61 protein-coding genes (2 of these 61 cut by a window edge) are annotated in these 55,989 nt (G+C 52.3%); 30 read left to right on the top strand and 31 right to left on the bottom strand.

Annotated features, from left to right (window positions below; genetic code table 11):
- A protein-coding gene (locus IP582_RS13730; protein ID WP_193793508.1) for an AI-2E family transporter crosses the window boundary here: on the top strand, positions 1-817 show its 3' portion. The gene continues 251 nt to the left of window position 1, outside the view; the window shows 817 of its 1,068 coding nt (coding positions 252-1,068); the start codon falls outside the window, past its left edge; the stop codon is at positions 815-817.
- Between the two features lie 25 nt (positions 818-842).
- Here the strand turns inward: IP582_RS13730 and IP582_RS13725 are convergent, their stop codons facing one another.
- Positions 843-1,217: a hypothetical protein gene (locus IP582_RS13725; protein WP_193793507.1), complete on the bottom strand. Its 375-nt coding sequence runs from the start codon at positions 1,215-1,217 to the stop codon at positions 843-845.
- Between the two features lies 1 nt (position 1,218).
- On the opposite strand from IP582_RS13725, the gene mdtJ reads away from it, so the two are divergent.
- From mdtJ to IP582_RS13710, 3 genes are all read left to right on the top strand, one after another.
- Entirely contained in the window at positions 1,219-1,581 is a 363-nt protein-coding gene (mdtJ, locus tag IP582_RS13720; protein ID WP_039078836.1) for a multidrug/spermidine efflux SMR transporter subunit MdtJ, read from the top strand.
- Positions 1,568-1,897, top strand: a complete 330-nt coding sequence (gene mdtI, locus IP582_RS13715; protein WP_193793506.1) for a multidrug/spermidine efflux SMR transporter subunit MdtI — start codon at positions 1,568-1,570, stop codon at positions 1,895-1,897. Before mdtJ ends, mdtI begins: the two co-directional genes overlap by 14 nt.
- 110 nt (positions 1,898-2,007) lie before the next feature.
- Positions 2,008-4,170, top strand: coding sequence for a bifunctional diguanylate cyclase/phosphodiesterase (locus tag IP582_RS13710; RefSeq protein ID WP_193793505.1), 2,163 nt, complete (start codon positions 2,008-2,010; stop codon positions 4,168-4,170).
- Between the two features lie 2 nt (positions 4,171-4,172).
- On the opposite strand, the gene IP582_RS13705 is transcribed toward IP582_RS13710, so the two are convergent.
- The 4 genes from IP582_RS13705 to IP582_RS13690 all read right to left on the bottom strand — a co-directional run bounded on the left by IP582_RS13705 (position 4,173) and on the right by IP582_RS13690 (position 7,996).
- On the bottom strand, positions 4,173-4,994 hold the full coding sequence (locus IP582_RS13705) for a serine protease (RefSeq protein ID WP_193793504.1): 822 nt from the start codon (positions 4,992-4,994) through the stop codon (positions 4,173-4,175).
- Positions 4,995-5,270: 276 nt separating this feature from the next.
- Entirely contained in the window at positions 5,271-5,669 is a 399-nt protein-coding gene (gene asr, locus IP582_RS13700) for an acid resistance repetitive basic protein Asr (protein WP_193793503.1), read from the bottom strand.
- A 300-nt stretch (positions 5,670-5,969) separates the two neighbouring features.
- Complete coding sequence (locus tag IP582_RS13695) at positions 5,970-6,440, bottom strand: GNAT family N-acetyltransferase (protein WP_193793502.1); 471 nt, start codon at positions 6,438-6,440, stop codon at positions 5,970-5,972.
- Positions 6,441-6,508: 68 nt separating this feature from the next.
- Positions 6,509-7,996 carry a carboxypeptidase M32 gene (locus tag IP582_RS13690; RefSeq protein WP_193793501.1) on the bottom strand — a complete coding sequence of 496 codons (1,488 nt, stop codon included), beginning with the start codon at positions 7,994-7,996 and terminating at the stop codon, positions 6,509-6,511.
- Between the two features lie 166 nt (positions 7,997-8,162).
- Between IP582_RS13690 and IP582_RS25560 the strand changes: the two genes are divergently transcribed.
- Positions 8,163-8,258, top strand: coding sequence for a KPN_01571 family protein (locus IP582_RS25560; protein ID WP_370551770.1), 96 nt, complete (start codon positions 8,163-8,165; stop codon positions 8,256-8,258).
- A 64-nt stretch (positions 8,259-8,322) separates the two neighbouring features.
- Here IP582_RS25560 and IP582_RS13685 read toward each other — a convergent pair whose 3' ends face one another.
- Complete coding sequence (locus IP582_RS13685) at positions 8,323-9,573, bottom strand: MFS transporter (RefSeq protein WP_193793500.1); 1,251 nt, start codon at positions 9,571-9,573, stop codon at positions 8,323-8,325.
- A gap of 108 nt (positions 9,574-9,681) precedes the next feature.
- On the opposite strand from IP582_RS13685, the gene IP582_RS13680 reads away from it, so the two are divergent.
- From IP582_RS13680 to bioD, 3 genes are all read left to right on the top strand, one after another.
- A complete protein-coding gene (locus IP582_RS13680; protein ID WP_079498191.1) occupies positions 9,682-10,578 on the top strand; it encodes a LysR family transcriptional regulator in 897 nt (298 codons plus the stop codon).
- Between the two features lie 130 nt (positions 10,579-10,708).
- Positions 10,709-11,929 (top strand): sugar metabolism global transcriptional regulator Mlc, encoded by a 1,221-nt coding sequence (gene mlc / locus IP582_RS13675; RefSeq protein ID WP_193793499.1) that lies wholly within the window; start codon positions 10,709-10,711, stop codon positions 11,927-11,929.
- Between the two features lie 125 nt (positions 11,930-12,054).
- Entirely contained in the window at positions 12,055-12,750 is a 696-nt protein-coding gene (gene bioD / locus IP582_RS13670; protein WP_193793498.1) for a dethiobiotin synthase, read from the top strand.
- Between the two features lie 106 nt (positions 12,751-12,856).
- On the opposite strand, the gene osmV is transcribed toward bioD, so the two are convergent.
- The 10 genes from osmV to IP582_RS13620 form a co-directional block, all read right to left on the bottom strand.
- Positions 12,857-14,005 (bottom strand): osmoprotectant ABC transporter ATP-binding protein OsmV, encoded by a 1,149-nt coding sequence (osmV, locus tag IP582_RS13665; RefSeq protein WP_039078847.1) that lies wholly within the window; start codon positions 14,003-14,005, stop codon positions 12,857-12,859.
- Entirely contained in the window at positions 14,005-14,652 is a 648-nt protein-coding gene (gene osmW, locus IP582_RS13660; RefSeq protein WP_193793497.1) for an osmoprotectant ABC transporter permease OsmW, read from the bottom strand. Before osmW ends, osmV begins: the two co-directional genes overlap by 1 nt.
- Before the next feature lie 9 nt (positions 14,653-14,661).
- Complete coding sequence (gene osmX / locus IP582_RS13655; protein WP_071195528.1) at positions 14,662-15,564, bottom strand: osmoprotectant ABC transporter substrate-binding protein OsmX; 903 nt, start codon at positions 15,562-15,564, stop codon at positions 14,662-14,664.
- 26 nt (positions 15,565-15,590) lie between these two features.
- On the bottom strand, positions 15,591-16,301 hold the full coding sequence (gene osmY / locus IP582_RS13650) for an osmoprotectant ABC transporter permease OsmY (protein WP_193793496.1): 711 nt from the start codon (positions 16,299-16,301) through the stop codon (positions 15,591-15,593).
- Between the two features lie 255 nt (positions 16,302-16,556).
- Positions 16,557-17,171, bottom strand: coding sequence for a Tat proofreading chaperone DmsD (gene dmsD, locus IP582_RS13645; RefSeq protein ID WP_193793495.1), 615 nt, complete (start codon positions 17,169-17,171; stop codon positions 16,557-16,559).
- A 20-nt stretch (positions 17,172-17,191) separates the two neighbouring features.
- Positions 17,192-18,049, bottom strand: coding sequence for a dimethyl sulfoxide reductase anchor subunit family protein (locus IP582_RS13640; RefSeq protein WP_193793494.1), 858 nt, complete (start codon positions 18,047-18,049; stop codon positions 17,192-17,194).
- Between the two features lies 1 nt (position 18,050).
- A complete protein-coding gene (locus IP582_RS13635; RefSeq protein WP_193793493.1) occupies positions 18,051-18,668 on the bottom strand; it encodes a DMSO/selenate family reductase complex B subunit in 618 nt (205 codons plus the stop codon).
- Between the two features lie 10 nt (positions 18,669-18,678).
- Entirely contained in the window at positions 18,679-21,117 is a 2,439-nt protein-coding gene (gene ynfE / locus IP582_RS13630; protein ID WP_193793492.1) for a selenate/tellurate reductase subunit YnfE, read from the bottom strand.
- 155 nt (positions 21,118-21,272) lie between these two features.
- On the bottom strand, positions 21,273-21,578 hold the full coding sequence (locus IP582_RS13625; protein WP_193793491.1) for a DUF1161 domain-containing protein: 306 nt from the start codon (positions 21,576-21,578) through the stop codon (positions 21,273-21,275).
- Between the two features lie 91 nt (positions 21,579-21,669).
- Positions 21,670-22,581, bottom strand: a complete 912-nt coding sequence (locus IP582_RS13620; protein WP_193793490.1) for a LysR family transcriptional regulator — start codon at positions 22,579-22,581, stop codon at positions 21,670-21,672.
- A 108-nt stretch (positions 22,582-22,689) separates the two neighbouring features.
- Between IP582_RS13620 and IP582_RS13615 the strand changes: the two genes are divergently transcribed.
- Positions 22,690-23,328, top strand: coding sequence for a LysE family translocator (locus tag IP582_RS13615; RefSeq protein WP_193793489.1), 639 nt, complete (start codon positions 22,690-22,692; stop codon positions 23,326-23,328).
- Between the two features lie 93 nt (positions 23,329-23,421).
- Positions 23,422-24,120: a YnfC family lipoprotein gene (locus tag IP582_RS13610; protein ID WP_064572401.1), complete on the top strand. Its 699-nt coding sequence runs from the start codon at positions 23,422-23,424 to the stop codon at positions 24,118-24,120.
- An 18-nt stretch (positions 24,121-24,138) separates the two neighbouring features.
- Here the strand turns inward: IP582_RS13610 and speG are convergent, their stop codons facing one another.
- Positions 24,139-24,699, bottom strand: a complete 561-nt coding sequence (gene speG, locus IP582_RS13605; protein WP_071194299.1) for a spermidine N1-acetyltransferase — start codon at positions 24,697-24,699, stop codon at positions 24,139-24,141.
- Between the two features lie 62 nt (positions 24,700-24,761).
- On the bottom strand, positions 24,762-25,103 hold the full coding sequence (locus tag IP582_RS13600; RefSeq protein ID WP_039078872.1) for a DUF1283 family protein: 342 nt from the start codon (positions 25,101-25,103) through the stop codon (positions 24,762-24,764).
- A 143-nt stretch (positions 25,104-25,246) separates the two neighbouring features.
- On the opposite strand from IP582_RS13600, the gene IP582_RS13595 reads away from it, so the two are divergent.
- From IP582_RS13595 to IP582_RS13570, 6 genes are all read left to right on the top strand, one after another.
- Positions 25,247-25,573, top strand: a complete 327-nt coding sequence (locus IP582_RS13595; protein ID WP_193793488.1) for a YnfA family protein — start codon at positions 25,247-25,249, stop codon at positions 25,571-25,573.
- A 123-nt stretch (positions 25,574-25,696) separates the two neighbouring features.
- A complete protein-coding gene (locus IP582_RS13590; protein ID WP_193793487.1) occupies positions 25,697-26,722 on the top strand; it encodes a Zn-dependent oxidoreductase in 1,026 nt (341 codons plus the stop codon).
- A 167-nt stretch (positions 26,723-26,889) separates the two neighbouring features.
- Positions 26,890-28,269, top strand: coding sequence for an MFS transporter (locus tag IP582_RS13585; protein WP_193793486.1), 1,380 nt, complete (start codon positions 26,890-26,892; stop codon positions 28,267-28,269).
- Positions 28,270-28,527: 258 nt separating this feature from the next.
- Complete coding sequence (gene manD, locus IP582_RS13580; protein ID WP_193793485.1) at positions 28,528-29,742, top strand: D-mannonate dehydratase ManD; 1,215 nt, start codon at positions 28,528-28,530, stop codon at positions 29,740-29,742.
- Positions 29,743-29,800: 58 nt separating this feature from the next.
- On the top strand, positions 29,801-31,135 hold the full coding sequence (locus IP582_RS13575) for an MFS transporter (protein WP_193793484.1): 1,335 nt from the start codon (positions 29,801-29,803) through the stop codon (positions 31,133-31,135).
- A 205-nt stretch (positions 31,136-31,340) separates the two neighbouring features.
- Entirely contained in the window at positions 31,341-32,804 is a 1,464-nt protein-coding gene (locus IP582_RS13570; protein ID WP_193793483.1) for a mannitol dehydrogenase family protein, read from the top strand.
- Between the two features lie 32 nt (positions 32,805-32,836).
- On the opposite strand, the gene ydfZ is transcribed toward IP582_RS13570, so the two are convergent.
- The 3 genes from ydfZ to ydfG all read right to left on the bottom strand — a co-directional run bounded on the left by ydfZ (position 32,837) and on the right by ydfG (position 34,739).
- Positions 32,837-33,040 (bottom strand): putative selenium delivery protein YdfZ, encoded by a 204-nt coding sequence (gene ydfZ / locus IP582_RS13565; RefSeq protein WP_039078879.1) that lies wholly within the window; start codon positions 33,038-33,040, stop codon positions 32,837-32,839.
- 172 nt (positions 33,041-33,212) lie between these two features.
- Positions 33,213-33,899 carry a GntR family transcriptional regulator gene (locus IP582_RS13560; protein WP_039078880.1) on the bottom strand — a complete coding sequence of 229 codons (687 nt, stop codon included), beginning with the start codon at positions 33,897-33,899 and terminating at the stop codon, positions 33,213-33,215.
- A 90-nt stretch (positions 33,900-33,989) separates the two neighbouring features.
- Positions 33,990-34,739 carry a bifunctional NADP-dependent 3-hydroxy acid dehydrogenase/3-hydroxypropionate dehydrogenase YdfG gene (gene ydfG / locus IP582_RS13555; RefSeq protein ID WP_039078881.1) on the bottom strand — a complete coding sequence of 250 codons (750 nt, stop codon included), beginning with the start codon at positions 34,737-34,739 and terminating at the stop codon, positions 33,990-33,992.
- A gap of 172 nt (positions 34,740-34,911) precedes the next feature.
- Here ydfG and dcp point away from each other — a divergent pair, with 172 nt between their 5' ends.
- On the top strand, positions 34,912-36,957 hold the full coding sequence (gene dcp / locus IP582_RS13550) for a peptidyl-dipeptidase Dcp (protein WP_193793482.1): 2,046 nt from the start codon (positions 34,912-34,914) through the stop codon (positions 36,955-36,957).
- 721 nt (positions 36,958-37,678) lie between these two features.
- Here dcp and IP582_RS13545 read toward each other — a convergent pair.
- Positions 37,679-38,197 carry a DUF6622 family protein gene (locus IP582_RS13545; RefSeq protein WP_193793481.1) on the bottom strand — a complete coding sequence of 173 codons (519 nt, stop codon included), beginning with the start codon at positions 38,195-38,197 and terminating at the stop codon, positions 37,679-37,681.
- A gap of 288 nt (positions 38,198-38,485) precedes the next feature.
- On the opposite strand from IP582_RS13545, the gene clcA reads away from it, so the two are divergent.
- A complete protein-coding gene (gene clcA / locus IP582_RS13540) occupies positions 38,486-39,823 on the top strand; it encodes a H(+)/Cl(-) exchange transporter ClcA (RefSeq protein ID WP_255520051.1) in 1,338 nt (445 codons plus the stop codon).
- Between the two features lie 251 nt (positions 39,824-40,074).
- Positions 40,075-40,353 (top strand): hypothetical protein, encoded by a 279-nt coding sequence (locus tag IP582_RS13535; RefSeq protein WP_193793480.1) that lies wholly within the window; start codon positions 40,075-40,077, stop codon positions 40,351-40,353.
- A gap of 170 nt (positions 40,354-40,523) precedes the next feature.
- Here IP582_RS13535 and IP582_RS13530 read toward each other — a convergent pair whose 3' ends face one another.
- Positions 40,524-40,808, bottom strand: a complete 285-nt coding sequence (locus IP582_RS13530) for a hypothetical protein (RefSeq protein ID WP_039078886.1) — start codon at positions 40,806-40,808, stop codon at positions 40,524-40,526.
- 466 nt (positions 40,809-41,274) lie between these two features.
- Here IP582_RS13530 and IP582_RS25360 point away from each other — a divergent pair, with 466 nt between their 5' ends.
- The 3 genes from IP582_RS25360 (at position 41,275) to IP582_RS13520 (ending at position 42,242) form a co-directional block, all read left to right on the top strand.
- The gene (locus IP582_RS25360; RefSeq protein ID WP_228007893.1) at positions 41,275-41,469 is read left to right on the top strand and encodes a hypothetical protein; all 195 of its coding nucleotides are present in this window, start codon (positions 41,275-41,277) and stop codon (positions 41,467-41,469) included.
- A 184-nt stretch (positions 41,470-41,653) separates the two neighbouring features.
- Positions 41,654-41,956 (top strand): hypothetical protein, encoded by a 303-nt coding sequence (locus IP582_RS13525; RefSeq protein ID WP_193793479.1) that lies wholly within the window; start codon positions 41,654-41,656, stop codon positions 41,954-41,956.
- Positions 41,957-42,062: 106 nt separating this feature from the next.
- On the top strand, positions 42,063-42,242 hold the full coding sequence (locus IP582_RS13520; RefSeq protein WP_125124603.1) for a hypothetical protein: 180 nt from the start codon (positions 42,063-42,065) through the stop codon (positions 42,240-42,242).
- 91 nt (positions 42,243-42,333) lie between these two features.
- Here the strand turns inward: IP582_RS13520 and IP582_RS13515 are convergent, their stop codons facing one another.
- Positions 42,334-42,480: a hypothetical protein gene (locus IP582_RS13515; protein ID WP_193793478.1), complete on the bottom strand. Its 147-nt coding sequence runs from the start codon at positions 42,478-42,480 to the stop codon at positions 42,334-42,336.
- A 186-nt stretch (positions 42,481-42,666) separates the two neighbouring features.
- Here IP582_RS13515 and IP582_RS13510 point away from each other — a divergent pair, with 186 nt between their 5' ends.
- Both IP582_RS13510 and IP582_RS13505 read left to right on the top strand, forming a co-directional pair.
- Entirely contained in the window at positions 42,667-43,236 is a 570-nt protein-coding gene (locus tag IP582_RS13510; protein ID WP_193793477.1) for a TIGR00730 family Rossman fold protein, read from the top strand.
- A gap of 58 nt (positions 43,237-43,294) precedes the next feature.
- A complete protein-coding gene (locus IP582_RS13505; RefSeq protein ID WP_193793476.1) occupies positions 43,295-43,726 on the top strand; it encodes an NUDIX hydrolase in 432 nt (143 codons plus the stop codon).
- Positions 43,727-43,822: 96 nt separating this feature from the next.
- On the opposite strand, the gene IP582_RS13500 is transcribed toward IP582_RS13505, so the two are convergent.
- The 4 genes from IP582_RS13500 to IP582_RS13485 all read right to left on the bottom strand — a co-directional run bounded on the left by IP582_RS13500 (position 43,823) and on the right by IP582_RS13485 (position 47,551).
- Entirely contained in the window at positions 43,823-44,110 is a 288-nt protein-coding gene (locus IP582_RS13500; RefSeq protein WP_193793475.1) for a hypothetical protein, read from the bottom strand.
- A gap of 324 nt (positions 44,111-44,434) precedes the next feature.
- Positions 44,435-45,298, bottom strand: a complete 864-nt coding sequence (locus IP582_RS13495; protein WP_193793474.1) for an HlyD family secretion protein — start codon at positions 45,296-45,298, stop codon at positions 44,435-44,437.
- Positions 45,295-45,510 carry a DUF1656 domain-containing protein gene (locus IP582_RS13490; protein WP_071194287.1) on the bottom strand — a complete coding sequence of 72 codons (216 nt, stop codon included), beginning with the start codon at positions 45,508-45,510 and terminating at the stop codon, positions 45,295-45,297. The genes IP582_RS13495 and IP582_RS13490 overlap by 4 nt, the downstream gene beginning before the upstream one ends.
- Positions 45,500-47,551 carry an FUSC family protein gene (locus IP582_RS13485; RefSeq protein WP_193793473.1) on the bottom strand — a complete coding sequence of 684 codons (2,052 nt, stop codon included), beginning with the start codon at positions 47,549-47,551 and terminating at the stop codon, positions 45,500-45,502. The genes IP582_RS13490 and IP582_RS13485 overlap by 11 nt, the downstream gene beginning before the upstream one ends.
- 77 nt (positions 47,552-47,628) lie before the next feature.
- Between IP582_RS13485 and IP582_RS13480 the strand changes: the two genes are divergently transcribed.
- The 5 genes from IP582_RS13480 to IP582_RS13460 all read left to right on the top strand — a co-directional run bounded on the left by IP582_RS13480 (position 47,629) and on the right by IP582_RS13460 (position 53,080).
- Complete coding sequence (locus tag IP582_RS13480) at positions 47,629-48,423, top strand: helix-turn-helix domain-containing protein (RefSeq protein ID WP_039078895.1); 795 nt, start codon at positions 47,629-47,631, stop codon at positions 48,421-48,423.
- 238 nt (positions 48,424-48,661) lie between these two features.
- A complete protein-coding gene (locus IP582_RS13475; protein WP_193793472.1) occupies positions 48,662-49,774 on the top strand; it encodes an FIST N-terminal domain-containing protein in 1,113 nt (370 codons plus the stop codon).
- 3 nt (positions 49,775-49,777) lie between these two features.
- On the top strand, positions 49,778-50,872 hold the full coding sequence (locus IP582_RS13470; protein WP_193793471.1) for a sensor histidine kinase: 1,095 nt from the start codon (positions 49,778-49,780) through the stop codon (positions 50,870-50,872).
- Positions 50,869-51,960: an HDOD domain-containing protein gene (locus tag IP582_RS13465; RefSeq protein ID WP_228007892.1), complete on the top strand. Its 1,092-nt coding sequence runs from the start codon at positions 50,869-50,871 to the stop codon at positions 51,958-51,960. The genes IP582_RS13470 and IP582_RS13465 overlap by 4 nt, the downstream gene beginning before the upstream one ends.
- Positions 51,953-53,080 (top strand): HD domain-containing phosphohydrolase, encoded by a 1,128-nt coding sequence (locus tag IP582_RS13460; RefSeq protein WP_193793470.1) that lies wholly within the window; start codon positions 51,953-51,955, stop codon positions 53,078-53,080. The genes IP582_RS13465 and IP582_RS13460 overlap by 8 nt, the downstream gene beginning before the upstream one ends.
- 246 nt (positions 53,081-53,326) lie before the next feature.
- Here IP582_RS13460 and cspA read toward each other — a convergent pair whose 3' ends face one another.
- Positions 53,327-53,539: an RNA chaperone/antiterminator CspA gene (gene cspA, locus IP582_RS13455; RefSeq protein WP_016495754.1), complete on the bottom strand. Its 213-nt coding sequence runs from the start codon at positions 53,537-53,539 to the stop codon at positions 53,327-53,329.
- Positions 53,540-54,109: 570 nt separating this feature from the next.
- Entirely contained in the window at positions 54,110-54,643 is a 534-nt protein-coding gene (locus tag IP582_RS13450; protein ID WP_039078903.1) for a carboxymuconolactone decarboxylase family protein, read from the bottom strand.
- Between the two features lie 120 nt (positions 54,644-54,763).
- Here IP582_RS13450 and IP582_RS13445 point away from each other — a divergent pair, with 120 nt between their 5' ends.
- Positions 54,764-55,714, top strand: coding sequence for an AraC family transcriptional regulator (locus IP582_RS13445; RefSeq protein WP_193793469.1), 951 nt, complete (start codon positions 54,764-54,766; stop codon positions 55,712-55,714).
- Here the strand turns inward: IP582_RS13445 and IP582_RS13440 are convergent.
- A protein-coding gene (locus tag IP582_RS13440; RefSeq protein ID WP_193793468.1) for a GlxA family transcriptional regulator crosses the window boundary here: on the bottom strand, positions 55,711-55,989 show its final stretch. The gene runs 663 nt beyond the window's last position; only the last 279 of its 942 coding nucleotides appear in the window; its start codon lies beyond the right edge, outside the window — the gene reads right to left on this strand; its stop codon occupies positions 55,711-55,713. The two genes, IP582_RS13445 and IP582_RS13440, sit on opposite strands and share 4 nt — an antisense overlap.

Raw genomic sequence — 55,989 nt, 5'->3', positions numbered from 1 at the left:
GATTGCGGAAATTAATGCGCTTTATCAACGGTTGCAAAATAACGCCACGGATTTACCACAACTCTTTACTGACAGTATTAGTTATCTGCCCGGCTGGGCGCAGGGATATTTACGTGACAATGACTTTGATTCTGTAGGCGCCATTCGCGAAAAATTATCGGGCGTGGCGCTGAGCTCCGGGCGATATCTGGCGGGCAGCGCAGTGATTATTGGTAAAAATACCCTGAGTATTACCGTCAGTTTCTGTCTGATGGTCTATCTGCTGTTCTTTTTACTGAAAGACGGCTCCCGGCTGGTTCGCAGAATATTTACGGCTATTCCGCTGACGGACAAAATCAAACGCCGCCTGTTCCATAAATTTGCCAGCGTCTCCCGCGCCACGGTGAAAGGGACACTGGTGGTAGCAATTGTGCAGGGGGCGCTGGGAGGCTTCGGCTTCTGGTTTTCCGGCATTAACGGCAGCCTGTTGTGGGGTTCGCTGATGGCATTCATGTCGCTGATCCCGGCGGTCGGTACGGCGCTTATCTGGGTTCCGGCGGCTATTTTTCTCTTCTCCACCGGGGAAATTATCACCGGTACAATGATGACGCTCTATTTTGTCGTGGTGGTCGGGCTGGCTGATAATATCCTGCGGCCATTATTAGTCGGCAAAGATACCCGAATGCCCGATTATTTAATTTTGCTGACTACGCTTGGCGGGTTGCAATTCTTTGGCATTAACGGTTTTGTGCTGGGGCCAATGATTGCCGGGCTGTTTATTGCATCATGGAATTTACTTGCCGAAGACCGTGCGCTGGCGATGAAATCGGAACAATAATCTGTATTGCCGCCGCCGATATTTTTCACCGGCGGCTGTGATACCATTTCCACAAGCCGGTGAGCACAGGTAAAGAAGTGAAAAGAATTTGAGGAAAAACAGGCCCTGTGGTAGAAATAGGGCGTGTTTTACTACTGAGGACAATCGTTCCGCCGCGATGAGAAGCAATGTGCGGATATTGTAATTTTATGGATAATCTGTTCAGGACGTTCATTTCTGGCTTTCCCCGTCTTACTTCTTCTGTCTTTCTGCTTTCCGGCGAACAACACTGGCGCTCGGCGCTATAGTCCTTTTCTCTCTGCTCAGGTTCGCGTAAACCACGCGACTTCCATTTTTTACGCTCTGGGTTTTCCGTTAGGGAAGAACCCTGCAGGATTATATTCTCAAGCAGGAGAAACATGATGATTTACTGGATATTATTAGCGCTGGCCATTGTGGCTGAAATAACCGGCACATTATCAATGAAGTGGGCAAGTGTGACCAACGGACACGCCGGTTTTATTCTGATGCTGGTGATGATTGCACTGTCATATATTTTATTATCATTCGCGGTTAAAAAGATTGCCCTCGGGGTGGCCTATGCCCTGTGGGAAGGGATCGGTATTTTATTGATCACCCTGTTTAGCGTTGTGTTGTTTGATGAAGCGCTCTCGCCGATGAAAATTGCCGGGCTGATGACGCTGGTGGTCGGGATTGTGCTTATCAAATCGGGCACCCAGAAAGCGGCTAAGACGCCGCAGGAGCGCCGCAATGCAACAGTTTGAGTGGGTTCACGGCGCCTGGCTGGCGGTGGCCATTGTGCTGGAGATCGTCGGCAATATTTTCCTTAAATTTTCAGCCGGTTTTCGCCATAAATTATACGGAATTGGCTCGCTGGTGGCGGTGCTTGGTGCCTTTGCTGCGCTGTCTCAGGCAGTAAAAGGGATAGATTTGTCAGTAGCTTACGCGCTCTGGGGTGGGTTTGGCATTGCCGCGACCCTGGCGGCGGGCTGGATCCTCTTCGGCCAGCGTCTGAATAATAAAGGCTGGATGGGGGTTATCTTACTGGTTGTGGGTATGATACTAATAAAACTCGCCTGATGTGATCGCTGCCCGAATCAGAGGCAGCGAAATCCACCGACTGTATTACGCTTAGTTAACGGAAGTCCTCAACTGGCTGTTTTTCCTGTTAAGGATAGAGGGGGCAGTGCATGTTGAACCCATTTAGCTGGCGGAATATCCCGAATGCCAAAACCCTGTTCGTCATGATCTTCCTGGCAGGGATTGGGCTTATTTTTTCTATCGTTGCGCTGCTCTACCTTTCATTACATCTGATCAGTAGCAAAGCCAACGAAATTGATGAACACCGTACCGTACTGTCCGTGCAGGGGGCGATTCAGACCTCGGTAAATCGCGTGCGCTCGCTGGTCATTGATAACGCCGTCTGGGATGACGCGGTGCGGGAAGCGTATCGCCCACAGCTTGATACACAATGGCTCTACAAAACCTGGGGTGAGGGATTTAAAGTCAATAATCTCTATGACGGCACCTTTATTCTTGATGAAAACTTCAACGTATTATGGGGAGCGTTTCACAGCGCCACATTTACGGAACATTCGCTCGATTTTTTTGGCAAGGGTTTACAGGCGCTCATCCGTAATAATTCGGCTTCACTGATTTCCAGTAATGACATTTATGCCGGGATTACCCGTACCCGCAGCGGCACCGCATTTATAGGGATAGGCCTTATCCGCCCGATGGTGGGTAATTTAGCGGTTAATGATAATACCCGACGTTATCTGGTGATTACCCGCCACCTGAATACACAAATTCTTAAAGAGCTGGGCGATACCTTCCAGATAGCCGATTTAGCGTTCACGGAGCAGAAGCCGGATGAATTCGCCGTGCCGCTGGAAAGTTCGGCGGGGGAAGTGCTGGGCTGGTTAGACTGGTCACGGCGCCTGCCGGGCGCGGAAGCTGCCGAGGCGGCCTCTGCCAATATTCGTCAAATCGCCCTGCTGGCATCGGGATTGATCCTCCTGTTTATTCTCCTGAGCAGCGCCGGGTTGTATAAGCTGGCGAAAGGGGAAAATATTGCCCGTCGGATTGCCTTAACCGACTGGCTGAGCCACCTGCCTAATCGCCGCGCCCTGATTGAACATCTCGATAAGCTCGCCGCGCGGGGCGACACCAGTATGATGAGCGTCGCCTTTGTCGATCTTGATGGGTTCAAGGATGTGAACGACATTTACGGGCATGACGTGGGGGACCGCCTGATCAGAACTATCGCCCAGACGTTACGGGAGAAAGTGCCGACGCAGGGGATGCTGGCGCGGATGGGGGGCGATGAGTTTGCCATGACCATTGGCGGCCCCTGGGCAGAGGAGCAGACCGCAAGATTTGCCGAGTATGTCCTGGCGTATCTGAATAACCCCATCCAGGTGGGAGAGCGGACGATCCATATTGGAGCCAGTATTGGCATCGCCAGCGGCACGCTGGTGGAGTGCACCAGTACTGAGCTTTTCCGCCGTGCCGATATCGCCATGTACCACTCAAAAAGTATCGGCAAAGGGCGCATCACGCATTACGATGCGGCGCTGAACAGTGCTCGCGAGCGGCAGTTGCTGATTGAAAATGATATCCGTAACGGTATGGAACGCGATGAATTCGATGTCTGGTATCAGCCCATTGTGGATGCGCGTAGCCTGGCGATGGTTGGCGTCGAAGCACTTGTCCGCTGGCCGCGCCGCCCGGGTGGAGAACTTAAGCCCGATGATTTTATTGTGATTGCGGAAACCAGTGGCCTGATTTACGAACTGGGGCAATTTGTTCTGCGTCGTGCCTGTAACGATCTGCAGGCGTATAGCGATTTAAAATTGTCGGTAAATATCTCCCCGGCGCAATTTCGCGACCCGGATTTTGAAGATAAGGTGGCGAAGGTGCTGAAAAGTACGCGCTTCCCGCCAGCACGTCTGCAACTGGAAGTGACCGAAACCTATGTAGTGGAAAATCCGGAGCGCGCACATATCGCTATTACCACCCTGAAAGCGCTGGGCATGTCGGTCGCACTGGACGATTTTGGTACCGGATACTCCAGTATCGGCTACCTGAGACGCTTTAATTTTGAAACGATCAAAATTGATAAATCCCTGGCCGGACTGGTGGATGATGATGAACAAGCCTCGGCGCTGGTGAGCGGCACAATTCGTATCGCCAGTGCGCTGGGAATGATGGTGGTGGCCGAAGGCGTGGAAAATGAAAAGCAGATGAAGATGCTACGATTGGCCGGTTGCGACCAGTTACAAGGCTACTGGTTTAGCGAACCCATGCCGCTGGACGACATTTTGCATTTTCGTCATCTGCGGCAGGGCTGATTTTACTCTTTTGCCAGCGCTTCGAGTTTGTCACGAAAACCGGTCACCGAAATGGCCCGGTTGTCGGCGCGCCAGCGATCTTTGGCGGCTGGGGCTGAACTCTGGACCGCAATAAGCTGCCAGCCTTCGGCGGTTTTCAGCATCAACGGCGAGCCGCTGTCGCCGGGCAACGTGTCGCATTGATGCGACAGAACGCTGTTTTGCGCCCAGCCGGTAACAACGCAGTTTTCGTGGCTGTACAGCGTCTCCAGATGATCGGCCGGATAACCCGACTGCGTCACTTTGCGCTCTGCCACTTTTAGCGCATCCGTCAGCGCCGCTTTATCACCCACAAACAGCGGTAACGGCGTAATGCCGGATGGCGGGTTGCGCAGCACAACCAGCCCAAAATCCCAGGGTGCCGCGGATGACGGCACGATCCAGCCATCGCCATCGGGTTTCAACCGTTTACCCAACGACGGATCGACGCGCCCTTCGATGCCGTGGATTTCATAACGCCAGGTTCCTTTCTGCGAAACAAACCGCAGCGCTACCGCTTTATCCGGTTTGCCGTTCGGCGGCGTCAACAGACAATGCCCGGCGGTTAAGGCCAGGTGAGGCGAAATAAGCGTCGCGGTACATAAATTGCCGCTTGCTGTTTCCAGTTGCCCAATCGCATCCCAGGGGGAGCGGGTCGGAGTGGTCACGCGAACGCGATCATCATGACCAAAGAACAGCGTCTTGATCTGAGCCGCATCAATGGTGTCATCATCACCATCGTCGGCATGTCCGTAAGCAGAAAAGAGAAAAAACGATCCCAGCAATAGCACAACGGTTTTTCGCATATCACACTCTGGTGGGGTAATTATGATTATTAAATGTGAACCCAGGTTTATAAACTATAGACGGGGCGAGAAAAAAGTGGGAGTAAAATCAGCGTGCTACATCAGGAAAGAAAAAGCCGAAGGGCAATGAGCGCGCAGACAATCAGCATTAACAGGATGAACTCGAAACGATAACGTCGCAGCATAGGCCCTCCAGAGAAAAACGGCGCTTCACCTCAGGGTTCAGCGCCGACGATTTACTCAGCCTGTACAGCAGGCGGGGTATTACACGGTAACTTATGCAGCCGGTTGAGCGGCTGGTTTAGTTGCAGTGTGTTTTACGTGTTTTTTATGGTGTTTTTTAGCAGCCTGAGCTTTCTGCTCTACAGCCGGTTTAGCCGCTGCTTTTTTGTGGTGTTTTTTCTTAGCAGCCTGAGCTTTCTGCTCTACAGCTGGTTTAGCTGCTGCTTTTTTGTGGTGTTTTTTCTTAGCGGCCTGAGCTTTCTGTGCAACGGTTTTTTTCTTGTGAACTTTTTTCGCATGCGTGGTTTTAGCCGGGGCAGCAGCAGGTGCAGCGGCCGGAGCAGCAGTAGTGGTGGTAGCCGGAGCTGCAGTTGTGGCTGCGGTATCAGCAGCGAACGCAACAGAAGACAGACCCATAGCAGCGGCAACAACCAGAGCTAATACTTTTTTCATTCTGATATCCTCGAATTTGGTTTCATTGTTCAACCCCACTGCGGGGCCGTTGAAGAGACTATACCGACAGCGATGATCTCTTTCCGTGAGTGATTGGTTTCGGCGTGTAACGGGATGTACAAACGAGGCGGGGGGCGCAGAACGTAGTCTTTGTTAGATGATGAAAGTGTTTATTTTCAGAGAGTTAGTTTTATTGTTATCAGTTGATCCATGTACATCCGCAAGGTGGACGTCATCGTTAATGTACGAATAAAGCCAGAAAGGGGGGCTGAAAGCCAGTACAGAGCCCCCCGGCATGATTCAAAGCAATTTATTCATGTTATAGCCGGTGACCTGGTAGCCATTGGCTTCATAGACTTTTTTGGCATGCGCATTTTCGGCGGCGACGCGTAATTTGATTTGCCGGATACCTTCGCCTGCCAGCAGAGCCTCCAGACTTTGCATCGCGCGGCTACCGAGCCCTTTACCGCGAAACGCGGGCAGGAGGTAAAAGTCATAAATAAATGCCGATTGATCCTCCCCATTCGCCCGGTACCATAAATAGCCAATCTGCACTTCGCTGCCGTTATCTGTATGCACGATGCTTTTCAGGCTTTGACCTTGCGTTTGCACACCGTCGGGCAGGCTGGTGGCAATTTCCCGTTTTGCCTGCGCCAACGCCGCATCCTGGGAGAGGTGATAATTAGCGGCAATCTCCGCAGCATAGTCGGGAATAAAATAGGCCAGAAAGCCTGCAAATTCCGTTTCAGGCATGGGGTGAAGCACAACCATATTTTTGCCTTTCAAAGTGATGGACTGGCACAGTTCAGCGCGCGGTGCGTGAACTGTGCCGGGGATGATTACAAATAACGCGCCGTTAAATGCTGGCGGAAATAGCGGCTGTTCAGCGCCTCGCCGGTGGCCTGTTCAATCAACTGCGAGGTGGAGAAACGGCTGCCGTGCTGCCAGATATTCTGCCGCAGCCAGTCAAACAGTGCGGAAAAATCACCTTGCGCAATAGCTTCGTCCAGCCCTGGCAGGGCATTTCGCGCGGCCTGGAAAAGCTGAGCGGCATACATCGCGCCAAGCGTATACGACGGGAAGTAGCCAAACCCGCCGTCCGTCCAGTGAATATCCTGCATACAGCCGTTACGGTAGTTACCTTCGGTTGACAAGCCCAGCCATGCCTGCATTTTTTCATTCCACAGGGCGGGGATATCGTCCACCTCTATCTCGCCGTTAATCAATGCTCGCTCAATTTCATAACGCAGGATCACATGGGCCGGATAGCTGACTTCATCGGCATCGACGCGGATAAAACCGGGTTTAACGCGCTGGTTCCAGGCGATGAAGTTACTTTCTTCAAACGCGGGTTGTGCGCCGAAATGTTGAATAATCGCGGGCAGCAGACGTTTCAGGAAGGCTTCGCTGCGGCCAAGCTGCATTTCAAAAAACAGACTTTGCGATTCATGGATGGCGGTAGAACGCGCCAGCGCGACCGGCTGCCCCAGCCACTGACGCGGCAGGTTCTGCTCATAGCGGGCGTGCCCGGTTTCATGCACCACGCCAAACAGCGCACTCAGCAGTTCATTTTCATCATAACGGGTGGTGATGCGCACATCTTCCGGCACGCCGCCGCAGAATGGATGCGCGCTGACGTCGAGACGCCCGGCGTTAAAATCGAAACCGAGTAGCGTCATGGCTTCCAGCCCCAGTTCGCGCTGGGTGGCGATCGGGAACGGGCCGACGGGGGCAATCAACGTTTCACGCGATTGCTTGTCAACCACGCGCTGCAGCAGGTCCGGGAGCCAGGATTTTAGGTCGGCGAACAGGACGTCCAGACGGGCGCTGGTCATGTCCGGTTCGAAAATATCCAGCAGCGCGTCATACGGCGAGCAGCCTTTTGCCTGGGCGCGGATCTTCGCCTCTTCGCGGCTGAGTTTTACCACCTCTTTCAGATTCGCGCTGAACCCGGCCCAGTCATTTGCCGAACGCTGAGTGCGCCAGGCATGTTCGCACTTGCTGCCCGCCAGTGCTTTGGCCTCCACCAGTGATTCCGGCAGCAGCGCGGCCTGCTGGTACTGGCGCGTCATCTCGCGCAGGTTGGCCTGCTCCACATCATTAAGTTCTTCCTGTAGGGCATTGCGCAGCCAGTCACCCACCTTTTTGTCGGTCAGGATTTGGTGCTGTAGCACCCCCAGTTCAGCCAGCGCCTCACCACGGGCGGTGCTGCCCCCTGGCGGCATCATAGCGAACATGTCCCATCCGGCGATGGCGGAGAGATGCTGAAAACGGCTCAGGCGCGTGAAGGTGCGGGTAAGGGATTGATAGTTTTGATTGTTATCCATATTGCCTCTGCAAGCGGGTTCGGAACGATATGAATGAGAGTACAGAGATTCAGGCGCTTATCAATGGACAAACAAGATTATTCGCCGGTTTATGGTGGGACATTACCAACTGAACCATAATGAAAAAGTCGCAGGTGATATATGTTGAATCAACCCTAAAGCCTAAATGATGAATCCCTTTGTGTGGATCTTATTTGCTCTTATGGTGCTTGACGCAGTACGTGAACTTTTAGGGGCATCGTCGATACTGGGGATGTTCTGATCTGCCCGGGCACAGAGCAAAAGCCCCGAAAAGATACCGGGGCTCTATGTTAACTCGTACCGCTTTAGCGTAAGCGGCGATGCAGTCTGCTGCCGACAAATAACGCCAGTAACAGCATCAGCGCAATAAAGCCGCCCACACCGTTCCAGCCATAGTTATGCCAGAACACACCACCGAGCGTACCCGCAATACTTGAGCCCAGATAATAGCTGAATAAATACAGCGATGAAGCCTGCCCTTTGGCGCGGCGCGCGCGCGGGCCAATCCAGCTACTGGCGACGGAGTGGGAAGCAAAGAAACCGGCAGTAAAAAGCAGCATACCGATAAAGATCGCCCACAGTGAAGGAAGTAACGTTAATAAAAGACCGGAAAGCATAATTGCAATCGAGGCGACCATCACCGGCCCACGACCATATTTGGCGGTCATTGCTCCGGCGCGTGGCGAACTCCAGGTGCCGGTTAAATAGGCGACGGAAAGTAACCCTACCACCGCCTGACTTAAAAACCACGGCGACGCCATTAACCGATAACCAATGTAATTAAACAGGGTAACGAACGAGCCCATTAACAGGAAACCCTCAAGGAATAATAAGGGTAATCCTTTATCGCGCCAGTGCAGGCGAAAATTAATGAATAGGGTGCGCGGGCGTAGCGAACTCGGCCGGAAATGACGAGATTCCGGCAAAATACGCCAGAACATTAACGCGGAAGCCAGTGCAAAACAGCCAATTGCCGCCAGCGCGATACGCCAGTTAAAAAAATCAGTGAACACGCCGCTAATAAGGCGTCCGCTCATGCCGCCAATCGAGTTACCGCTAATGTACAGCCCCATGGAAAAGGCGACAAAGCTGGGGTGGATCTCTTCACTAAGGTAGGTCATGCCCACGGCGGCAACTCCGCTCAGTGACAGCCCAATCAGGGCACGCATGATCAGAATGCCGTGCCAACTGGTCATCAGCGTTGAAAGCAGCGTACAGCATGAGGCCAGCAACAATGCCGTCACCATCACTTTCTTACGGCCAACCGCGTCTGATAACGGCCCGGTAAATAACAGACCGATGGCCAGCATGGCGGTAGAGATAGAGAGTGAAATACTGCTGTTTGCCGGGGAGACGCCGAACTCCTGCGACAGCACCGGCAAAATAGGCTGTACGCAATAAAGCAGGGCGAAGGTGGCCAGTCCGGCGGAGAAGAGCGCCAGGGTGACGCGCATAAATTGGGGGGTACCACGTTTAATAAATTGCGTCGGCAAAGAACGATTATTTTCATCAACACCACTTGCCGGAAGAGTGTCAACGGTAGTTGTACGGCTCACTTGAAATCCTTAAGTTTACATCCCGGTCAGGCGGGGATGTATTTAAGGGTATGAAACGGTCATTGTTCTGTCTAATATATTAATAATCTCAAATGATATGTTTAAAATATGAATATTGAACTTCGCCATCTCCGTTATTTTATTGCTGTCGCCGAAGAGCTGCATTTTGGTCATGCGGCGGCGCGGTTAAATATTTCCCAGCCGCCGCTGAGCCAACAAATCCAAATCCTTGAGCAGCAAATCGGCGCGAAGCTGCTGGCGCGTACCAACCGCAGCGTGTCGCTGACGCCCGCAGGCCGACAGTTTCTGGCAGACAGTCGGCAGATATTAAGCCAGGTAGATGATGCCGTTAGCCGGGCGTCCCGCCTGCATCAGGGGGAAACCGGCGATTTGCGCATTGGCTTTACCTCATCGGCACCGTTTATTAGCGCAGTGTCTGACACCCTGTCGTCGTTTCGCCAGTCTTACCCGGATGTGCATATCCAGACCCGGGAAATCAATACTCGTGAGCAAATAGCCCCGCTCAATGAGGGCAAGCTTGACCTTGGATTGATGCGCAATACCTTGCTGCCTGACACGCTGGCCTGGCAGGTGATTTTGCGCGAGCCGCTGCTGGCGATGATTCATCGCGATCACCCTTTAGCCGCGAAAAGCGGCGTATCGCTGGCCGAGCTGGCGCGGGAGCCGTTTGTCTTTTTCGACCCGCATGTGGGAACCGGGTTGTATGACGATATTCTTGGGTTGTTGCGCCGTTATAACCTGACACCGTCGATTACCCAGGAAGTGGGGGAGGCGATGACCATTATTGGTCTGGTGGCGGCGGGACTTGGGGTGTCGATTCTGCCCGCCTCATTTCGGCGCGTGCAACTGACAGAAATGCGTTGGGTACCGATCCTGGAAACGGATGCGGTATCGGAAATGTGGCTCGTATGGGCAAAGCATCATGAACAGGGAACAGCGGCACAGCGTTTCAGGCAGCAACTCATTTCTGCGGCGAATGCATAAAAAGTGGCCAGTATACGCCCGCAAAACGTGCGGTAAATCACAAGCCTACGTAAATATTTGACGGCGACTATTGAAGTGCTTCACCATATCCCAAAGTTTATTTCGAGCTCAAAAATAAAGGGAGTAAGAGGTGGTTGCTGATAGTCAGCCTGGGCATATTGATCAGATTAAGCAGACCAATGCAGGGGCTGTCTACCGCCTTATTGATCAGCTTGGCCCGGTGTCGCGCATCGATCTGTCACGTCTGGCGCAGCTTGCGCCGGCCAGTATTACCAAGATTGTGCGGGAAATGCTTGAAGCGCACCTGGTGCAGGAGACCGAAATTCAGGAGCCGGGCAGCCGCGGGCGGCCTGCCGTTGGGCTGGTGGTGGAGACCGAAGCCTGGCATTATCTCTCGCTGCGCATCAGCCGCGGGGAGATCTTCCTCTCTTTACGCGATTTAAGCAGCAAACTGGTGGTGGAAGAGCGTCAGGAGCTTCCGCTGACCGACGAAAAGCCGCTGCTGCAGCGCATCATTGTCCATATCGATCAGTTCTTTATCCGTCATCAGCAGAAGCTGGAGCGGTTAACCGCCATTGCTATCACCTTGCCGGGGATTATCGACACGGAACATGGCATTGTGCACCGCATGCCGTTTTATGAAGACGTCAAAGATATGCCGCTGGGTGAAATGCTGGAACAGCACACCGGTGTGCCGGTCTATGTGCAGCATGATATCAGCGCCTGGACCATGGCAGAGGCGCTGTTTGGCGCGTCGCGCGGGGCGCGTGACGTTATCCAGGTGGTTATCGATCATAACGTTGGGGCCGGTGTCATTACCGATGGTCGCCTGCTTCACGCAGGTAGCAGTAGTCTGGTGGAGATCGGCCATACGCAGGTCGACCCATACGGTAAGCGCTGCTACTGCGGTAATCACGGGTGTCTGGAAACCATTGCCAGCGTGGAGAGTGTGCTGGAACTGGCGCAGCTACGCATGAGCCAGTCCATGAGCTCGATGTTGCATCAACAGCCGCTGACGGTAGAGTCGTTATGTGAAGCGGCTCAGCAGGGCGATTTACTGGCCAAAGACATTATCAGTGGCGTGGGGGCGAATGTCGGTCGCATTCTCGCCATCATGGTGAATTTATTCAATCCGCAAAAAATTCTCATCGGTTCGCCGCTCAGTAAGGCGGCGAATATCCTCTTCCCGGCGATTGCTGACTGCATTCGCCAGCAGGCGCTGCCCGCCTACAGCAAACATATCGCCGTCGAAAGCACACAATTCACCAATCAGGGCACTATGGCAGGTGCGGCACTGGTGAAAGACGCGATGTATAACGGATCCTTGTTGATTCGTTTGTTGCAGGGGTAACATTTTTACACTGTTCTACTAAAAATTGCGCTATCTCAAGCTGAACACCGCATCCCTAACGTAGACTTTCGCTACTGAATTATTTTCCTGATTTATATTTTCGTAGCATAACGGTGGAGTTAGCGATGCTTAAGCGTTTCTTTGTAACGGGTACTGATACGTCTGTCGGCAAGACAGTGGTGTCCCGCGCGCTGCTACAGGCGCTGGCCGCTTGTGGCAGTACCGTCGCGGGTTACAAGCCAGTCGCTAAAGGGAGTAAAGAGACGCCGGAAGGCCTGCGCAATAAAGACGCGCTGGTGCTGCAAAGCGTGTCTTCAATTGATTTACCGTATTCTGCTGTCAATCCCATTGCGTTTAGCGAAGATGAAAGTAGCGTGGCGCACAGTTCTGCGATTAATTACACCCTGTTGTCCAATGGCCTGGCCAGCCTGTGCGATCAGGTTGATCACGTGGTGGTGGAAGGGACGGGCGGCTGGCGTAGCCTGATGAACGATCTGCGTCCGCTTTCCGAATGGGTTGTGCAAGAGCAAATGGGCGTGTTGATGGTAGTCGGGATACAGGAAGGTTGTATCAACCATGCGCTGTTAACCGCCCAGGCGATTGCCAGCGATGGTCTGCCGCTGATTGGCTGGGTGGCTAACCGCATTAACCCAGGGCTTGCGCATTACGCTGAAATTATTAATGTGCTCAGCCGCAAGTTGCCTGCGCCGCTGGTGGGTGAGTTACCTTATCTGCCGCGTGCCGAACAGCGCGACCTGGCGCAGTATATCAATTTGCAGATGGCGAAAGGGATGCTGGCCGCCGAGCGTGTATTGGCGTAAACCGGCAGCCAGACCCGGATGGCGGCGCAAGCGCCTGATCCGGGCTACGCGTTTGGTGCGGCACATACCTCATACGTAGCCCGGCTAAGCGTCGCGCCAGCCGGGGTCAGGCATCACTGTGAATATTCAGCACCCGGCGTGTTTTGCCGGAGCTTAAATAATCTGCAATATAATCCTGTGAAATCTCCCCGTTGTAGCGCCCGGCTTCATCAACAATCGGCATCCAACTGGTATTACTCTCGTACAACTTCGACAGTACCACGCGCAGATTATCCTCAGCTTTCCCGGTGATACGGAACGGATGCAGCAGTCCGGCGCAATCGCCCTGCGCGCCACGCGCTTCGCGACGCTTCACAAAACCCAGCGGTTTACCGTCGCCATCCACCACGGTAATCGCGCGAATATCGTTATCGTCCATCATCGCGAACGCCTCCTGAGCCGCCGTCGACTCACGCACCGTCAGCGTCGGCTGTTGGTCGGTGACATCGCCTGCGGAAACCAGCAGCAGACGTTTCAATGTACGGTCCTGGCCGACAAAAGAGCCGACAAACTCGTTCGCCGGTTTGGCCAGCAACTCATCCGGGCTGGCGCACTGCACAATACGCCCCTGGCGGAACACCGCAATCCGGTCCCCCAGCTTTAACGCTTCATCTATATCGTGGCTGACCAGCATGACGGTCTTTTTCAGCGTGCGCTGCATCTCCAGAAACTGATTCTGGATAACTTCGCGGTTAATGGGATCGACCGCGCCGAACGGTTCATCCATCAGCAGGACCGGCGGATCCGCCGCCAGTGCGCGAATCACCCCGATACGCTGTTGCTGACCGCCGGACATCTCACGCGGATAGCGGTGAAGAAATTTTTTCGCATCCAGCGCCACCATATCCATTAACTCTTCGGCACGACGCTTACAGCGGTCTTTATCCCAGCCCAGCATGCGCGGCACCACGGTAATGTTCTCTTCAATGGTCATATTGGGAAACAGACCGATCTGCTGGATAACATAGCCCAGATTACGACGCAGGCTGACAGTGTCCATGTCGCTGGTATCTTTGTCATTGACCAGGATCTTACCGCTGCTGGGCATAATCAGGCGGTTAATCATCTTAAGCGTGGTCGTTTTGCCGCAGCCGGACGGGCCCAACAGTACGCACATTTCACCTTGCGGCACGTGCAGGTTGATATTGTCTACGGCCTTCACGGTCTGGCCGTTTTTCTGGGTGAATTGTTTAGTTAAATTTTCCAGTTTTATCATTATCGAATCCCCTTTGGTGTCAGAACCACCTGCAAGCGATGCAGTAACCAGTCGAGCACAATGGCCAGTAAACAGATCATCAGCGCCCCGGCAATTAACATGCGGATATCGCTGCCGCCGATACCATTGAGCAACAGTAGCCCCAGGCCGCCTGCGCCAATGACCGCCGCGATGGCCATAACGCCAATATTCATTACCACCGCAGTACGGATGCCGCCGAAAATCACCGGCAGCGCCATGGGAATCTCTACCCAGCGCAGACGTTGCCAGAAGGTCATGCCAATGCCGCGCCCGGCTTCACGCAGGCCGGGAGGCAGACTGTCCAGCGCCGTATGGGTATTACGCACAATCGGCAGCAAGGAGTAGAGGAAGACGGCGGTAATAGCGGGCAGGGCGCCAATCCCCTGGCCGACCAGCGAGAAAAGCGGAATCATCAGGCCGAATAAGGCAATCGACGGGATAGTCAGCACAATCGTTGCCAGCCCCAGCACGGGTGTTGCCAGCCATTTATGTCTTACGATAAGGATCCCCAGCGGCACACCCGTCACAATTGCCAGACCGACTGCAAGCAGCACCAGCCAGAGGTGCTGGAAGGTGAGCATTGCCAGATAGCTCCAGTTATCCATCATGTAGTGAATCGTATCCATAGGCGCTCCTTACAGCAGACCTTTCTCACGCAGGAAGTCGTGCGCCACCTGCTGTGGCGTCTGATGGTCAATATCGACTTTTGCGTTGAGCGTCATGATGACGTCGTTGTTGAGCAGACCAGAAAGCGTATTAAGCGCCTCTTCCAGCCCCGGATTAGCCTCTAGCGTGTCTTTACGCACCACCGGCGTCACGGCATAGCTGGGGAAGAAGCCTTTATCGTCTTTCAGTACTTTCAAATCGAAGCCTTTTACCCGGCCATCCGTCGTGTAGACCAGACCGGCATCGACGAAGCCATCACGGACGGCGTTATAGACCAGCCCGGGGTCCATCTGACGGATTTGCGGCCTGTCCAGCTCAAGGTTATAGGCCTGCTGGAAGGGCTTCATACCGTCGCTACGCCCGGAGAATTCGAGATCCAGCCCCAGCATCCAGTTATGTTTAGGATCAGTTTTTCGAATCTGCTCAATCTTCGCCACCATGTCCGACATGGTATTGATATGCTCGGCCTCGGCGCGTTTACGCTGCATCGCAAAGGCGTAGGTATTGTTCATATCGGCAGGTTTTAACCACACCAGGCCATGTTTTGCATCCAGCCGTTTTACCGTTTCGTAAGACTGTTCCGGCGTCATACGCTCTTTAATATGATTGAAGATAATCAGCGAGGTGCCGGTATATTCCCACGTCATATCAACCTGTTTATTGATCATCGCATTACGGGAAATCACCGTGGCAATATTGGTTTGCGGCTGCACCTGAAACCCTTTCTTTTGCAGATACTGCACCGTCAGGGCCGAGAGAATATGCTGCTCAGTGAAGCTTTTGGTCGCCAGAATCAGTGGGGCGGCGTGCACGCTTGCCGTAAAAAGCAGCGTGGCACTCAATAGCCCCAACAGGCGTGAAGTCAGTCTCATAGGGATTCCTTTTCTTATTATTTGGTTCAGGCTGAGTGAGGGCTCAAAAAACGCCCCAGCGCCGCCAGCAGCGTGTCCAGAATCAGGGCAAACAGCGCGGTTGCCGCCGCACCCAGAATCAAGGTCGGGAAATCGTTCAGATAGATGCCCGGGAAGATCAGCTCGCCATAACTGCTGGCACCGATTAAAAAGGCCAGTGGCGCGGTACCCACGTTGATGGCCGTGGCGATACGCACCCCGGAGAGGATCACCGGCAGTGCATTGGGCAACTCCACCTGATACAGCCGTTGCCATTTGGTCATACCGATACCGTTAGCGGCTTCCAGCAGCGATGCCGGAACCGAGCAGAGCCCGGCATAGGTGTTACGCACAATGGGCAGCAGTGAGGCCAGAAAAAGGGCGATAATGGCGGGTTTGTCACCAATCCCGATGATGACCATCGCCAGTGCGAGTACGGCCAGCGGTGGCAGCGTGTTACCGACGTTAAAAATCTGCATCACGTATTCGGCGACACCGCGCGCAGCCGGGCGGCTAAGCGCAATCCCGCTGGGAATACCCACCAGCAGAGCAAAGAACATAGAGCTGAACACCAGTATCAAGTGTTGTTGCCCGAGATAGACCAAATCCACCTGGCGGGCTCTGATTGTATCCAGGCCAATACCCCAAACCAGGAGCGCCAGTACGGCGGCGATAGCCGCAGTAAACAGCAGGACGCGTGAGAGTGCGGAAGTGTGCATTGCAGTGTGTCTCCCTGTGTGCATGCGTTATGGCAACGGAGAGTTGCGTGTTGTTATGCCATGTTCGGCAGGGTATTTGAGCTATAGCAAGCACCTGGGAAGGATTCCAGTTTGGCGCGAATCTTTTAACCTGCGGATTTTGCGGAGGATTTACGCTATCGCTGATGGAATAACGGCTAAGAGGGTAACTAAAGAATTGTCTTAAAAACGCGCCCTTAAAGTGACGTTGTCACCTTAAGGGCGCATTGGCAGGGATTAACGCGATAATGTTTTTTGGGCAACCGGCATTAATAAACGGCTCTGCCAGTCGCTAAGCGTTAACCGGGCAAGCCTTCCCGCCGCCTGCCAGAACGGGTGACGGGCTTCCTCTACAAAAATCTCAAGAAAGCGTCCGGCCCAGGGCAGAAGATGCCAGGCAAGCAGCTCATCACAGGTGGCGTAGCGCTGATTCTCAACAAGCCAGGCCGCCAGCATCAGCAGGGTGCCAAAATGATCTTCCGGCTCATTCTGACTGGCCTCCCAGACGATGTGGTTGTCACGCATCCACTGGCGAAGTTCCAGCGTGGAGTCGCCAAAAAGTACGCTTTCTTTATCCAGCCAGACGGATCCCCAGGGCGGCGCAGGCAGCGCCCACGGGCCGATAAATAGCCGTTGCCAGGCCTCGGGAATCGTTTCTTTGCTTTCTGCGCAAAATAACGGCACGAGCGGGGCCAACGCCTCCGGCGCCAGCGGCCACTGGGTTTGCCATTCCCCCTGGCGGAATGCGGCGATCAGCGCCTGCGTCTGTTCACTTTCCGGCGGGTAGTAAAACAGCGCCCCCAGAATGCGTGCCGAAAAGGCGAAATCGGCTGTGTAAAAAGTGTCAGTCATTACGTTCCCTGAATCTCTGCTTAACCCGCAACCGCCATACCGACAGTCATATGTAACCCATAGAACAGAACGCGCCCCATCAGTTCGCCTGCAACCACCAGTACGACACCGGCAAGCAGGCTGACCGCACGTGGCTGTTTTCGCATGATCAGCGGACAGAGCCAACAGCCAAGACCCGCGGCCAGCAGGACCATACGCCAGACCTGCATTTCGCTCCAGGCTGGCACCAGCATGCTGGCCTGCTGCACGGAACTGTGGATCCCGGCAAGGCTCATCCCTTGCAGAATCACCAGACCGAGGCTTGCCAGCAGCGCCACCACGCTCAGCGAGGCGAAGGTCGCGCCATTGAACGTGACGTGCGCCAGACGCAACAGCAGTGCCGCCAGTAGCGGGCCACCGAGTAGCATCGTGAGGAAGAACCCGGCGGTGGTATATCCGTTGTGCCAGGTGGGTACCGTATCAATCTGATAGACACGACTCATAGCCCAGACAAATACTACGCCCAGCACCATGCTGACCACCAGCCAGATTTTGCCCAGCGCAGCCGGCATTTTACCCAGCACCGTCACCAGCCACCAGAAGCCGCCTACGGCGAAGAAAATCGAGCCAGCGGCGATTTCGTTACTTAACGCAGAGGCGCCCACCCGGTTGAGTGAGTTCAGTGCGCGCATCGGCGAACCGAGGTGCATCATAGAGGCGATAAAGCCTATGCCCATTAACACCCAAAGAAAGAACATGCTCCGCGTAATTCGCTGCTGTCCGGGCGCATCGTTTTTCGCCGCCATCCAGCCCATCCCGGTGACGAGAAGGCCACCTGCCACGCATTGCCCTAATACCGTGAACAGCACCAGCGGCCATTCATGCCATCCGTTACCCATCTCACACCTCCCGTGGGTTTGCCAGATAGCCGGTGGTATCCCCTGTCGGGCGGCTGTTGGCGTTAGGTTTAATCACAATGCACGGCCTGGTGAAGTGCGACGCCGGGAGCGGGGCGACAGCCGCCAGCTCACCATATTTCTTACGCAACTCCTCAATGGGGCCGAAGTCCAGTGCACGCAGCGGGCAGGATTCCACGCAAATCGGCTTATGGCCCTCGGCAACACGACTGTAGCAGCCGTCGCATTTGGTCATATGGCCTTTTTCGGCGTTGAACTGCGGCGCGCCGTACGGACAGGCCATGTGGCAGTAACGACAACCAATGCAGATATCTTCGTCCACCACCACAAAGCCATCTTCGCGTTTGTGCATCGCCCCGCTGGGGCAGACTTTGGTACAGGCCGGATCCTCGCAGTGGTTACAGGCGATGGAGAGGTAATAGGCGAAAACGTTCTGGTGCCAGACGCCGTTATCCTCCTGCCAGTCTCCCCCCGCGTATTCGTAAATGCGGCGGAAGCTGACACCCGGGGTTAAGTTCTTGTAATCCTTACACGCCAGCTCACAGGTTTTACAGCCGGTGCAGCGTGCGGAGTCGATATAAAATCCATATTGTGTGGTCATCGGCTACTCCTTAAACCTTTTCGATTTCGACCAGATTAGTGTGCTGCGGATTACCTTTCGCCAGCGGTGACGGACGATGGGTGGTCAGCGTGTTCACGCAGCCACCATGGTCAACGCGATCGCCTTGCATATCGGCGTTGTGCCAGGCCCCCTGGCCCATGGCGCTCACTCCCGGCATGATGCGCGGAGTGACTTTTGCGGCAATGCGTACTTCGCCGCGTCCGTTGAACACCCTGACCATATCCCCACTGACGATGCCGCGTTTTTGCGCATCAATCGGGTTGATCCACACCTCCTGGCGGCAGGCGGCCTCAAGGATATCGATATTGCCGTAGCTGGAGTGGGTACGGGATTTGTAATGGAAACCGAACATCTGTAGCGGATATTTACTACGCGCCGGGTCGTCCCAGCCTTCTGGCGTCGAGGCATAAACCGGTAACGGACTGATCACTTCCCCATCTGGTATCTCCCAGCTATTGGCAATTCTGGCCAGGCTGCTGGAGTAGATTTCAATTTTGCCAGAGGGCGTTTTCAGCGGATTAGCCTGTGGATCGTCGCGGAATTTTTTATAGGCCACATAGTGCCCGGCGGGGTCTTTACGCTTGTAAATCCCCATTTTTTTCAAATCGTCATAGGAGGGCAGTTGGGGATCTTTTGCCAGCATTTTGGCGTAAAGATACTTAAGCCACTCTTCCTGTGTACGCCCTTCGGTGAATTTCTGGTAAATATCCGGCCCCAGGCGTCTGGCGATTTCGCTTGTTATCCAGTAAATCGGCTTACGCTCAAATTTCGGTGCGGTAACCGGTTGGATAAAGATCAGATAACCCATGTTGCCGGCGTAATCATTCGGGATGATATCTTCCTGCTCAACGGTCATTAAATCGGGCAGCAGGATATCCGCATACATCGCCGACGAGGTCATGAAATTCTCAATGACGACAATCATTTCGCATTTCTTGTCGTCCTGTAAAACGTCATGCGTATGGTTGATGTCGCCATGCTGGTTGGTGATGGTGTTACCGGCATAGTTCCAGATAAATTTGATCGGGACGTCGAGTTTGTCTTTACCCTGAACACCGTCACGCAGGGCGGTCATCTCTGCGCCGCGCTCGATGGCATCGGTCCAGCTAAAACAGGAAATTTTGGTTTTTACCGGGTTTTCCGGCATCGGCATGCGTTCAATGGTAATGGTATAGGTGGACTCACGCGCGCCGCTGTTCCCGCCGTTGATACCGACGTTACCTGTCAGAATGGGCAGCATCGCGATAGCGCGGGCGGTTAATTCGCCATTTGCCTGACGCTGCGGACCCCAGCCCTGGCAAATATAGGCGGGTTTGGTTTGACCAATCTCACGCGCCAGTTTCACAATGCGGTCGACCGGAATGCCGGTAACGGCAGAAGCCCATTGCGGCGTTTTGGCAATGCCGTCGTCGCCCTGGCCCAGAATATAGGCTTTGTAATGACCATTGGCTGGCGCGCCTTCTGGCAGAGTTTTTTCGTCATACCCGACGCAGTATGTGTCCAGGAATGGTTGATCGACCATGTTTTCGTTAATCAATACCCAGGCAATACCGGCAACCAGTGCGGCATCGGTGCCCGGACGTATCGGGATCCACTCATCTTCGCGCCCGGCAGCGGTATCGGTATAACGCGGATCGATAACGATCATGCGCGCATTGGAGCGTTCGCGCGCCTGTTCCAGAAAATAAGTAATCCCGCCGCCGCTCATACGGGTTTCAGCCGGATTGTTGCCAAACATCACCACCAGTTTGGTGTTTTCGATGTCTGACGTACTGTTGCCTTCGTTGGAGCCGTAGGTGTAAGGCATCGCATAGGCGATCTGCGCCGTACTGTAAGTGCCGTACTGGCCGAGGAAGCCGCCGTAAATGGCCATCAGGCGGGCAATAATAGAGGCAGAAGGGGAAGAACGGGTGATGTTGCCGCCGACGATACCGGAGGAGTAGTTAATGTACACCGCCTCGTTACCGTATTTTTCCACAATCCCTTTCAGGCTGCCTGCGATGGTATCAAGTGCTTCATCCCAGGAGATGCGTTCGAATTTACCTTCGCCACGTTTACCCACGCGTTTCATGGGGTAGTTCAGACGATCCGGATGGTTGATACGACGACGGATTGAACGTCCGCGCAGGCAGGCACGAACCTGATGATTACCGTAAACATCCTCCCCGGTATTATCTGTCTCGACCCAGTAGACCTCGTTATCGCGTACGTGTGAACGCAACGCGCAGCGACTGCCACAGTTGACGGAGCAGGCGCCCCATACGACTTTATCCTCTGCGGGTTGCAGGGCGCTTTGAACCGCGGCAGCAGCGGTCCGCATGCCAAAAGGCAGCGAAAAACTGCCTGCCGCCAGCGCCAGCGAACCCAGCGCAGTGGATTTAACGAGTGTTCGGCGGCTGATCCCGCCACCACTCTCAACAATGGACATAGCTCACTCCGTTATAGCTTATAATAGAAAAATATTACCCGTCGAAATTACGAGCATGCTAACGATGAGAGTGATGCTACTTAATGAGAGCCAGGGGGATCTTAATGGGGATCAAGAAGAGGGCCAATCCCCATTATTTTTGTAAGGTAATGAAGTTATTGTGCGCCGGGTTTGCCACTCTCTTGCGGCGTTATTTCCCCCGATTGTGCATTCGCGCTACCCCGGGTGCGGGTATAAAGAATTTTCCAGTTATCGTTACTACAATGGCCCACAACCTGGGCACCCGACGCGCTATTTTGGTCGTTGGGTTCGATGGTAAGCGTAAAGTCGGTCTCGGGTACGCCGTTATTTATAATTCGTTGTTGTATATCGTTTTTTACTCTTTCACAGGAATCCGGTGCGGCATAAGCAGATGCCGAGCCGATGAACAAAAGTGCACCTAACCAGAGTGAATGTTTCATTTGCGACTCCTTCTTAATTAATAATGCTCAATGCGTAGTATTGAGAAGTAAGGCTAAGCGAAATCAGCGCAAAACAGGAATGCGCATTATCTTAGTTTTGTATCGTTATATCGTTATGTACATAGCGAGGTATATTTTTCTGCAAAAAAAGGGCAAGTTTGTCGATATTATTCTGCCGTGCCGAATCGCCAGGCCAGACCAGGTAATAGCCATCGCCGGTACCGATCGCCAGCGGGAACGGCGCGACCAGCAGATGCTGATCCATCGCACTCTGGCTGAGCAGAAGATCGCCAATCGTCACACCATGTCCCCCCATCGCTGCCAGCATGCCCTGTTCGAGGGTATCAAATACTTTGCCGCCCGCCAGACTCAACCCGCTATACAAGCCGCTACTGTTCAGCCAGCGTCGCCAGTCCCGGCGGTCGCGTGAGGGGTGGATAAGCTCACAGGCCGCCAGATTATCACGCGCCTCATCAAGCAAATCAGGAGCGCAAAGGGGGAGCAGCCATTCATCAAACAGTCGCAAACAGCGCGTTCCCGCACCGAAATGTCCATTGCCGAGCAGGATGGCGCAATCGAAAGGCTCTTTGGTGAAATCGACATTGTCGATATCCATCCAGATACTGGATACCTCGACTTCCGGCGTCTCGTGTTGCGCCCGGAAATCTGCCATCACATCCAGTAGCCAGCGCATCGTCAGCGTGGAAGGGGCCTTGAGCCGCAACTGCACATGGGTACTGCGCAGTTGCCGACAGGCATTCTCCAGTTGTGAAAACCCTTGTTGTAACTGCACCGCCAGCATGCGCCCGGCATCTGTAAGCATCACCTTCGGCCCATTACGCTCAAAAAGCTGGCAAGCGAAGTGATCCTCCAGCGTGCGGATATGGCGACTGACTGCGCCTGGGGTCACATTGAGTAATTCGGCGGCCTGGCTGAATGAGCTGGATTGTGCTGCTATGGTAAAGGCGCGTAAGGCATAGAGATGAGGAATATTTTGTTTCATAGCGATTTATTTATATTGAGTTTTACTCACGATTGAAGTCAGTTTAACTCGTTTTTCATCCGGTGCGTACGCCTTTACCCTGAACGATAAAACAGGGGGAAACGCGTTATGGCTGAACTCAATCTTGCGCTCCTGAGCGCGTATGTTATCGCAGTGCTTTTTTTACTCTTAACACCCGGTCCCGTTGTGCTGTTAGTGACCGGGACGGCGGCACGCGTGGGGTATGCCAGGGCGTTTCTAACCCTTCTGGGAACAAATCTCGCCTCGCTGGTATTGATAACCCTGGCCGTTCTCGCTATCGCCGGGGCGGTATCGCTGAACAAAGGTTATCTGGCGCTGCTGGGCATCGGCGGTTCTGTGTTTATTGGCTGGGGAGCGGTGCAGTCATTGCGTGAGATTTGGGCGCAAAGGCCGGTACAGGAGGAGGGTAAGGCTGTGCTGGCAGGTGGGTTTATGCGCGGATTTTTCACTGGTATTTCCAATCCAAAAGATATTCTCTTTTTTGTCTCATTTTTCCCGCAGTTTATTGCCATTAGCCGCGATTTTACCACCAGCATTACCACGCTTTGCCTGCTGTGGATCGTGTTCGATTTTGCCGTCATGGCGGGCTATATCGTTGCTATCAAACGTTTTCTCCCTGTCACGCAAAGTCGACGTTTTGCCGCCTGTGCGGCGCTCTTTTTATTGCTATTGGCCGTCTGTGGGGTTGCCTGGAACCTTACGGGCGCGAAATCGCTCTTTATGTGATGAAATGACATTGTCTCTGCCCGAATAATTACAAGATTTGCTAAGATAAGCGCAACGCATTGTGATATTTGGGTGAACCTATTGAAAAAACAAATGATACTCATCGCACTGATGGCCATTCTGGCGGGGTGTGATGACAACAAAGGACCTGTATCTTTTACGCCAGAGATGGCGAGTTTTTCGAATGAATTCGACTTTGACCCACTGCGCGGTCCAGTAAAAGATTTCAGCCAGACATTACTGAATGAAAAAGGTGAGGTATCGAAGCGCGTCAGCGGCACGATGTCCAAAGAAGGGTGTTTCGATTCACTGGAACTGCATGATCTGGAAAACAATACCGGGGTTTCACTGGTACTGAATGCCAACTATTACCTTGATGCAGATACCCAGGAAAAACGTCTTCGTCTACAAGGGAAATGTCAGTTGGCGGAATTTCCCAGCGCGGGGCTGACGTGGGATACGGATGAGCGCGGCTTTATCTCTTCCGCGCGTGGTAAAGATGTTGAAGTCAACTACCGTTACGATGACGAAGGCTATCCACTGGGCAAATCAACAACCTCGAAAGATATGCATCTGTCTGTTGTCTCGACCCCATCGAATGTAAAAGGTAAGAAGCTCGATTATACGTCAGTCAGCACGCTGAATGATAAACCACTGGGTAATGTCAAACAGACCTGCGAGTACGACAAGCATGATAACCCGGTGGCCTGCCAACTGGAGATTGTCGATACGAGCGTGACGCCTTCTGTTGCGAAGAAATACAGCATTAAGAACACCATCGAATACTATTGATGGCATTCACCACCGCGCTTACTGTGCGGTGGGTTTCAGCAATGTCCCGCCGCTGCTTTTATGGTTTTCCAGGTATTGCTGCTGGAAAATACACATGCGAATAGTATTACGGTACTCGCCGTTAATAAAAAATTCGTGAATCAATTCGCCTTCCACCATAAACCCGAGTTTACGGTAGATATGGATGGCTTTCTCATTCTCTTTATCCACGATCAGATAGAGCTTATAAAGATTTAACACCGTAAAGCCGTAATCCATCGCCAGCTTTGCCGCGCGGGTGGCGAGACCTTTTCCCTGGTGCTCTGGCGAGATGATTATCTGGAACTCGGCCCGACGGTGGACGTGGTTAATCTCAACCAGCTCGACCAGGCCGGCTTTGTCCCCATCACATTCCACCACAAAACGGCGTTCGCTCTGATCGTGAATGTGCTTGTCATATAAATCTGACAGTTCGACAAAGGCTTCATACGGTTCTTCGAACCAGTAACGCATGACGCTGGCGTTGTTATCCAGTTGATGCACAAAACGCAGATCTTCACGTTCGAGCGGGCGAAGTTTGACATGGGCAACGTCGGTCATAGGACATCCTTTTTGACAACAGCAAAGACGGGCGTGGGGATACGCCCGAAGTAGGAAAGGGGTTATGGCGTAATCTGACGACCGGTACGGCGGTCAAGGCAACGCAGGGTGTTGGGTTCCCAGTATGCATTGACGTTAGCGCTTTTGTGGCAATTATCCTGTGCGTCAAAGGCGACGTCAGTTTTATCCCACTCTTTTTCCACACGTTTGTTAACTTTGTGACGCAGCGAACGGGTGTCATCCCACTGTTCTTTTTCCATGGCTGCTTGCTGGCGGCTTTGCGCGCTGTCGCCGGATTCAATCACTAACTTATTGGTCTGCGCTGGGGCACTGGCGGTGTACACGATGGCACCCAGCGTCAGCATTGCCGTCAGGCACAGGCGTTTGCTAAGTGAAATATTCATTGCAATTTCCTTCTTGAGGGGATCTAAAAGCTACAGAGCAATTCTACTCGATTCATCCCTGGGCGGATACCCTGCCGGGTGTCCACATATTAGTGGGTTATCCGTTAAGATAGTTCAACCACGACACAATGAAAACGCGAGAGATGATCAAAACAACCCTGCTATTTTTCCTGACCGCCATATGTGAGATCGTCGGCTGCTTTTTACCGTGGCTGTGGCTGAAACGGGGCGCTACGCCGCTGTTGCTGCTTCCGGCTGCGCTTGCGCTGGCGCTTTTTGTCTGGCTGCTGACCCTGCATCCTGCCGCCAGCGGGAGAGTCTATGCCGCTTATGGCGGGGTGTACGTCTGCACGGCTTTATTATGGCTGAGGGTGGTGAATGGTGAGAAACTCAGCCTGTATGACTGGACGGGGGCCGCCATCTCACTTTGCGGCATGCTGATTATCGTTGCCGGGTGGGGGCGCGCATAAGCGCCCGTTTTTTGTGATCGCTCGCAGCTTTTTTGATCGTTATACTTGTATGGTAGTAGTTCAGTTGCGTAAATTCCCTCCATCGCAATAAAAAACGCAATAAAAGATGTAAGGAATTTACGTATGAAAAGTGTGGTTATCAGAGAGCCAAATAACCTTGTCATTGAACAGCGTCCATTGCCTGTACCCTCAGCAGGCGAAGTCAGGGTAAGAGTGAAACTCGCCGGAATTTGTGGTTCAGACAGCCATATTTATCGTGGCCATAATCCCTTTGCAAAATACCCGCGCGTTATTGGTCATGAGTTCTTCGGCATTATCGACGCGGTGGGTGATGGGGTTGATAAAAAACGTATTGGTGAGCGTGTTTCGGTTGATCCGGTTATTAGTTGCGGTGAGTGTTATCCCTGTTCAATTGGTAAACCGAATGTTTGTACTTCACTGGTCGTATTAGGTGTGCATCGCGACGGTGGGTTTAGCCAATATGCGACAGTACCGGCTAAGAATGCGTTCACTATTCCGGATGTCATCTCCGATAAACATGCCGTGATGATTGAGCCCTTCACCATCGCTGCGAATGTCACCGGCCAGGCCGCCCCCAGAGAAAATGACGTTGCGCTAATTTACGGTGCAGGTCCAATGGGGTTAACAACCGTTCAGGCGCTGAAAGGCGTTTATAACGTGAAGCAAATTATTGTGGCCGACCGTATCGATGAACGTCTTGCCATGGCAAAAAACTGCGGTGCCGACTGGGTCATTAATAACGGGCAACAATCCCTGCAAGACTTTTTAGCGGAGAAGGGGTTTAAACCCACGCTGATTGTTGACGCTGCCTGCCACCCGTCAATTCTGCCGGAGGCGATTGGCCTGGCTTCACCGGCGGCGCGTATTGTTCTGATGGGCTTCTCCAGCGATCCTTGCCAGATTATTCAGCAGGGTATTACGGGTAAAGAGCTCTCTATTTTTTCTTCTCGCCTGAACGCGAATAAATTCCCCACAGTTATCGAGTGGTTACAAAAAGGATTAATCGACCCGGATAAACTGATTACCCATGCTTTTGATTATCAGCACGTTATCGACGCAATAGAACTATTTGAGAAGGACCAGCGTAAGTGCTGCAAGGTATTACTGACTTTTTCCGATGAACAATAAAGACATTTTTATCTACGCAAAATCATTCATGTTGCATCAAGGCGGCAAATAAATGACATCTCAGACGTATAAGCGTTGTATGTAACTGGGATAAATGAGTGCAGCCAATTAAAGAGGCAGCCTGAAGGATTAGGCGTATACGCATCTACCTCTTAGAGATAGCCATTATGACAGAAACAACACATGAGCGAAGCACAAAAGACCTGGTAAGAGCGGCAGTATCCGGCTGGCTGGGCACCGCGCTGGAATTTATGGATTTCCAGCTCTATTCATTAGGCGCAGCACTGGTTTTTCATGAAATATTCTTCCCTGAACAATCCGCAGCGATGGCGCTTATTCTTGCGATGGGGACATACGGTGCAGGCTATATCGCACGTATTGTCGGTGCGTTTATTTTCGGCAAAATGGGCGACAGTATTGGTCGCAAAAAAGTGCTGTTTATTACCATCACCATGATGGGGATCTGCACGACATTAATTGGCGTACTGCCAACCTATGCGCAAATTGGTATATTTGCCCCGGTGTTGCTGGTGACGTTACGTATTATTCAGGGCCTTGGTGCCGGTGCGGAAATTTCCGGGGCGGGGACCATGCTGGCGGAATATGCGCCAAAAGGGAAGCGGGGCATTATCTCTTCGCTGGTGGCGATGGGGACTAACTGCGGTACGCTGAGCGCAACGGCTATCTGGGCAGTGATGTTCTTTGCTCTCGACAGAGAAGAACTGCTGGCATGGGGATGGCGTATTCCGTTCCTGGCGAGTGTTGTGGTCATGATCTTTGCTATCTGGCTGCGAATGAACCTCAAAGAAAGCCCGGTGTTTGAGAAAGTTAACGAAGGCGAACACGCACCTGCACAGAGTAAGTCATCAGAAAGTTCGCTGGGGGCGATGTTTACGAGCAAATCGTTTTGGCTGGCGACCGGCTTACGTTTCGGCCAGGCTGGTAACTCGGGTCTGATTCAAACTTTCCTTGCCGGGTATCTGGTGCAGACGCTGATGTTCAATAAATCTATCCCTACGGATGCATTGATGATCAGCTCCATCATTGGTTTTGTCACCATTCCGTTGCTGGGCTGGCTGTCGGACAAATTTGGTCGCCGTTTGCCTTACATTCTGTTGAATATCTCGGCGATCATTCTGGCGTACCCGATGCTGTCGATTGTCGTGGATAAGAGCTACAGTCCGGGCGTTATCATGACGGCGTTGATTGTTATCCATAACTTTGCCGTACTGGGGCTGTTCGCACTGGAAAATATCACCATGGCTGAAATCTTCGGTTCGCGTAATCGCTTTACCCGGATGGCGATATCCAAAGAGGCGGGTGGTCTGGTGGCCGTAGGCTTTGGCCCGGTTCTGGCGGGGATCTTCTGCAACATGACCGGTTCCTGGCTGCCGATTCTGGCGATGGTCATTGTCTATTCACTGATTGGCCTGGTGTCGGCGATTCTGATGCCAGAAGTCAAAGACCGCGATCTTAGCATTCTGGAAGATGCTGCCGAAGTGAAGGGGCGGAACCGGGTGGTCAGTTCTATTCATCAGGCGAATTAATGTGCGCCTGCCCGGTAGTCATAGTTGCCGCTTAGGCGGCGACAGGCAAAACGTCATGTCGTTAAGAGACATGTACCGGGCTTAAGGGTTACCAGGGCCGTACCAGTGAGAGCTGGCGCGGCCTTGTGTCGTTTGGTGCGCGTAAAATCCAGGCGCTTTTTTTGTGATCACGGATCGGTTTCTTGTCTTTTATACTTGTATGGTAGTATGCGTAAAGATAAGTTTATTGCATCACAGTGAAGGTGTAAGGAATGAAAAATGAAGATTGTTGGGGCCGAGGTTTTTGTCACCTGTCCGGGGCGTAACTTCGTTACACTAAAAATCACCACCGATGAAGGCATTGTTGGACTCGGCGATGCCACCCTCAATGGTCGCGAACTCTCCGTGGCCTCATATCTGCAAGACCATCTTTGCCCACAGTTAATCGGGCGCGATGCACACCGCATTGAAGATATCTGGCAGTTTTTCTATAAAGGCGCGTACTGGCGCCGTGGCCCGGTCACGATGTCGGCGATATCCGCTATAGACATGGCGCTGTGGGACATCAAGGCTAAAGCCGCCAACATGCCGTTGTATCAGTTGTTGGGCGGCGCTTCCCGCGATGGGGTGATGGTCTATTGCCACACAACGGGTCACACCATTGATGATGTGCTGGAAGATTACGCGCGGCACAAAGAGATGGGCTTTAAAGCGATTCGCGTGCAGTGCGGCGTACCGGGAATGAAAACCACCTACGGCATGGCGAAAGGTAAAGGGCTCGCCTACGAACCGGCAACCAAAGGGGTGTGGCCGGAAGAGCAACTGTGGTCCACCGAGAAATACCTCGATTTTACCCCCAAACTGTTCGACGCCGTGCGCAGCAAATTCGGTTTCCACGAACACCTGCTGCATGACATGCATCACCGTCTGACGCCAATTGAGGCCGCGCGCTTTGGTAAAAGCATTGAAGCGTTCCGCATGTTCTGGATGGAAGACCCGACGCCGGCTGAAAACCAGGCGTGCTTCCGTCTGATTCGCCAGCATACCGTCACGCCGATTGCGGTGGGTGAGGTGTTTAACAGCATCTGGGACTGCAAGCAGCTTATTGAAGAGCAGCTTATCGATTATATCCGTACCACCATAACCCATGCGGGTGGAATAACGGGTATGCGCCGTATCGCTGATTTCGCTTCACTCTACCAGGTCCGTACCGGTTCGCACGGCCCGTCCGATCTCTCGCCGATCTGCCATGCTGCGGCGCTGCATTTTGACCTGTGGGTACCGAATTTCGGTGTCCAGGAGTACATGGGATATTCAGAGCAAATGCTCGAAGTTTTCCCATATAGCTGGCGCTTTGATAATGGCTATATGCATCCAGGCGACAAACCAGGCCTTGGCATCGAGTTTGACGAAAAACTGGCGGCAAAATACCCCTACGATCCAGCGTGTCTGCCGGTCGCCCGGCTGGAAGATGGCACGTTGTGGAACTGGTAGTTAACACGTTGATAAGGATGTTGCCCAAATAACAAGCTTCTTACTCGGGAATAAAATTATGGTAAGTTCAGTGGATATCAAAAACGCAACAGATAACACACCTGTTATCAAACGTGTCGCCACCGCGTCGGCCATCGGTACTGCGGCGGAATATTATGATTTCTTCGCTTACGGTACGGCCGCTGTTCTGTTTTTTGGTCACCTTTTTTTCCCCAGTACCGATCCACTTATCAGTACCCTGGCCGCATTTGCCACTTATGCGGTGGGCTTTTTAGCCCGTCCGTTAGGCGGCATTGTTTTTGGTCATATCGGCGATAAAGTCGGGCGTAAAAAAGCACTGGTTATCACAATTTTAATCGTCGGGCTGGGAACGTTCTGCATCGGCTTATTACCAACCTATGAAAAAATCGGTATCTGGGCGCCGGTATTACTCATTCTGATCCGCGTCTTACAAGGTTTTGGCGTTGGAGGTGAGCAGGCGGGGGCGGTATTAATGACCGCTGAATACTCTGTTCCGGCTCGCAGGGGCTTCTTTGCGAGCTGGGTGCAAATTGGTGCGCCGGCTGGCTTCCTGTTGCCAATGGCCCTCTTTGCCTTACTCAACGGCGTTCTCCCGCCAGAGGCGATGATGGATTACGGCTGGCGTATTCCCTTTCTACTGAGCGCACTGTTGGTCATCGTTGGCCTGTTTATTCGCCTACGTATTGACGAGTCGCCGGTGTTTGCCAAAATTCGCGAAACTAAAGCGGTTGAATCCCGCCCGGTTGTCGAGGTTATCCGTCATTATCCGGGGATTGTGGTGAAAGGGGTGTGCGCGAAATTAATCGAAGCTTGTACCTTCGCTATGTTTACCGTGATTGTGCTGGCCTACGGTAAAGCGAATAACTTAAGCGCTAATATCCTGATGGATGCCATGATCGTCGCCGTACTGTTGGAAATTATTGCCATCCCGGCGATGGGAGCATTAAGCGACAAAATTGGCCGTAAACCGGTTTATATCGCCGGGGCTTTATTGCAGGTGCTTGCCATTATTCCGTTCTTCCTCGCCATCAATCAGGACAGTTACTGGCTGACGCAGATAGCGATGGTCATGGTGATTACCTTTGGCCACAGCATGTGTTACGCACCCCAGGCATCGTTTTTCCCGGAATTATTCCCGACGCATATCCGTTGCAGCGGTATCGCTCTGATCTGGCAGGTCGGTTCGCTGATTGGTAGCGGTGTTCTGGGGCTGGTGGCGGTGAAAATTCTGCAGATGACCGGTGGGCATTATTACGGTATGGCGGCGTATGTCATCGTATTAGGTGTGATTTCGGTGATTGGCCTGGCGCTGATGCCTGAAACCGCGCCGCGCCGACGCCAGGGGGAATACCAACAGTGGGGACAACACTGATAATAAAACCAGACTTACGGCTCTTTTCTCGCCCCCTCTCTGAGAGGGGGGATGAATTCAGTAAAACAAATTACAAAACCTCATCCTTCTTGTATGGTAGTTGACTTGAATCAAAGATGTCATACCAATCAAATGAGATGGTTTACAGCATGATGATGTCACTCACCGCAATGAAGCGATTTTTAACTATCAAATGAGTAAAACCATGGAAAATCAGCTGTTAAAGGCGAATGCCGTTGTTCCGGCATACGACCGTCAACGTCTTGTCCCGCGCATTGTGCATCTGGGATTCGGTGCGTTCCATCGCGCACATCAATCTGTCTATGCTGACATTCTGGCAACAGAGCATGGTAGCGACTGGGGCTACTGTGAGGTCAATCTGATTGGCGGCGAACAACAAATTGCTGATCTGAAAGCGCAGGATAATCTCTATACCGTGGCGGAAATGTCTGCTGATGCATGGACTGCGCGTGTTGTCGGTGTCGCCAAACGTGCGCTGCATGCCGGGGTTGATGGTCTGGAAGCGGTTCTTGCGGCGATGTGCGAACCGCAGGTGGCGATTGTGTCACTGACGATTACAGAAAAAGGTTATTGCCACTCTCCGGCTACCGGGCAATTGATGCTCGATCACCCGTTTATTGCCGCCGATTTACAAAATCCGCAGCAGCCGAAATCTGCCGCCGGGGTGATTGTTGAAGCGCTGGCGCGTCGTAAAGCTAAAGGGCTGGCGGCCTTCACTGTGATGTCCTGCGACAACATGCCGGAAAACGGCCATGTCACACGTAACGTTATTTGCGCCTATGCCCGTGCGGTTAATGCAGATTTGGCCGACTGGATTGACGCGAACGTGACCTTCCCGTCAACAATGGTTGACCGTATTGTTCCCGCCGTGACGGCGGATACGCTGGATAAAATTGAACAACTGACCGGTGTGCGCGACCCGGCGGGTGTGGCCTGTGAACCGTTCCGTCAGTGGGTTATCGAAGATAACTTTGTGGCAGGTCGCCCGGAATGGGAAAAAGCCGGGGCCGAACTCGTCGCTGATGTGGTGCCCTTTGAAGAGATGAAACTGCGCATGCTCAACGGCAGTCACTCTTTCCTCGCCTATCTGGGCTATCTGGCCGGTTACCAGCACATCAATGAGTGCATGGAAGACGACAACTATCGTCGCGCTGCCCATGCCCTGATGTTGCAGGAGCAGGCACCGACGCTGAAAGTGAAAGGGGTCGATCTGGCGCATTACGCGGACTTGCTGATTGTGCGTTACAGCAACCCGGCGCTGCGTCACCGTACCTGGCAGATTGCGATGGATGGCAGCCAGAAACTGCCTCAACGTATGCTGGATTCCGTGCGCTGGCACCGTGTCCATCAGCATGCCTTTGATCTGCTGGCGCTGGGGATTGCAGGCTGGATGCGCTATGTGGGCGGTGTTGATGAGCAGGGCAATGCGATTGAAGTGAGCGATCCGCTGCTGGCTGTGATTCAGCAGGCTGTAGCAGGCAGTGCAGAAGGGGAAGCACGCGTTAACGCATTGCTGGGTATTGAGGCGATTTTTGGCACTGAGCTGCCGAAAGATGTGATCTTTGTTGAACAGGTAACGCGCGCCTATCAGGCATTGCTGGCGAACGGCGCGAAAGCCACGGTTGCACAGTACGCGGCGAAATTCTGATCTAAATGCCGCCCTCAGGCGGCATCACACCATTAGTGCAGGCCAAGGCGAATCAGTTCAACAGGTTCAAACTGGCCTTCACAACCTTCCACTTCTACCGTTTTGCTACGACGCAACTGAGCTGGCGTCATTCCATTGGCATGGATAGCGATAATTTTCCCGGTACGACCTGTGCCATTAATCATGACGCGGCTGCCGGTGGTGATTGCATTACGGTTACGATCATAAGTCATCATGGTGGTTTCTCCTTTTATCATCCGCAAAACATGCCGGGGCATAAGGCGTCCCCGTCACGGACGCCTTATGAAAACGCTTTTGCTAAGATGATTTTTTGTTTTTGATCAACGTCACACTTTTTAGTGCGCAAAAACAGCACGACGTTTTAAAAACAAAACAGGAGGAGGGAAGTTACTCTTCGCTAAACCAGTCGCGATTTTCCTGGCTGATGAGTTTCACAGAACCGCTGATTTCCTGCAGATGGTGGGTCATCGCTTGATCTACCGCATCGGCATCTCTTTTTTCCAGCGCATCAAAAATATCCTGATGCTGGCGCAGCAGCATTTCCGGAGGCGATACGTGGTCAAGGCTCATATAGCGCACACGGTCCATGGTCGCTTTGAGGTTTTCAATGGTATCCCAGGCAAGCTGGCAGTCGGCAATCTGCGCGAGTTTCTGGTGAAACTCATCATCCAACTGGAAAAAATCATTCAACTGCTTGCGCTCAATGGCAGTGCGTTGCTGATTGAGATTCTGCTCAAGCTGATAACAATAGCTGTCCGTCATCATCCCGGCGGCACGACGAGCGACCGCACACTCAATGGCCTGGCGTACGAAGCAGCCGTTGCGAACCTGAGCCAGAGAGATTTTATTCACATAGCTACCGCGCTGGGGGCGGATTTGAATCAGACCGTTTTCCGCCAGCTTGATAAAGGCTTCACGTACGGGCTGGCGTGAAACGTCAAAACGGATCGACACTTCTTTTTCAGAAAGCGGGGTTCCCGGCGGAATCAGGCAATGAACAATATCCCGACGGAGAATACGGTAAATTTGCTGGTTGACGGGTTGCGTCGGGTTGAGCTGGGTTTCAACGATCATTCGCACTTACTTTTTAAGAGGTTAACCCAGCTACCATACCATTAAATAGACGCCGTTCCCATACCCGGCCCGCAGGCCGGGGCGGGAAAATTAGCCTGCGCGATGTACGCTCAGACCCGCATAGGTCTGGCTTACTGGCATCATCTCCAGAGTATTGATATTGACGTGTTTTGGCAGCGTAGCCACCCACCAGACCGCCTCGGTCACATCTTCCGGTGTCAGGGCGTTGGTATTTTCATAGGTTTTTTCGGCTTTCGCGTCATCGCCTTTAAAACGCACATTCGAAAACTCCGTACCGCCCACCAGGCCCGGCTCGATATTGGTTACGCGAACGGCGGTGCCGTTAAGGTCGGTGCGCAGGTTCAGACTGAACTGACGCACAAACGCTTTGGTGGCGCCATAGACGTTACCACCAGCATACGGCCAGCTCCCTGCGGTCGAACCGATGTTGATGATATGACCGCGATTGCGCTCCACCATACCCGGCAGCACGGCCCGGGTCATATACACCAGGCCTTTGTTGTTGGTGTCGATCATGGTTTCCCAGTCATCCACATTGGCTTTATGCGCAGGCTCGAGTCCCAGGGCTAACCCGGCGTTATTCACCAGCACGTCAATCTCTTTCCATTCAGCAGGCAAATTCGCCAGCATCTCTTCAATGGCTGCGCGGTTACGCACATCAACTTGCGCCGTAAACAGATTGTCGCCCAGTTCATCTTTCAGCTCTTGCAGACGCTCCTGACGGCGGCCTGTTGCAATGACTTTGTGTCCATTTTCAATAAAACGACGTGTGATACTCTCACCAAAACCCGCTGTTGCCCCGGTAACCAAAATTATCATCTTGCTGTTCCTCAACGCTTTTTGTGGTGTATTACCATAGCACGCACCGCTCGGTGGCGGTAACCTAAGTTAAGCCTGGCAAAAAATCTTCACTTTGTGCTACTGATAGATCATCACAGCCAATACCATGGATGTCTGGTCTGGGGTAACTAACCGCATTCAGGAGTAAATTATGTCGGTAACGAATCCTTTCTTCGATGTCAGCACGCTGCCGTATCAGGCACCGCGCTTCGATCTTATCCATCAGGATCACTATCGCCCCGCATTCGACCGTGGGGTTGAGGAAAAACGCGCCGAGGTGTCCGCCATTGCGCAAAACCCGACTCCCGCCACGTTTGATAATACCCTGTTGCCGCTGGAGTGCAGCGGTGAGCTGTTGACGCGAGTGACCAGCGTCTTTTTCGCGATGACCTCCGCGCATACCAATGATTTTTTACAGCAACTTGACGAAGCGTTTTCCGCTGAACTGGCGCAACTGGCGAATGATATTTATCTCAACGACGCCCTGTTTGCGCGCGTTGAGTCCGTCTGGCGCAATCGGGAATCAGCCGGTCTGGATAATGAATCTTTACGGCTGGTCGAGGTGATGTATCAGCGCTTTATACTGGCTGGTGCGACGCTTTCCGCTGACGATAAAGCGGTATTGAGAGCATTAAATACCGAGGCGGCGACGCTCACCAGCCAGTTTAATCAGCGCCTGCTAGCGGCAGACAAAGCCGGTGGTCTGGTGGTGGATTATCTCCATCAACTCGACGGATTGAGCGATGACGCTATCGCCGCCGCAGCCGATGCGGCGCGAGAAAAAGGGCTGACCGATCGCTGGCTACTTTCGCTATTAAACACCACACAGCAACCGGCGCTGGCCGCGCTGCGGGACCGTCAGACGCGCGAAAATCTGTTTACTGCCAGTTGGTCACGGACTTCGCGCGGGGATGCCAATGACACGCGCGCTATCGTATTGCGTCTGGCGCAATTACGGGCGCAACAGGCGTCATTGCTTGGTTTCCCGGATTACGCCAGTTGGAAAATGGCCGACCAGATGGCAGGCAATCCACAGGCCGCGTTTGATTTTATGCGCGGTATTGCCCCGGCGGCACGTGCCCGCGCTGAACGTGAACAGGCCGATATTCAGCAGGTCATTGATGACCAGCAGGGGGGCTTCACCGCTCAGGCCTGGGACTGGCCGTGGTATGCCGAACAGGTCCGACGCGCGAAATACGACCTCGACGAATCACAGGTCGCCCCTTATTTTGCGCTCAACACGGTGCTGAGCGAAGGGGTGTTCTATGCAGCGAGTCAACTCTTTGGCATTCGTTTTGTAGAACGTACTGATATTCCTGTTTATCATCCGGACGTGCGAGTCTGGGAAATATTCGACCAGAATGATGAAGGGCTGGCGCTGTTTTATGGCGATTTCTTTGCCCGTGATTCAAAGAGTGGCGGCGCATGGATGGGGAATTTCATCGAGCAATCGACGCTGCTTTCCACCAAACCGGTTATTTACAATGTCTGCAATTACCAGAAACCGGCCGCCGGGCAGACGGCGCTCTTATCGTGGGATGATGTCATCACCCTGTTTCACGAGTTTGGTCATACGCTACATGGTTTGTTCGCCCGCCAGCGCTACGCCAGCCTGTCGGGGACCAATACGCCGCGTGATTTTGTTGAGTTTCCGTCACAGATTAACGAGCACTGGGCCAGCCATCCTGACGTGTTCACGCGTTATGCGCGCCATTATCAAACTGGTGAGCCAATGCCGGAAGCGCTACGCAATAAAATGTTGCGCAGTACCCAGTTCAATAAAGGCTATGACATGACGGAGTTGCTGAGTGCGGCCTTGTTGGACATGAACTGGCACAGTCTGGATGGCGTGACTCAGGTCAGCGATGTCGATGTCTTTGAAGCACAGGCGATTCGCCGCGAAGGGCTTGATATCGCAGCGGTACCGCCCCGTTATCGCAGCAGCTACTTCGCCCATATCTTCGGCGGTGGTTACGCAGCGGGTTATTACGCCTATCTGTGGACGCAAATGCTGGCTGACGATGGCTTCCAGTGGTTTGTGGAGCAGGGCGGCTTATCCCGTGAAAACGGGCAAAGATTCCGTGATGCGATTTTGTCGCGTGGTAATAGTACTGATTTAGCTGAACTTTATCGCCAGTGGCGCGGTCATGATCCGCAGATTGAACCGATGCTGAAAAACCGAGGCCTGAGCGAGTAACGCGCATTTAGCAAGATAGAAGAACCGGGTGTGATACCCGGTTTTTTTATGCATGATAATTAAATGCTACGCAAATGTTAAATTAACGTGCTAACCGAAGCGGTGCAATGTGATTCAAGCGACATAGTTGATAATGAAATAATTTGTCGGTGCAATAATTCATTAAGTATGTCTACCTTTAATCGATGGTCCCATGACGTTAGACTATTTTTTAATGCCGCCTGATCCCCATAGGATGTTTTGTTTTTTACGGCTGTAAGGGAGGGATAAAATAAATCCGGAAAGCACGACGCTTTGATGAGTGTTATGTACTCTAAGATTATTCCTGGAATTAAGATGCCAGCCAGAGTGATGTAATAATTACATTCCACTCAGGTATCTGTTGATTAATGTGAATGAAAAATGAGGAAAGTCCTTTTATTTATCAAAGATAAACCTGCTGAATTAATCGATGTCAGACCGTATGAACGTAAGATTAATTGTATCTATCCCGGCGCGGTTGTAAAAAGCCTGACGATAGAGATTAGCTTTGTGACGTTTAGCAATGGTAAATGTGGCGCCATCTCTTTTGTGGCCGACCGTTATGTTTCTCAGATGCAACTATTAGAGGCCTATAATAAGCTGATACTCAACGGCGAGTAATTATGTTCCGTGGGCCTGCATGACTACAGCAGGCCGCATAATTTGCCAAAAGGGTGTGCCAGAGTGCCGCAGAATCTGCCTAAGCGCTTCGTACATGTGGCGACATTTTGCGCCATGAGGAAAAAAGATTCAGTGTCCCACCCCAGAATAACCCATCAACAAGTCCCGTAATAACGCCGAACAGGGCGCTGAATTGTACTGCATAGTGTGCTTCCGGATGCAGCGACAACCAAACCAGCAAACAATATTTCGAGCCAAAGCCCATGATAATAAAAACCAGTGTCAGAGGCGTGCCCGCGCGAATAATTCTGTCGCTATGCGGTTTGTTTTTTAAACGAGGCTGGTTTTTCCATAACCGCCACCCGGCCACAATACCCAAGGCAAGTCCGCTAAACATGCCCACTAATGAGGCAACATTAAAATTAAACTCTTCCTTTAACCCCCACACTCCCCAAATCAGAAAGAGTAGCGGTAAAATAAACAACTGACTGATATTCATTTCGCGTTCTGAGAGCGCGGCATAACCCCGCATTATAAGAAAAGCAAAAAGTATCCATACCCACAGCGGGGTATGACTGAGGATGGTGAAAATAGTCATGGTATTCTCCTGGTTGAATGTTTACCCGGCAGAAGTATGCCTGGGGCCAGATAAGAGCAACACGACACCCACACGACAGCGGGCTGACAGCAACACGACAGGACGTTATTCCGCGCGAGGGGACCTGTTGCAAGGGAAGTGATACGTCCTGTAACGACATCGTTTTTGTTTAGTCGGCATAAGGTGCGTTAAACTCTCCTCCCTTGTTGGTAGATGACATTGCAAAAAATGATTGTTCCTGGTTCATCAGATGTGCAAGTTCCAGAAACGGAACTTGCACGCAAAAGCATGTTCAAAGCGTTGCTGTACCGTGACCGGACGCCCGTCGCCGTATTAATTTGTGCTGCTATTGTTGGCACGCTCGTAGGGTTTGCTGGCGTCGCATTCTTTCGCGCCGTCAATGCCGTGCAGCACTGGCGAATAAGTTTTCTGCAGCAGGCTGACTTAAGCGGGTGGGCGCTATGGATTATGGCTTTTATTATCTCCGGGCTGCTGGCGGTGATGGGCTATTTTCTCGTCAGGCGTTTTGCGCCTGAGGCATCGGGCTCAGGTATCCCTGAAATCGAAGGCGCGCTGGAAGAGTTACGCCCTGTACGCTGGTGGCGTGTCATACCGGTGAAGTTTTTTGGCGGTATGGGAACGCTCGGCGCAGGCATGGTGCTCGGCAGAGAAGGGCCGACCGTTCAGCTCGGTGGTAATATTGGCCGAATGGTCTCTGACCTGTTGCGGATAAAACATGGTGAGGCGCGCCATTCATTGCTGGCAACGGGGGCGGCTGCCGGTCTGGCGGCAGCGTTTAACGCACCGCTGGCGGGTATTCTCTTTATTCTCGAAGAGATGAGGCCGCAATTTCGCTATAACCTTATCTCCATCAAAGCCGTTTTTATTGGCGTGATCATGGCAAGCATCGTATTTCGCACATTTAATGGCGAAAGCCCGGTCATCGCCGTAGGGCAGTTATCCAATGCGCCAGTCAATACGCTGTGGCTGTATCTCGTGTTAGGGATGTTATTTGGCCTCGTCGGCGTATTATTTAATCGCCTCGTCTTTCTTTTTCAGGATGGTTTTCAGCATATCTATGGCGGGCGAACATGGCGAACCCTGGTGGTAGGGGGATGTATAGGTGGCGGATGTGGCATCCTTGCGCTGCTTTATGCGCCAGGGGCCGGAGGCGGCTTTGAATTGATCCCCGATGCGGCCAGCGGCGGCTGTACGTTTTATGCGTTAATCGTGATGTTTCTGGTCCGTCTGCTCACAACGCTGCTCTGTTTTTGCTCCGGGGCGCCTGGCGGAATTTTCGCGCCAATGTTGGCGTTAGGTACCGTGCTCGGCACCGCCTATGGTGTGGGTGTCGCGGATTTGTTCCCGGCCTATGGGCTTGAAGCCGGTACGTTTGCCATTGCCGGGATGGGGGCGTTATTTGCTGCGTCCGTTCGTGCTCCGCTAACGGGGATCGTCCTGGTACTGGAAATGACAGATAATTATCAGCTCATACTGCCGATGATTATTACCTGCCTCGGTGCGACGTTACTCGCACAATTTCTTGGTGGGAAACCGTTATATTCTTCGATTCTGGCGCGTACTTTGGCAAAACAGACGGCGCCAGAAGGCTCGGTGCCCTCATAACTTGCTCTCCGCACTGGTTCGACGGCCATTCGCTGGTGCCGTCGAACCCCTTGCCTGTTTGGTTCCGGTTTCGAAACGGGCAGTACACTGTGATTTTCTGAATCTGGATCTTCTTCTCGATAATGAATTCTTGTTAATCAGCGTCGTACTGTGCTGATAATAGCAATACAACGTTATTGCCAGGCTATATATTAAAAGTAATTTAATAGAAGTAATCCGTACTAAAACCCGTTCAAGAGAGGGAGTGCGCGATGGACTATTTTTTCTTGATTATAAACAGCGTGATGGCCGGTGCGCCTGGGTACTTCCCGGATGCTATCAGGGCGATATCTGAACGGTCAGGCGAAAAATTAATAACGCTCTCCGCTATCCTCCTCCAGCCTGTTGCCGCGCAAAAACTGACGGATGTACACCGACAGCAAATAAATAATATTCGCGGAAATATCATATTACTTGCGGAGCAAGACGACCTGGAAACATTCAAAATGAAAGTTAAGGCGTTTTCCAGACAAAATGGTTTGGTCAATTAAATATTCAACAGGAATGATGATATATTCAATTGTCCATTTATAAGAATCAGGATTTTCTATGTATGGCAAAATGAGTTAATCAGGCAGCGAAAGAGGAGATGCATAAATCATCGTTAAAAGCGTCGCCGCAGGACCTGAAAGCGACGCTTTTATTACCCGCACTCAGACGTTTATTTGACGCTTTCATCCATGGTCACATTCATTGTGATGCCGCCTTTGTTATTCGGATCGTCAGTATAGGTAATCAGCACATCTTTGCTGGCGACACATAATCCCTCCTCGTTTGGTGTAGAAGAGACGTATCCCCCGTTATTAAACTCGACGGTGGTTGTCGTTACGCCGCCGTTTTCGGTCTCAGTAATGAAGAGGGAACCGCCATGCGTGACATTGACGGTTGTGATCACACCAATGACCTTATGTTCACCGGACTCAGGATCAAAAGAAATTTTCGGCATTTTTCTCTCCTCGCGCAGACAGGCTATCTGCATTCACTTTTTATCCCATATTTATATTAACGGCCTGGTGGGAAATAAGTTGAGCTTTTTCGCTATCTATTTTCGATGTGGTAGTTAAGAATGTGTTTACTTTGCATTAATTCGTTATGGCGCACATACGCGGCGGGCCAGGCTGGTGAAACGTACCTTTTGCGGCTAAACTTAAACGGTCCGGTATGGCAAGCCGACAAACAATCGTTCTGACGTGATGAATCCCCCTCAGCGGTGGGGCTGGTCTTCATACCATGCAAGTCGCGAATAGCGAATGCGTTTCTGACTGACCGTCAGGAACACCGGGAGGCACCCGGCATCACGGTTTCCACATCCTGAATGACTCAATTCTCCTGTTGGGTCTTTATCTTTTGCCGCGTATTTTGAGTGACCTTGCATAGCACTCATTCCGGCGAGTAACTCGCAGAGTGTACCCATGAAAGAGGGTTATTACTGGATCCAGCACCAGGGTATTGTGCAGATGGCTTACTATACCCATGATAAAGTTGAGAATATGGATACAGGAAAAATAATGACCGGTGTCTGGCGCCTTACGGAAGGGTTTGAGATCTGTCATGACGTTGAAATAGAGATCGTTGGTGGACCGCTTACGTCCCCAACTACAGGGTAAATTTATTTGACCATGGCCTGCCTGGATAAGCGGGCCTGTCAATTTGGGCTGTTTCTACGTTTGGCAGAAATGTGTTATCACCTGGAAGACGTAAATACGAATCTAAGAAATGTGAACGCTACTATTTCACTCCTCATTTAAGCGGATATACTTCTGATAAGTCGCGTATAAAAGGAGTAAGCCAATGATTTACTCATCCATAAAAACGCACTACCTGTCAGCCGAATCCGGCGATCGTCTTGTTCGTTATGATGTTATTGCGACAGATGCTGATACGTATTTAGTGAAGGTCATCGACGAGCAAAAAAGCACGCTGTCTGATCCTAAACCGCTAATCCTCATCGACCAGTTTCGCGTAACCCGTAGTGATTATTTTGAACATTACGGTATTCACGTGGTGCAACAGGCGATAACGTTCAATTTACCCCCCTCATTTGAAGATTATCTTCTGCTTTACTGCCAGCGACACCGAAACAAGTACGAATAGCACCAGGCCGACATCGGGCGGCTTCTTCGTTAAAAGGAGCCACTGCCGTTATACTTACCCTTTGTCTTTTGACGCAAAGCTGGCTTGTTTAACCCAAAGGAGAGTGATGATGAGACCGAAAATCACGCCGGAAGAGATCGCGTTACTGGTAGAGGATTTAGATATGCTGGGTGAACAAAACCTCGTGGGTATCGAAGCCTATGAAGCGCTCTACCTGCTGGAGATGCGCCGCCAGACAGCAAAACTTAATGATATCAAGCGGGCACTGGAAGCCGAAGAGGAGTGAATTTCCGGACTCACGGACGCCCCCGGTTTTTGGTGGGGAGGCCGCACTGTTTATCAACATCATCTGGCCTCCCTGACGCCAGATGATGTTTTTACTTTTTACTCACCGGACATATCAACTCACGGATAATCGCTATCTTCTTCTGCGGTGACAGCCAGAGGCATTGTGGCATCCATGCAGGTTTTTGTTGTTCGATGAAAGCGTTAAGCAGTTGGTTGAGCCAGCTATCGATATTCATACGTACCTCCTTAATGGTTAACGTGAGTGTACGCAACAATTACGGAACAAAAACTGAGCTTATTAAATTTACTGTTCCGCATTTAATTCCCTGAATATGCCGACCGACATTGTCCAACCCACAGGCGCAATAAGCTGACACAAAGATATGGTAAATTACCGCCTCCACTAACAACGGAGTGTTGTAATGAAAGCGATTGGTATCTTTTGTGGTTCATCTTCCGGGGAAAATCCGCTGTATATCGAAACGGCGCGCTATGTGGGCAAAACCCTCGCGGCGGCCGACATTTCTCTTGTCTACGGTGGCGGTAAGGTTGGCCTGATGGGCGCCGTTGCCGATGCCTGCCTGGCGCAAGGTGGCCATGTGGTTGGGGTTATGCCGCGTGGTCTGTTTGAAAAGGAGATCGCGCACCAGGGGCTGAGTGAGCTTCACGTCGTGGAAAATATGCACGAGCGAAAAACCAAAATGGCGGCGCTATCGGATGGCTTTATCGCATTGCCTGGTGGTGCGGGTACGCTGGAAGAGATTTTCGAGCAGTGGACCTGGGCACAACTCGGGATCCACCACAAACCCTGCGCATTCCTGAATATCAACGGTTATTACGATCCGCTGCAGGCGATGGTTGAGAAAATGGTTACCGAGGGATTCATGCATGCCCGCTATGCCGATATGCTGCCGTTTTCCACGGATGTCGAAAGCGTCGTGGCGTATTTTCGCAACTATCAGGCGCCTGCGAGTAAGTGGGTGAAAAATTAATCGTATTTAAGGGCGCTGCGCCGGGCGCTCCCGGCCAGTGCGCGCAGGAAAGCGTATCATGCCACACACCATACATCCCGTTGCCGCCGTACTGGGGGTGATCGTCCATGAATCTCGTGTACTGCTTGTACGCCGTTCTAACCCACCTGATGCAGGTTTTTGGGGTTTTCCGGGTGGAAAAATCGAGGCAGGCGAAACCATAGAACAGGCCGCGTTGCGTGAAGTAAACGAAGAGACCGGACTGAGGGTTATTTACCAGTCGACGGATGTGCCCCTGGAAGCATTCGATTACAACGCCGCCGGCGAGCTTCGTTACCATTATCTGCTGATCCCGGTCATTTGTGCCTGGCAGGGGGGAGAACCGACTGCCGCGTCGGATGTCTTTGAAGCGCGCTGGTTTGACGCTGCGGCATTGCTGAGCGGTGATTTTGATTTCAGTAAAGATGTCGTGGAACTGGCGATAAAACAGATAAACCCTGCTCACGCGTGAATGGGGATGTTGTCGCAGTGACGATGTATCACCGCTGGCGGGCTGCAACGTTCAGGTCTGCGGCCCGTCAATCCGGTGCCCCTTAATGTAAGGGCGTTATGTTTTGCTTGCGTCTTTCTTCTTTTTGAAAAGAGACGTTGCTGCCGCCGTCATAACGCCTATCAGCGGCATAGCAAAAGCGCCTGCCAGGAAGTTATGCTGATCGATTTCCTTTTCCCGGCGAATATCAGCAAAACGGGCAAGCGCCTGTTTTTCATTCGCGGCGATGACCTCTTCAAACTGCTTTTCATAACCCTGCTCAGTCAACTGAAATGCGCGTTGTTCATCTGATTTTTTCAGAGCAACGGTATGCTTAACCTTTTTAAAAAAACAGTACTCTGGCATGGGTGATCCTTATGGAGAGAGGTGATTAAGCACAACCAGAATAACAATTTTAAATACATCTGGTACCTGCGGGTGAATATTTTTTAAATCTATTTAACGCATCGTGTGCCGACAAATTCGTGCGCAGAATTTAAAAACGATTAAGAAAGAGCGTAAAAGGACGCTGAATTTTTCCTCCGGAATATATCTTATTTTCCGCGCGCACCGAATGTTATTGTAATGGGACGCGAGAAACGTCATTCCGACCGCCACAAGAGGCAACCGGCGCGGTGCTATCCACGCCGTGAGGGGAATGATTTGGATAACTATGACAACCAGTGTGGCCTAAGGTGCGATGGAGATACTTGCCGACAAGCCTGCTACCAATTCTACCCCTTGTGGCAAGTTATCGATGTGAATACGCACCGGGATGCGCTGGGCAAGACGTACCCAGTTAAAAGTCGGCTCAACCTGCGGCAGGCCAAGACCGCCCGTGTCGTCATTATTATCACCAATCCCATGCCCGATACTCTCAACGTGGCCGGTCAGGACGGGCTCGAACCCCATCAGCGCAATGTGCGCGGTATTTCCCACGCGAATGTGGCGCAGTTTGGTTTCCTCAAAATAACCCACCACCCAGAAACTTTGCGCGTCGACGATGGCTACCTTTGTTTCCCCGGCAGTTGCGTAGTCGCCGGGGCGAAGCCTCAGATGTGTGACATAACCGGCAACCGGCGCCCGCACGGTGGCATGGGATAAATTGAGTTCTGCCAGTTCCAGCGCAGCCAGCGCACCATGGTAATTGGCCGTTGCGATATTCGCCGCGCTGCTTGTTTGCTGCAAATCCTCACCGGAAATCATGCCTTTTATCTGCACACGTCGTCTGGCGGCATCCTGGCGCATCAGCATTTCATGACGTTTAGCATCGACATCAGCCTGCGCGCTGAGCAATGCCAGCGTTAACCAGTGCGGATCGATGGAGTAGAGAACATCGCCACGATTCACCCATTGATTGTCTCTGACAGCCACGCTGATAACCGGCCCTGAGACATCCGGCGCAATTTGCACTACATCCGCACGAACCCGGCCATCGCGGGTCCAGGGCGTCTGCGCATAATGCTTCCACATCATGAAAGCCAGAATAGCTGACGCGGCGGCTGCGCTTAGCGTCAGCGCATAGCGGGTCAATAAAGAGAGAAACGATTTCATGCAAATAACCCCAGCGCGTTAGCGTCCTGCAGGAACAGGAAAAAAGTGACGATATACAGTGAGAAACCAATCAGCGGGCGGCAAGGCAAACGGCAATAAAACCTGCTGAAAGAGAACAGCGGCACGAGTAACAGCGTGCAGGCCAGGCTAATAAGCGCAATGACCAGCAGACCGGGGAGAAATACACCCCCAATATTGATGTCATTCAGCATTTTCTTGCTCCTTCTTGCTACTTCGCAGTGCGCAGTGCAGGTCAACAAGCCTGTCGACAACCTGGCGCGATTGTTCATCTGGCGCAGGCAGAGAGAGGCAAATCATTGACGCAATGCGCTCGCGTACGGCAGGTATGTCTTTCGTGTGAATAAGCTGGTAAAGCAGGTCATTGATCTCTCTGGCTGTTTTTCTTTCCGCCCGCGAATAACAGTGGCGTAAATGCATGACAGAGAGGCCAATTCGCAGATAGTGCAACATATGCTCAAGCACCTGTTCTGAGGCGTGCTCACTGCGTTGCAAACGCGGCAGTAAAAGGGCTGTTCTGTCTATCATCAGATTGGTCCAGTGCATATCATCGGGTTTAAAAACACCTTTCACACTGCGCCGGATATCGCGTCGACAGAGTTTCAGCAGACGGTTAATGGCCGCGTCTGCCTGCACCGTTTGCAACAAACTCATGCTGACCACGGCAAAGCCGATAGCGGCAAACAAGGCAATAGAGGTATTGATGGCTACAGCGAAGTCCCCGCTGTAATGCGCGCCTAATTCGCAAAGGATAGGCAGGGTGAGGGTGATCCCCATCGCCATAAATGTGGTAGGCGGGCGCGCCTGGAGCGATCCGGCCAGCAAATAGGCGGGGGCAAGTGCCGCAACCAATACCGCGAAATCGGTCACTTGCGGAAGAAGGACAAAGCTATAGAACAGGCTTATCAGTACCCCCCAGACGGAACCCATAATATATTTCACAAGGTGGGGGGCTGGCGTGTCGAAACTGGCAAACAGCGTACAGCAGACCCCAAGAACAGAGACCGCCGTGGCGCCATCAGGCCAGGCTGAGTAAATCCAAATCAGGCAGCCGCTTAAGATTATCGAGAAAGCCCCCAATGCTGTGCGTGCAGCGCTAAGGTGATCCCGGTGGAATACGTAGCCTTTTGCAGCCTTGGCCTCCATCAGCGCGGGAGTGTTTTTCGCGTGGCGAACCGCATCAGAAAGGCGTTCGCATTGCTGTAAAAGCACGATGGCTTCTGTCAGGTGGCGCGTAAAACTGGTCCGTATCGCATCTGTCATTGTCGGTGTCTGCGAAGCGTATAACGCCGTTAACTGTTCACTGCGTTTTTTTAGCGCCTCTGCGCTGATTGTCTGCTCGCTTTCTCCCTCATGAGTAAGCCAGGTCTGGACATCCTTTAGCAACAACCGCAGCTTGACGGGTATCTCCTCTGGCGTCGGTAAGCGATCGCGTAATTCACAATTCACAATTAACAGACGAGCCAGCCGGTCATGGATGGCTTTTCGTGCCTGGCGGACCGGCGCAGAAAGGGCAAAGTCGTAAGGGATATGGTGGCTGATACCCTGCAAAAACTGCAGTGCCAGCGCCAGATGAAGGCTATCGGAATGCTCATCGGGTTTGCCTGCTAAGGTATCGGCAATTTTCAGCCGGGCCGAGCGTAATGTCTGCGCTAATTTGTTGTTGAACACCCCTGAAATACGCGCGGGCAATACGTATCTGTGAATAAGCGCGGCGCAGAAAATACCAATCATGATCTCCTGCACGCGGAGAATGGCGATATGAAAAATAGTGCCGGGATCAAACACCGCAGGAAAACCAATCAGGCTCGCGGTGTAACCGGCTAATACAAAAGCATACGCACGTGAAGTGCGTACAAGGAGGGATAAATAGAGACAGAAGGTTATCCAGCCTGTGAGCATCACACTGCAAAGCACCGGCATGTTCACGAAAGTGGGCACGATCAAAACGGTCGCTCCGGCGCCGATGACCGTACCTGCCAGGCGATAAAGGCTTCTGCTCAGTGACGCGCTCACCGAGGTTTGCGAAACAATGTACACGGTAATGATGGCCCATGATGGGCGCTCAAGACCTATCGACAACGCAATAAAATAGGCGAGCATCGCGGCGGTAAAAGTCTTTGCAGAATAGAGCAACGCGTTAGCATCGTTCAGCAGTGCGGGAGAAGCCACACGGCGTAATAGCTTGCTGGCAGCGCGTAAAAAATGACTGTGAAAGAGAGCGAATGTGTTCATGCCGGGGATTATTACCGGCTTGCCTATGCTATTAAATACTCTATTCTGTCAAAAAATACCTAAATGTTGCCAATTACATGAAGCCGCAATTCGTTACAACATTATTTGACCCTGACGCCACCTCGTGCCCGGCAGTGGCGCGGCATCTTGATTTTATTGATTACGAGGCCGAAGTGCCGGTACATACACATCGCAAGGGGCAATTGATCATTGCGCTGTATGGCGCGGTTATCTGTCGCGCCGAAAATGACATATGGATAGTGCCGCCAAATTGTGCCGTCTGGATACCGGGCGGCGTTCCTCACAGCGCCAAAGCGACCTGGAATGCCCATCTCAATTATCTGTTTATTGAACCCGGCGCCACTGCGCTTCCGGAAAAATGTTGCACGCTGGCGATTTCACCGCTGATTAAAGAGTTGGTGGACCGCTTAACGCGTGAGGGCATTGATTACCCGCCCGATAGCCATGTCGCAAGACTGACCAGAGTGACGCTTGACGAGTTAGCCACCATGCCGCAACAGAAATTGAGTCTGCCCGTTTCGGCCCATCCCAAAATACGCGCTATGGCAGATGCGCTGGTCAGTAACCCGGAGGATCGCAGCACCTTTAAAGCGTGGGCTAAACGGCTGGCGCTCAGCGAGCGCTCGCTGGCACGCTTGATGCTACGCGAGACAGGGCTAACCTTCGGACGATGGCGTCAGCAGCTCCATCTGATTCTTGCTCTGCAGGCGCTGGCAAGCGGCGTCTCGGTACAAAACGTGGCGGCAAACCTGGGGTATGAATCGGTGAATGCCTTCATCACCATGTTCAAAAAAACGATGGGCAGCACCCCTGCGCACTATTTTGCCGAACGAAAAACAGACGTACGTTAATTAGCCGGGTTTTGAATGAAAGGGTAACAAAAGTGATCCAGACGGCGGCCTGAAAAGAAAGTTCACGTGCGTCTTTGAAGAGAAATGCCATGCATGTATAACTAATTAAGACAGGCATTCATAAGTGGCCTGGTGGCAGCTTTTATGACTCCCCAACTGTTGAATCCAGACGAGCATCTTTTTGAGCATGTACTGTTTAAAATAAACACTATCGCTTTTCTCAGCCGGAGAATATGCCGTGAATGTCAAACTAAAATATGCAAGTAGTGAATTACGCGATCCTGTCCAGGCTGTAGCTGAATTTGCCAATAAGATTGGTCATGAGGATATTGAAACCATCTTATTTTTTTGCTCTCCGGATTATGATCTTGAAACTTTAGGCAGCGAATTAAAAAAAACCTTTTCATGCACGCTTATAGGATGCACCTCCTCCGGGCAAATTGGTCTGGATGGTTTCCAGCACTCCGGGATGCTCGGTCTGGGCTTGGGGCGCGATTTTCGGGCCACCGCTTATATGATCCATCCCTTAGTTGAATACTCTGCCGTTATTGCGGATATGGCTGAAAAAATCCGTCTCGACAGCGAGGCAAGGCCGAATATTAATCGCTTCGGTCTGTTGCTTGTCGACGGGCTTTCGATGGCAGAAGAGCGACTTGTGGCTAATCTTTATCAGCAGATAGGGAATGTGCCTATCATCGGGGGATCGGCGGGTGATGACCTGCGCTTTGAACAAAGCTTCATTTACGACGGCAATGGTAAATTTGTATCAGACGCTGCGGTTTTTGCGGTCATTGAGACCCACTCTCCTCTTGCGACGTTTAAAATTCAACACTTTGTTCCCAGCGATGTGGAATTGGTGATTACCGAAGCCGATCCAGAGAAACGGATCATTTTTGAAATTAACGGTGAACCTGCTGCACAAGTCTACGCCGAATCTCTCGGCCTGAGCGTGGACGAGTTAACACCCACGATATTTTCTCGCAACCCGCTGGTGCTCGCGCTTGGCGATGAACCTTATGTACGCTCCATTCAGAAATGGAATGCCGATTTTTCGTTAACCTGTTATTGCGCGATTGAAGAGGGGTTGATTATTTCGATTGGCAGAGCAGAAGATCCCATCGAGACCTTCAGGCAATCGTTTGAAAAAGTTCATGAAATAATTCCTGACCCGCGTGTCATCATCGGTTGCGATTGTATTCTTCGCCGCCTCCAGTTTGAAGAAGAAGGGCTTGAAGAACCGATTAGCGACATTATGCGCCGGAACAATGTGATCGGTTTTTCTACCTACGGCGAGCAGTACAACGGGCTGCACGTAAATCAGACATTCACAGGCGTTGCTATCGGAGGATGAATTATGTCTTCTTTTACCCACGAACCCCATGCGGGCCTGTCACTTGCCGATTATGAGCGCAAACTTCTCGCTCGCGATAAAACAATCGATGTCCTGAAACGCCGTATTGCGCAAGAGGCCAGGCATAGCCATACAACGCCTTTTGCGATTCTGGAACAGAATATTGGCCTGGAGAAAGTCGTTGCTCGTAAGACGATGGAACTTGAGAACGAGCGGCGCGAGCTTGAAAAAGCATTATCTGAATTACGGTTAGCGCAGGCCCAACTGTTGCAAGCGCAGAAAATGGAATCAATTGGCCAGCTTGCCGCGGGTATTGCGCATGAAATTAATACCCCGACCCAGTATGTTTCTGACAACGTTGGTTTTGTGAAAACCGCCCATGCAACGCTGACAAAGGTACTTGATGCTGCGCTTGCGGTGGTCGACGTTGCGCGCGAGAAACTGGACAATGAGCCGACGATAGAGGCATTCGACACGGTTTTAAAACGTGCACGGATTGATTTTTTGCGCAGCCAAATTCCCTCAGCGTTAGATGAGTCCCTGGAAGGCCTTGAGCACATTGCGAAAATTGTCGCTGCCATGAAGGAGTTTTCTCACCCATCGCAAAACGAGAAAGAATCGGTCGATATCCGTGAAGTCATCCGTACAACCGTAACAGTCGCGCGCAATGAGTGGAAATATGTCGCTGATCTGGAAACCCATTTTGGCGACGATTTGCCCTTGCTGCCATGTCTGCGCGATATGGTCGGTCAGGCCATACTTAATTTAGTGGTCAACGCCGCCCATGCGATTGCTGATACCCTCCAGAAAGGCGTTAAGGAAAAAGGCCGTATTGTCATCTCCGCTGAGCAAAACGGCGACTTTATGGAAATACGGGTGCAGGACGATGGTAGCGGCATACCCGCTGGTATCCTGGATCGTATTTTCGATCCCTTCTTCACGACCAAAGCCGTCGGTAAGGGAACGGGGCAGGGGCTTGCCATTGTCTACTCGACGGTCATCGACAAACACATGGGACATATCCGCTGCGAGTCTGAGGAAGGGGTGGGGTCAACGTTCATATTGCAATTTCCGCTTCATAGTCGCAAAGAGGGATGAACGGCATGCAGGTGATGTTTGTTGACGATGAAAACCGCATACTCTCGGGCATTGAGAGAGCGGTCATGATGTATAACCCCGATTGGGAATGCCGCTTTGCAAGTAGTGGTCCTGATGCGCTGGCGATGCTTGAACAGACCCCGGCAGATGTTGTGGTATCGGACATGCGCATGCCTTTTATGGATGGGGCTGAGTTGCTCACCCAGGTTCGCGCCCGCTGGCCGGGTACGGTACGGATAATCCTTTCTGGCTATTCAGAGCCCACATCAACCCAGCGAATGCTCCAGGTCGCGCACCGGTTTGTGTCTAAGCCGTGTGACAGTACGGCCCTGATCGAGATGATCGAAAGTACGCTCGCGCTACGCCAGACCATTGACGATCCGGGGCTCATTGATTTAACGGGACATATTAGCCACCTGCCTGCCACACCTGAGATATTCGCCGAACTGAGACAATGCCTTTCCGGGTCTGCCTGTGATATCCCGCGCATGACTGATCTCATCAGGCGCGATCCCGCGCTGACGGTCAGATTTTTGCAGATTGCGAATTCGGCCTGGTTCACACGAGGGGCGCGGATCCACGATATCGACAGTGCCATCACCCACCTGGGGCTGGAGCAGATAACGTCATTGATCCAGACATCTGAGTTTTTTACCGAAGCGAACAGTGATCCTGGTGTCAGTGAGTTACAACGTAAGGCCTTTCTCGCCTCGCAACTCGCCGCCCGCATGTGTGGCCGCGAGGGGCTGGAGTCGACCGCCGCATTGCTCGCCAATATTGCTCTGCTGCTTCCCGATATCAACATGGCGCATGAAGGCTATTCCCCCACGAGCCGCGCCGCTCTGGGCGCCTGGATGCTGGCGTTGTGGGGATTGCCCGGCGATCTTGTCGAGATCGTTGCCCGGCAAGCTCAGCCTTCACGCCTTACGAATAATAGCTTCGGTGCGATAGGTACCGTACATGTTGCGGTCGCGCTGGCGAACAATAACGTACCCGATAACGATTATCTCGAACAAACAGGCATGCTGAACCAGCTCCCTCTGTGGCAGCAAATGCTTGCTCATATAAAGGAGACCCATCATGACTGATACTGCCCTCGCTCGGGTACTGTGCGTGGATGATGAACCCAATGTGCTCGCCGCCATTGAACGCAATCTTTTTGGGGAATTTGATGTAGTAGTCGCAAAGAGCGGCGAGGCCGGGCTCGACGCCGTTCGCTGGGGCGAAAAATTTGCCGTCATCGTGTCCGATATGCGTATGCCTGGCATGGACGGGGCGACTTTCCTGGCGAAAGCGCGGGAAATCTCTCCCGACAGTGTTCGCATCCTGCTGACCGGTCAGGCCGATGTGCAGTCCTCTATTGCGGCTATCAATAAAGGCGCCATTTTTCGTTATCTGTGTAAGCCTTGTCCAAAAGACGAACTGATTGCCACGCTAAATGAGGCGGTGCGCCAGTATCGCCTTATTTGTGCCGAAAAAGAGTTGCTTGCCACCACGCTTACCGCTTCGGTGAAAACGTTGACCGAAGTGCTCGCGATGGTCGCGCCATGGGCTTTTCAGCGCTCCGCGTTCGCGCAGTCATGTGTGAATCATGCGTTGCCAAAACTGGAGTGGCCCGATGAATGGATTTACACCATCGCGGCGTCACTAAGCCAGATAGGCTGTGTCGGTATTCCTGCGGATATCGTCCAGGCCGATGCGGCTCAGCGTAAACTGACGGATGAAGAGAAAAAACTGCTGCTTGGTCATCCGGAGGTTGCCGGGCGGTTGGTTGAGAACATTCCTCGCCTCGAACTGGTCGCGGAAATTATACGTCACCAGGCGAAAGAGCCGGCGCCGAATGTCCCCCTGGAGGTTCTGCGAGGCGCGCATTTGCTGCGTGCAGCGCTCGAACTGGAAAAACATGCTGTCCGTGGCTGGAGCCTGGAGCGGCCATGGGAAATTCTGCGTGCGGCCACGCCACCACTGCCCGACTACATCATTAAGGCATTGTCAGATTTCCGCGCAAACGTGAGTGGCGTTCGTTCGGCCCATATTCGTGAACTGTTGCCCGGATGGGTGGTTGAGGAAGATATCCTGACATCGAATGGACTGATGGTCTTGACTAAAGGGCATGAACTCACTGACACCGCTATTAATGCGCTTCAGCGGTTGTTGTCCGTGAATGCCATCAAAGAGCCTATTAGGGTACGGGGAACGTCCATCTGAGAAAATACAGATAACCCTCTGTCGATAAAAGGGCTGCAAGGGCAGAGGGTGAATTACCCTGGGGTAAGTCAGGCGCTGGCTGTTTAATAACCGGTCCGCTAACCGTAAATAATAAAAGCGAGCCGCTGGCTGAATATAAGGCAATAAAAAACCCGCACTCGGCGGGTTTATTTTTACCAGTAGATTTTATCTGCTCAGACTATTGTCTTCATCGCTGTTGTAAACATCACTGATAATGAGCGCGACTTACAGCGCGGTAACGTTACCGGCCGCAGGGCCTTTAGCGCCACTTTCGATAGTGAAGGATACTTTCTGGCCTTCATCAAGCGTTTTGTAGCTGTCGCTCTGGATTGCAGAGAAATGTACGAATACATCTTTGCTGCCATCGTCAGGAGTGATAAAGCCAAAACCTTTATCGGAGTTAAACCATTTTACTAAACCAGTCATTTTATTAGACATAGATAATTCCTTAATTTTATGGGCCACGCAGAGTGGCAATAATGGCCTGTAATGTTAGAGTGACTTATTTGGCACTTAGGAGGAGGCTCTCGAAGAAGGATATCTATGGATAACACTTGAACTGAGGACTGCTTTACTAAAACTGCTTTCATAAGGTCTGTATTCCAAACCGATGGCGCTATTAAGACATAGGGAAATTAATTAAGCAACGTTTATATTTTTTATTTTAACCGCTTACACACCCGGACGGCTATCTGGCGCATCAGTACCAGATAACCTGCCGTCGCGTTTTTTGAAGACCTGTCATCCCCTCCATGGGCTGTTATCACGCGGCGCTGTTATATCCTGGTTCCGCCAGCAGCGTTTTACCGCCTTTCAGGGTAAACAGAGACATAACGGTAAGGAGGCAGCGATGAAGATGAAAAAGACGATTTACTCAGGCAATTAAAAACGCTGGTGGAAAAATTGTAGCGCGTCAGGCCGTGCCTGCCCGTGAGAAAGGCGGGGCGGGTAATGATGTGCAAAGGAACCCGTCACCGCCATGATAGAAACCTTAATGTCCGAGTGTGTTTAGTTTACGGGTGGAAAATCCACCACGGTATTGTTGACGCGGTTGACCATGTTGGTAAACAGGATTGCGCTGATCGCACTGATGATTTCTATAACCTGGCGGTCGTTAAAGCCTGCCGCCAGGAAGCGGGTTACCGTCTCTTCTGCCAGCGTTCCACGGGTTGATACCACGGTTGCGACGAATTTCACCAGCGCATCAATACGGGCATCATCCGGATATTCGCCCCGGCGCAGTGCCTGTGTTTGCGCGAGGCTGTAACCGGCCATTTTGCCCGTTAAGGTATGCGCGGCAAGGCAGTAATCGCAGCCGGAGAGTTCACTCACGACCAGGTTAATGGCTTCCAGCTCCTGTTTACTCAGCGTACTTTTTGCCAGCGTGGCATTGTGTTGCAGCGCCTGGCCCAGGATCTCGGGCGCGATACCTATCGTCTGATACGCGTTTGGCACTTTACCCATTGCGCGTTTGATCATTGTGAAAAGATCGGCAGTTTTGCCTGTGGCATTTTCGACCTGAATTGCGGTTAAACGGCTCATAGTGTTCTCCTGTCAGTTAATGTGCGCCACCGTATTGGCGATGGACACATCATAGGGCGCTGGCCATGTTATTATTGCCCCAAATCCGCTATTTTTTGTCTTATCGTCTCAGGAGTGCGCGTGGATAACCTCAGTTCATTACTGGCTGTGCTGGCACCGCAATGCGTGGTGAATCTTCATTGTCGGTTTAACGGGCGATGGGCTGCTGACCATCAGCAACTGCCAGCCGGCATTGTGCCATGGCATGTCATTATGCGGGGGGAGGCGCGCCTGCGCATTGCAGGTAAAACCCTTAACGTGCGTGCCGGAGATATTCTGCTGCTTCCTCAGGGTTCGCCCCATATTCTTGAAAGCCTGGTGGACTGGGGACAAGTGGTACCCGCGCAGGGGCATCATAATGGCATTTTGACGCAGGTACGAACGGAAGGTTCGGGACCGTCCGTCGAGGTATTGTGCGGGGAGTTTTATTTTGGGGCCGATTGCACCTGGCTGTTCGCCGAAGAGAGCGAGCTCATCCATCTTCAGCCTGTGGAGCGCAAAAGCTTTCCGGAGCTGGAAATGTTGCTGACGATGTTAGTCCGTGAAAGCCAGAACAGTTTGCCAGGCAGTATGGCGATGGTTAAAGGGCTGGCAAATACGCTGCTGGCGATGATGCTGCGGATTTTACTTTCGCTGCGAGAACCGCCTCCGGGTATGCTGCGGCTGATGAGTGATAAGCGTCTGACGCCTGCGTTATTAGCGGTGTTCGCGGATCCGGCGTACCCGTGGACCCTTGAGTTAATGGCTGAGCGCTGTTTTTTATCGCGCGCAACATTTGCCCGGTATTTTGCGCACAGTTATCACCAGACGCCACAATCGTGGCTGACACATTTGCGTATGGCGCTGGCCTCGCGGTTACTGATTGATGAAAGAGCTCTGGCGGTGGAAATCATTGCCGAAAGGTGTGGTTTTTTGTCGCTGTCATCATTTACCAAAGCCTTTAAAAAACGCTATGGCATCACCCCGACCGTCTACCGAAAAGCGAGCCTGCAAAAACCGGAGATGCGGGCAGACTCGCACCTTACTGCTTAATGCGACCTGCCCGTACGGAGTGACTGCGGCGGAATACCATAGCCGCGAATAAAAACCTCCCGCATATGACGCCTGTCGCGAAAACCGGCTTCACGGGCAATGGTATCCAGGGAGAGGCGGCTTTGTTCAATCATCAATCTTGCCGCTTCCAGCCGTAATCCTTCGATAGCTTTCGCCGGAGATTTCCCCGTTTCCTGACGAAACAGGCGGCTGAGCTGGCGGGCGCTGACATGCACGGCATCGGCCAGCAGTTCCACCGTCAGCGTTTTATGCAG

This window comes from Citrobacter sp. BDA59-3, assembly GCF_015167655.1.
Classification (GTDB): domain Bacteria; phylum Pseudomonadota; class Gammaproteobacteria; order Enterobacterales; family Enterobacteriaceae; genus Phytobacter; species Phytobacter diazotrophicus.
Note: the sequence above shows the minus strand (reverse complement) of the source record. Positions and strands in the feature narration are given on the sequence as shown.

Bases quoted from the DNA above. Each gene is read 5' to 3' on its own strand.
- IP582_RS13725 (WP_193793507.1), bottom strand. From the start codon at position 1,217: ATGTTTCTCCTGCTTGAGAATATAATCCTGCAGGGTTCTTCCCTAACG.
- mdtJ (WP_039078836.1), top strand. From the start codon at position 1,219: ATGATTTACTGGATATTATTAGCGCTGGCCATTGTGGCTGAAATAACC.
- mdtI (WP_193793506.1), top strand. From the start codon at position 1,568: ATGCAACAGTTTGAGTGGGTTCACGGCGCCTGGCTGGCGGTGGCCATT.
- IP582_RS13710 (WP_193793505.1), top strand. From the start codon at position 2,008: ATGTTGAACCCATTTAGCTGGCGGAATATCCCGAATGCCAAAACCCTG.
- IP582_RS13705 (WP_193793504.1), bottom strand. From the start codon at position 4,994: ATGCGAAAAACCGTTGTGCTATTGCTGGGATCGTTTTTTCTCTTTTCT.
- asr (WP_193793503.1), bottom strand. From the start codon at position 5,669: ATGAAAAAAGTATTAGCTCTGGTTGTTGCCGCTGCTATGGGTCTGTCT.
- IP582_RS13695 (WP_193793502.1), bottom strand. From the start codon at position 6,440: ATGGTTGTGCTTCACCCCATGCCTGAAACGGAATTTGCAGGCTTTCTG.
- IP582_RS13690 (WP_193793501.1), bottom strand. From the start codon at position 7,996: ATGGATAACAATCAAAACTATCAATCCCTTACCCGCACCTTCACGCGC.
- IP582_RS25560 (WP_370551770.1), top strand. From the start codon at position 8,163: ATGATGAATCCCTTTGTGTGGATCTTATTTGCTCTTATGGTGCTTGAC.
- IP582_RS13680 (WP_079498191.1), top strand. From the start codon at position 9,682: ATGAATATTGAACTTCGCCATCTCCGTTATTTTATTGCTGTCGCCGAA.
- bioD (WP_193793498.1), top strand. From the start codon at position 12,055: ATGCTTAAGCGTTTCTTTGTAACGGGTACTGATACGTCTGTCGGCAAG.
- osmV (WP_039078847.1), bottom strand. From the start codon at position 14,005: ATGATAAAACTGGAAAATTTAACTAAACAATTCACCCAGAAAAACGGC.
- osmW (WP_193793497.1), bottom strand. From the start codon at position 14,652: ATGGATACGATTCACTACATGATGGATAACTGGAGCTATCTGGCAATG.
- osmX (WP_071195528.1), bottom strand. From the start codon at position 15,564: ATGAGACTGACTTCACGCCTGTTGGGGCTATTGAGTGCCACGCTGCTT.
- osmY (WP_193793496.1), bottom strand. From the start codon at position 16,301: ATGCACACTTCCGCACTCTCACGCGTCCTGCTGTTTACTGCGGCTATC.
- dmsD (WP_193793495.1), bottom strand. From the start codon at position 17,171: ATGACTGACACTTTTTACACAGCCGATTTCGCCTTTTCGGCACGCATT.
- IP582_RS13640 (WP_193793494.1), bottom strand. From the start codon at position 18,049: ATGGGTAACGGATGGCATGAATGGCCGCTGGTGCTGTTCACGGTATTA.
- IP582_RS13635 (WP_193793493.1), bottom strand. From the start codon at position 18,668: ATGACCACACAATATGGATTTTATATCGACTCCGCACGCTGCACCGGC.
- ynfE (WP_193793492.1), bottom strand. From the start codon at position 21,117: ATGTCCATTGTTGAGAGTGGTGGCGGGATCAGCCGCCGAACACTCGTT.
- IP582_RS13625 (WP_193793491.1), bottom strand. From the start codon at position 21,578: ATGAAACATTCACTCTGGTTAGGTGCACTTTTGTTCATCGGCTCGGCA.
- IP582_RS13620 (WP_193793490.1), bottom strand. From the start codon at position 22,581: ATGAAACAAAATATTCCTCATCTCTATGCCTTACGCGCCTTTACCATA.
- IP582_RS13615 (WP_193793489.1), top strand. From the start codon at position 22,690: ATGGCTGAACTCAATCTTGCGCTCCTGAGCGCGTATGTTATCGCAGTG.
- IP582_RS13610 (WP_064572401.1), top strand. From the start codon at position 23,422: ATGATACTCATCGCACTGATGGCCATTCTGGCGGGGTGTGATGACAAC.
- speG (WP_071194299.1), bottom strand. From the start codon at position 24,699: ATGACCGACGTTGCCCATGTCAAACTTCGCCCGCTCGAACGTGAAGAT.
- IP582_RS13600 (WP_039078872.1), bottom strand. From the start codon at position 25,103: ATGAATATTTCACTTAGCAAACGCCTGTGCCTGACGGCAATGCTGACG.
- IP582_RS13595 (WP_193793488.1), top strand. From the start codon at position 25,247: ATGATCAAAACAACCCTGCTATTTTTCCTGACCGCCATATGTGAGATC.
- IP582_RS13590 (WP_193793487.1), top strand. From the start codon at position 25,697: ATGAAAAGTGTGGTTATCAGAGAGCCAAATAACCTTGTCATTGAACAG.
- IP582_RS13585 (WP_193793486.1), top strand. From the start codon at position 26,890: ATGACAGAAACAACACATGAGCGAAGCACAAAAGACCTGGTAAGAGCG.
- manD (WP_193793485.1), top strand. From the start codon at position 28,528: ATGAAGATTGTTGGGGCCGAGGTTTTTGTCACCTGTCCGGGGCGTAAC.
- IP582_RS13575 (WP_193793484.1), top strand. From the start codon at position 29,801: ATGGTAAGTTCAGTGGATATCAAAAACGCAACAGATAACACACCTGTT.
- IP582_RS13570 (WP_193793483.1), top strand. From the start codon at position 31,341: ATGGAAAATCAGCTGTTAAAGGCGAATGCCGTTGTTCCGGCATACGAC.
- ydfZ (WP_039078879.1), bottom strand. From the start codon at position 33,040: ATGATGACTTATGATCGTAACCGTAATGCAATCACCACCGGCAGCCGC.
- IP582_RS13560 (WP_039078880.1), bottom strand. From the start codon at position 33,899: ATGATCGTTGAAACCCAGCTCAACCCGACGCAACCCGTCAACCAGCAA.
- ydfG (WP_039078881.1), bottom strand. From the start codon at position 34,739: ATGATAATTTTGGTTACCGGGGCAACAGCGGGTTTTGGTGAGAGTATC.
- dcp (WP_193793482.1), top strand. From the start codon at position 34,912: ATGTCGGTAACGAATCCTTTCTTCGATGTCAGCACGCTGCCGTATCAG.
- IP582_RS13545 (WP_193793481.1), bottom strand. From the start codon at position 38,197: ATGACTATTTTCACCATCCTCAGTCATACCCCGCTGTGGGTATGGATA.
- clcA (WP_255520051.1), top strand. From the start codon at position 38,486: ATGTTCAAAGCGTTGCTGTACCGTGACCGGACGCCCGTCGCCGTATTA.
- IP582_RS13535 (WP_193793480.1), top strand. From the start codon at position 40,075: ATGGACTATTTTTTCTTGATTATAAACAGCGTGATGGCCGGTGCGCCT.
- IP582_RS13530 (WP_039078886.1), bottom strand. From the start codon at position 40,808: ATGCCGAAAATTTCTTTTGATCCTGAGTCCGGTGAACATAAGGTCATT.
- IP582_RS25360 (WP_228007893.1), top strand. From the start codon at position 41,275: ATGAAAGAGGGTTATTACTGGATCCAGCACCAGGGTATTGTGCAGATG.
- IP582_RS13525 (WP_193793479.1), top strand. From the start codon at position 41,654: ATGATTTACTCATCCATAAAAACGCACTACCTGTCAGCCGAATCCGGC.
- IP582_RS13520 (WP_125124603.1), top strand. From the start codon at position 42,063: ATGATGAGACCGAAAATCACGCCGGAAGAGATCGCGTTACTGGTAGAG.
- IP582_RS13515 (WP_193793478.1), bottom strand. From the start codon at position 42,480: ATGAATATCGATAGCTGGCTCAACCAACTGCTTAACGCTTTCATCGAA.
- IP582_RS13510 (WP_193793477.1), top strand. From the start codon at position 42,667: ATGAAAGCGATTGGTATCTTTTGTGGTTCATCTTCCGGGGAAAATCCG.
- IP582_RS13505 (WP_193793476.1), top strand. From the start codon at position 43,295: ATGCCACACACCATACATCCCGTTGCCGCCGTACTGGGGGTGATCGTC.
- IP582_RS13500 (WP_193793475.1), bottom strand. From the start codon at position 44,110: ATGCCAGAGTACTGTTTTTTTAAAAAGGTTAAGCATACCGTTGCTCTG.
- IP582_RS13495 (WP_193793474.1), bottom strand. From the start codon at position 45,298: ATGAAATCGTTTCTCTCTTTATTGACCCGCTATGCGCTGACGCTAAGC.
- IP582_RS13490 (WP_071194287.1), bottom strand. From the start codon at position 45,510: ATGCTGAATGACATCAATATTGGGGGTGTATTTCTCCCCGGTCTGCTG.
- IP582_RS13485 (WP_193793473.1), bottom strand. From the start codon at position 47,551: ATGAACACATTCGCTCTCTTTCACAGTCATTTTTTACGCGCTGCCAGC.
- IP582_RS13480 (WP_039078895.1), top strand. From the start codon at position 47,629: ATGAAGCCGCAATTCGTTACAACATTATTTGACCCTGACGCCACCTCG.
- IP582_RS13470 (WP_193793471.1), top strand. From the start codon at position 49,778: ATGTCTTCTTTTACCCACGAACCCCATGCGGGCCTGTCACTTGCCGAT.
- IP582_RS13465 (WP_228007892.1), top strand. From the start codon at position 50,869: ATGAACGGCATGCAGGTGATGTTTGTTGACGATGAAAACCGCATACTC.
- IP582_RS13460 (WP_193793470.1), top strand. From the start codon at position 51,953: ATGACTGATACTGCCCTCGCTCGGGTACTGTGCGTGGATGATGAACCC.
- cspA (WP_016495754.1), bottom strand. From the start codon at position 53,539: ATGTCTAATAAAATGACTGGTTTAGTAAAATGGTTTAACTCCGATAAA.
- IP582_RS13450 (WP_039078903.1), bottom strand. From the start codon at position 54,643: ATGAGCCGTTTAACCGCAATTCAGGTCGAAAATGCCACAGGCAAAACT.